This is a genomic window from Ignavibacteriales bacterium (assembly GCA_026390815.1).
Taxonomy (GTDB): Bacteria; Bacteroidota; Ignavibacteria; order Ignavibacteriales; family SURF-24; genus JAPLFH01.
The window spans coordinates 1-57,671 of sequence record JAPLFH010000043.1 but is presented as its reverse complement, the minus strand read 5'-3'; the positions used below and the strand labels follow the sequence as shown (position 1 = coordinate 57,671).

Below are 57,671 nucleotides of genomic sequence, written 5' to 3'. Positions count from 1 at the left end.
TGGTTTTACCATGATCTACGTGACCAATAGTTCCTACGTTAACGTGAGGTTTACTCCTATCAAATTTTTCTTTTGCCATCGAGTTCTCCTTGTAATTTTATTTACTTTTCTCTTTTATTAATTGGTTGTAACTGATCTTCTTACTTGTGTTTTTTCTGCAATCTCATCCGCTATACTTTTTGGTACTTCATGATAATGTGAAAATTGCATTGAATAAATCGCTCTTCCTTGAGTCATTGATCTTAAAATTGTTGCATAACCAAACATTTCTGAAAGCGGAACGGTTGCTTTAATAACCTGAGCATCTTTTCGGGCAGCAAAGCCTTCAATTTTTCCTCTGCGGGAATTTAGATCGCCCATTACATCGCCTAAATAATCTTCAGGTGTAATAACTTCTACAGCCATAATGGGTTCAAGTAAAACTGGTTTCGCTTTTTTCGCACCTTCTCTGAATGCCATAGATCCGGCAACTTTAAAGGAAATTTCATCTGAATCAACATCGTGATAAGAACCATCATATAATTTTGCTTTAATATCAACAACAGGAAATCCAGCAATAACTCCATTTCTCATTGATTCCTGAATACCAGCAGAAACTGGAGTAATATATTCTTTAGGAACTACACCACCAACAATTGCATTTGTAAATTCATAACCTTTACCAGGTTCATTAGGACTAAGTTCAATCCAGACGTGACCGTATTTTCCACGTCCACCTGATTGTTTAATAAATTTACCTTCTACGTTAACAGTTGCAGTAATTGATTCTCTGTAAGCCACCTGTGGTTTACCAACATTTGCTTCAACTTTAAACTCGCGTTTCATTCTATCAACAAGAATTTCCAAATGAAGTTCGCCCATTCCACTAATTAATGTCTGTCCTGTTTCATCATCAACTTTTACTTTAAAAGTGGGATCTTCATCAGATAATTTTGCTAAAGCTTCTGATAGTTTATCCTGATCAGCTTTAGTTTTCGGTTCAATTGCAATTTGAATAACTGGCTCTGGAAATATCATCTTTTCCATAATTATTGGATCATCTTCATTGCATAATGTATCACCAGTCTTTGTATATTTCAATCCAACAATTGCTGCAATATCACCAGCAATAATTTCATCAACATCCTGTCTATGGTTGGCGTGCATTTTAAGAATTCTACCAACTCTTTCTTTTCTTCCTGATACTGAGTTATAAACATATGAGCCAGCATTACAGGTGCCGCTATAAACTCTAACGTAAGTTAACTTACCAACAAATGGATCAGACATAATCTTAAAAGCTAATCCAGTAAACTCTTCATCCTCATTTACCTTTCTAACAACAACATCCTTTGTATCAGGATGATGTGCTTGAATATCTCCAACATCAATTGGGGAAGGTAAAAATTCAATAACAGCGTCTAACAATCTTTGCACACCTTTATTTTTAAAGGATGATCCACAAAGAACCGGGATAATTTTTGCCTGAATAGTTGCTTGTCTTAACACTTTAATAATTTCATTTTCCGAAATATTTTTACCTTCTAAATATTTTTCCAGCAGAGTATCATCCACGTCAGAAACAGCCTCGAGCATTAAGGTTCTATATTTATTAGCAATCTCTTTTAAACTTTGAGGAATCGGAATTTCATCGTGAGTGGCACCATAGGTTTCTTCGTGATACATAAGTGCTTTGAAGGAAATAAGATCAATAATTCCAACAAACAGATCACCTTCACCAATTGGTAATGTAACAGGTACAGCATTAGCGCCTAATCTATCTTTCATCATTTCAACAGCGTGAAAAAAATCTGCACCAACGCGATCCATCTTGTTTACAAAAGCAATTCTGGGAACGCTATATTTATCAGCTTGCCGCCATACAGTTTCTGATTGTGGTTCAACACCGCCAACTGCACAGAACAGAGCAATAGCACCATCAAGAACTCTTAAAGACCTTTCAACTTCTACAGTAAAATCAACATGCCCAGGCGTATCAATTATATTTATTTGATAATCATTCCAAAAACAAGTAGTTGCTGCACTCGTAATTGTAATTCCACGTTCTTTTTCCTGTTCCATCCAATCCATTGTAGCAGCACCATCGTGTACTTCACCCATCCTGTGAGTTTTTCCTGTGTAGAACAGAATTCTCTCAGTAGTAGTGGTTTTACCCGCATCTATGTGCGCCATAATCCCAATATTTCTAACTTTATCTATACTTACTCTTTCGTGCATACTAAATACTTATTTCCCTTTCTCCATTACCACTTGAAATGAGCAAATGCTTTATTTGCTTCTGCCATTTTATGAGTATCATCTTTCTTCTTAATTGACGAACCTTCTCCATTTGAAGCTGAAATCAATTCTGAGGCAAGTTTAGCTGCCATGGATTTTTCATTTCTAGCCCGTGCGTAGGTTTTAATCCAACGATAAGCTAACGCCAACCGTCTTTCTGGTCTAACTTCCATTGGAACTTGATAGGTTGCACCACCAACTCTTCTACTTCTTACTTCAACATAAGGTTGAACATTATTTATCGCTCTATTAAATACATCCATTGCTGCTTTTTTAGTGCGTTCTTCAATAATTTCAAATCCTTCATAAACAACACGACGTGCGGCATTTTTTTTGCCTTCGTACATTATTGCATTGATAAACTTTGCCAGATTTAAATCATTATATTTTGGATCAGGCTTTATATACCTTTTTTCGGCTCTTCTTTTTCTCATATTTTATTTTGCTTTTGGTTTTTTAGCTCCGTACTTAGAACGAGCTTTTTTACGATCTTCAACACCGCTTGTATCTAAAGTACCACGAATTATATGATAACGAACACCTGGTAAGTCTTTTACTCTACCACCTCTGATTAATACTATTGAGTGTTCCTGCAAATTATGTCCTTCGCCAGGAATATAAGCAGTAACTTCAATTCCATTTGTTAACCTAACTCTTGCAACTTTTCGTAAAGCTGAATTTGGTTTTTTAGGTGTCGTTGTATAAACTCTAGTACAAACTCCTCGTTTTTGAGGGCAAGCCTCAAGAGCAGGAGCTTTGTTTTTCGATAAAATCCTAATACGCCCTTTTCGAACTAACTGATTTATTGTGGGCACTAAAAATCCTCCTAAAACTCAATTTTAAAAAATTTTAGACGACAAATATATTTATATTAACCTATATTGTCAAGCAACTGTCGCCTTTATTAATCATTTAAATGATATTATTTATTTTATACTACTACTTCCTTTATTTCCTCAGTTTGTTCAGCTTCTTTTACCACTTCCTCTCCTTTAAGCAGGATGTTTCTGTACTTCTTTAATCCAGTGCCGGCCGGAATTTGATGACCCATAACAACGTTTTCCTTTAAGCCAATCAGATAATCTGTTTTGGCTTCAATTGAGGCATTTGTTAATACTTTGGTTGTTTCCTGGAATGAAGCAGCAGAAAGGAAACTATCTGTCGAAAGTGCAGCTTGGGTAATTCCTAATAAAACATGTTCAAATGTTGCAGCTTCCGCATCTCTTGCTTCGATCAATTTCTTACTTTTTCGTTGTAATTCGATGTTTAATTCTCTGAATTTATTCCTGGTTAAAAGTTGCCCGGTTTTGAATTTGGATCCTCCTGGATCAGTAATATAAACCATCGTTTTAATTTTATCATTTTCAGTGTTAAATTCAATTCTATCAACGTAATCTTCTTCAATAAATCTTGTATCACCAGATGACACAACTTTTAGTTTTTGTAACATCTGTCTAACGATAATTTCAATGTGTTTATCATTTATTTTAACACCTTGTAAACGATAAACATCCTGTATTTCATTTACTAAGTATTCTTGAACAGCATTAGTTCCTTTAATTTTAAGAATATCATGTGGATCGATTGGTCCATCGGTGATTTTTTCACCTACAGGAATTTCATCACTTTCTTGAACGAGAATATGTTTACCGTAAGGAACGGAATATACTTTTTCGTAAGAACCATCTGGAGCAATAATTATAATTTCCCTAGAGCCTTTTTTCCTTGCTCCGAACTTAACCATTCCTTCTATTTCTGCTACTATGGCAGGATCATGCGGACTTCTTGCTTCAAATAATTCTGTTACACGGGGTAACCCACCTGTAATATCTCTGGTCTTTGTAGTTTGTTTAGATATTTTTGCAAGGATTGTTCCAGCTTGAACTACTTCTCCTTCTTCAACAGAGATGTATGCCCTATTGGGAATGTTAAATATCTTTTTACCTTCTTCAAAATCTTTTGCATGTGATTTATGCGAGCCAGTCTTTTCTTCAACCGGTGTAATCAATATACTCGGAGTTAATGTTTTATCTTTAGATTCAATAACAACTTTTTGCACGTGACCAGTCTGTTCATCTGTTACTTGCTGCATGGTTACACCATCAACTAAATCCACAAAGGTAACTTTGCCCGCAATATCTGTTAGAATTACTGAGTTATATGGATCGTGATTGAAAAGAGGAATTCCTTTTTTGATTGCTTGTCCATCATTTACAATTAACTCAGATCCATAAGGAACATCAAACTTCTTTATTTGCCTATTATCTTTATCCGTAATATTTATTGAACCACGTCTTCCTATTACAACTTTAGTTTTTCCAAAAAAATCAGTTCTTTCAACAAAATTAACTTTTTCGTAGCTAACCTTTCCTTCAACATTTGTTTCTACTTGGGACTGACTTGCAATACGTGACGAAGTACCTCCAAGGTGAAATGTTCTTAATGTAAGCTGCGTACCAGGTTCACCGATTGATTGTGCAGCTATAATACCAGTTGCCTCACCAATTTCTACCAGTTTTCCAGTTGTTAAATTTCTACCATAACATTTTGCACAAACACCGCGTTTAGATTCGCAAGTTAAAACTGTACGAATATAAACTGATTCAATATTTGCGTCTTCAATTTTTTCAGCGATACCTTCATTAATCAATTGACCAGCTTCAACAATCATTTCATCGGTGCGTGGATCGTAAACATCTTCTTGCGCTACACGACCGGTTATTCTTTCTGATAATGGTTCACGTTCTTGTTCTACGTCCTTTAAAGCTGTTACTGCAACACCACGGATGGTACCACAATCTATTTCTGAAATAATTACATCCTGCGCAACATCGCAAAGTCTTCTGGTAAGATAACCAGCATCAGCTGTTTTAAGAGCAGTATCAGCTAATCCTTTACGTGCACCGTGAGTTGAGATAAAATATTCCAGTACTGATAATCCTTCTCTAAAATTTGCGACGATTGGATTCTCAATAATTTCACCAGATTGACCAGTTAAACTTTTTTGCGGTTTCATCATTAATCCACGCATACCAGCCAATTGACGAACCTGTTCCTGCGAACCTCTTGCACCAGAATCAACCATCATATGAAGAGAATTAAAGCCAAGTTGATCAGTTTTCAATTTTTCCATCAAAGATTTTGCAACGTTATTTGTTGTATGAGTCCAAACGTCGATAATCTTATTGTATCTTTCAGCATCCGTAATAACACCTTGTTCATGTTCGTTTAGAATTGCACCAACCTTTTTATTGGAATCATCAATCAATTTAATTTTTTCTTCCGGCACAATCATATCTGAAAAGCTTACAGAAATTCCTGCTGCAGTTGCATATCTAAATCCTAAATCTTTCAAATCATCTAGGAATTTAGCAGTAACTTTGTTTCCAAGTTTGATGAACAATTTGTATATGAATCCACTAAATATTTTCTTTATCAGCAACTCGTTTAAGAAACCCATTTCCTTTGGAACAATTTGATTAAAAATTACTCTACCCGTTGTGGTGTCGATAATTTTCCCATCAAATTTAACTTTTATTTTTGCATGAAGATCCACTGCTTTTGAGTTATAAGCGATTAAAACTTCCTCTGGTGAACTGAATCTTAAACCTTCACCATAAGCTCCTTCCTTAACTTTTGTAAGGTAGTAGCATCCTAAAACGATATCTTGAGTTGGGATAACAATAGGATTTCCATTTTGTGGTGAAAGAATATTATGGCTGCTTAACATCAATAATGATGCTTCAAGCTGTGCTTCATAAGAAAGTGGTACGTGCACTGCCATTTGATCTCCATCGAAATCGGCATTGAATGCAGTACAAACCATTGGATGAAGTTGAATTGCTTTTCCATCGATCAATATTGGCTGGAACGCCTGAATGCCTAACCTGTGCAACGTTGGAGCACGGTTCAACATGATCGGATGTCCTTCAATTATGTTTTCAAGAATTCCCCATATTAACGGATCTTTTCTATCAACAACTTTTCTTGCACTCTTAACAGTTTTATTATGTCCTCTCTCGATCAATTTTCTAATGATAAAAGGTTTGAATAATTCCACTGCCATATCCTTTGGTAAACCACATTGATGCAGTTTTAACTCGGGACCAACGACGATTACAGAACGACCGGAATAATCAACTCTTTTTCCTAATAAGTTCTGGCGGAATCGTCCTTGCTTACCTTTAAGCATATCGCTTAACGATTTTAGCGGACGGTTGCTATCACTTCTTACTGCGTTTCCTCTTCTTGAATTATCGAAGAGTGCATCAACTGCTTCCTGAAGCATTCGTTTTTCATTACGAAGAATTACTTCCGGTGCTTTTATATCAATTAATCTTTTTAATCTGTTATTACGAATAATCACTCTTCTGTAAAGATCATTCAAATCACTTGTTGCAAACCTTCCACCTTCAAGCGGAACTAATGGTCTTAGTTCTGGAGGAATTACCGGAACTACACTTAATACCATCCATTCCGGTTTATTCATCGGTTTAATATCATCTTCTCTAAAAGCTTCTAGAACTCGTAAACGTTTTAAAAGATCAGCTTTCTTTTGCTGTGAAGTTTCTACTTTGGATTGTTCTCTTAATTGATGAAATAGTGTTTCAACATCGGATCTCTTTAGCAATTCTCTAACGGCTTCACCACCAATTTTAGCAACAAATTTTTTGGGGTCGTTCTCGTCTAATTTTTCATTGCCGGCAGGAAGGGAATAAAGAATTTCAAAATATTGATCTTCTGAAATCAAATCTTTTGCGCTTAATCCTGTAGGACCTGGATTAATTACAACATAAGATTCGTAGTATATAATTTTTTCCAACTCTTTAGTTGTCATTCCAATTATATTACCAATCTTAGACGGTAGAGAACGGAAGAACCAAATATGTACAACCGGAACTGCAAGGGCAATATGCCCCATCCTTTCGCGGCGTACTGCTTTCTGAGTAACTTCAACTCCGCATCTATCGCAAACAATTCCTTTGTAACGGATTCTTTTATATTTACCGCAATGGCATTCCCAATCTTTAATCGGACCAAAAATTTTCTCGCAAAACAAACCATCTTTTTCTGGTCTGAATGAACGATAATTGATAGTTTCTGGTTTTGTAACTTCACCGTGTGAGCGAGACAAAATATCATCGGGACTGGCTAAACCAATAGTAATTGTTTCTATTGTCTTCGCTGCATTTTCTTGCATTCTATATGGCATTATTAAATCTCCTTTCTAGTGAAAATAAATCTGATGTAACTAATTAATTTTAATATCAAGGCCAAGACCCTGCATTTCTTTAATTAGCACATTAAAGGCTTCAGGAACATTTGGATTCTGAAGATTTTCACCTTTCACAATCGCTTCATATGCTTTTGCTCTTCCTGCAACATCATCGCTTTTAATCGTTAATATTTCTTGTAGGATATGGGCAGCACCGTAACCTTCAAGCGCCCAAACTTCCATTTCACCAAATCGCTGACCACCAAACTGAGCTTTTCCACCAAGCGGCTGTTGAGTAATAAGCGAGTATGGTCCAATCGAACGAGCATGAATTTTATCGTCAACCATATGTCCAAGCTTCATCATGTAGATATACCCGCAAGTAACTTTCTGGTGAAATTTTTCACCGCTTCGTCCGTCGTACATTGTTGTTTTGCTGCCACTTTCCAATCCAGCCTGGGCTAAGTAGTCTTCAATATCTTCAACACGGGCGCCATCAAAAATTGGTGTGGTAAATCTAACACCCAATCTTTTACCAACCCAGCCGAGAGCGGTTTCATAAAGCTGTCCAAGGTTCATACGGGATGGTACACCAAGAGGATTTAGAACAATATCTACCGGAGTTCCGTCTTCCAGGTAAGGCATATCCTCCGCTGGTACAACTTTAGCGACAACACCTTTATTACCATGTCTACCAGCCATTTTATCGCCAACAGAAAGTTTTCGTTTTTTTGCAACGTAAACTTTTGCTAATTGAACAATTCCTGGTGGTAGTTCATCTCCACTCTGGATTTTAATCTTTTCTTTTTTATATTCTTCTTCAATATCAGAAAGTACATTGAAATAGTTTTCGTAGAGTTTTTTTATTAAGGAATTTGATTTTTTGGCTTCAAACCAATCAAATGTATAATCTAATTTTGTTACATCTTCCATTTCGGCAAATGTTTTTTCTTTGATCGTTGAGCCGCTTCTTAAAGCAATATGCCCATCTAAATCTTTTATTCCAGATGCTGTTTGTCCAAGACAAATTTTCGTTAACTTCTCAATCAATTTTTGATAATGTTCTGCAGTATCTTTCTTGTAATTATTTTCAAGAACTTCCAGTTGTTTCTTTTCAATTTTTTTAGATTCGGATTCTTTTTTCTTACGACTAAAGAGCCTTGTTTTAATTACTGTACCTTTTAAACCCGGCGTTGCTTTTAGAGAAGCATCTTTTACATCACCTGCTTTATCACCAAAGATAGCTTTAAGCAATTTTTCTTCCGGAGTAGGATCTGTTTCTCCCTTTGGAGTAATTTTACCAATTAAAATATCACCTTCTTTTACTTCAGCACCAACTCTAATAATTCCATATTCATCTAAATTTTTTGTTGCTTCTTCACTTACGTTTGGAATATCTCTTGTTAATTCTTCTTCACCGCGTTTTGTTTCTCTAACCTGCAATTCAAATTCTTCAATATGAATAGAGGTGAAAACATCTTCTTTAACAACACGTTCGCTTATAACAATAGCATCTTCAAAGTTATAACCACGCCATGGCATAAATGCTACAAGAATATTTCTTCCTAAAGCAAGCTCACCTTTGTCAACGGCAGCACCGTCTGCAATTGCTTCCCCTTTTTTTACTTTTTGTTTTTCTTTAACAATTGGTTTATGATTTATTGAAGTTTCCTGGTTAGTACCAGCAAATTTTGTAAGTTTATATACAACTCTTCGTTCATCATCAAAACTGGTTAATGCTTCCGGGCTATTTGGATTAAGATCATATTTAACAATAATTCTTTCAGCATCAACATATTCTATAACACCATCTTCTTCGGCAACTATAACTGCTCTTGAATCTTTTGCAACTTTACCTTCTAATCCAGTTCCAACAATAGGAGCTTCAGGAGATAAAAGCGGTACTGCCTGGCGCTGCATATTCGAACCCATCAAGGCACGGTTAGCATCGTCATGCTCAAGGAATGGAATTAAAGCAGCCGCCGCACTTACAATCTGTGCTGGAGCTACATCCATATACTGAAGCTGACTTGGCAGAACAACTGGAAAGTCACCTTTACTTCTACACTTTATCCTTTCACTTAAAAACTTACCTTGTTCATCTATTGCTGCATTTGCCTGAGCAATAGTAAAATTGTCTTCCTGATCTGCACTTAAATACTCTACGTCCATAGATACTTTATTATTAATCACCTTTCTGTAAGGTGTTTCTAAAAATCCATAACGATTTACTCTTGAGTAGATAGTTAATGAAGAAATCAGACCAATATTTGGACCTTCTGGAGTTTCAATCGGACATAATCTGCCATAATGAGAATGGTGAACATCTCTAACTTCGAAACCTGCCCGCTCACGTGTTAAACCGCCAGGTCCTAATGCAGAGATTCTTCGTTTGTGTGTTAGCTCTGCCAATGGATTTGTTTGATCCATAAATTGAGATAATTGATTCGTTCCAAAGAAAGCATTAATAACACTACTGATTGTTCTGGCATTCACTAAATCCTGTGGTTGGAAATTCTCTGAGTCGCGCATATTCATTCTTTCTTTTATTGTACGCGCCATTCTTGCCAAACCAACATTATATTGCTGGGCTAACTGTTCACCAACAGTTCTAACTCTTCTGTTTCCTAAGTGGTCAATATCATCTATAGAAAAATTTCCATTTTTCAATTTCATAATATGGCGCATAATTGCAATAATATCATCAACAGTTAGAACAGTAACATTGGATGGAATTTTCAAATTCAATTTATCATTCATTCTAAAACGTCCAACCTCACCTAGATCGTATCGCTTGTCATTAAAGAATAGTTTTTCAATCAATCCTGCCGCTGTTTCAACATCCGGAGCTTCGCCAGAACGTAACTGACGATATATTGCAAATAATGCTTCTTCTTTTGTACGCGCTGGATCTTTCTTTAACGTATTTAATATAAGATCATGATCTGGACTTGTTTCATTACTAATTAATTTAACTGTTTTTATACTTGATTCTTTAAGTCTTTCAACATCTTCTTCTGTAAGTGAATTATCTTTTGTTAAGAAAATTTCACCTGTTGTCATATCAAATACATCTTCTGCAACAATTCTACCCACAAAACTTTCGTTTACTTTTTTTACTTCAACGTTATCAATCAGGTTAAAAAGATTTAAAATTTGTTCATCAGTTGTAAAGTCGAGTGCACGAAGAAGTGTAGTTGAAGGAAATTTTTTACGTCGATCTATATAAACGTATAAAATATTATTAATGTCTGTTGCAAACTCAACCCAGGAACCTCTGAATGGAATTATACGTGCTGAGTAAATTGGTGTTCCATTAGGATGTACCGTTTGAGAAAACGCAACACCTGGGGACCGGTGCAATTGTGTAACAACTACTCTTTCTGCGCCGTTAATAATAAACGTACCGTAGTTTGTCATAAAAGGTAAGTTACCTAAATAAACTTCCTGTTCTACAGAATTTACAAACTCGTTTGTTTCCGGATCTTTTGCAGAAAGACGTAACTTAGCTTTGAGTGGAGCAGAGAAAGTTAATCCTCTTTCTTCACATTCTTCAATAGAGTAACGTGGTTTCTCTACGTAATACTCGTTAAAATCCAAGCGATAAAATTCTTTATTATCAAGGATTGGAAAGTTAGCAAGGAATACTTGCTGTAATCCTTGGTTCAATCTTTTTGAAGGTGGGGTTTTAATCTGCAAAAAATCTTCAAAAGATTGTAATTGAATGTCCAATAAATCGGGCACATCAATCGTAGAAGGAATACGTGAGAATGAAATTCTTTTATTATCCAATCTTGCCTCCATTATATTTTCCTTTCTTCTACGTTAATTACAAAAAAGATAGAAAAGTGACTTAGCGGAATTTTCCACAAGTCACTTTTCAAAAACTGATAATTTCTAATACGTATTGAAATTATTTAATCTCTACTGTTGCGCCAGCTTCTTCAAATTCTTTTTTAAGTTTTTCAGCTTCATCTTTAGAAACAGCTTCTTTAACTGTTTTTGGAGCACCATCAACTAAGTCTTTTGCTTCTTTCAATCCTAAACCGGTATGAGCGCGTACAACTTTAATTACGTTAATTTTCTTTTCGCCAGCAGATATTAGATTTACATCAAATTCAGTTTTTTCTTCTACTGGAGCTGCTGCGGCTGCAGCAGTAGGCATTGCTCCCATCATCATTGGAGCGGCTGCGGTAACACCAAATTCTTCTTCAAGTGCTTTCTTTAATTCAGATGCTTCTAAGAGAGTTAAACCTTTAATTTTCTCTACAAGTTCTGCAATTTTTTCTGACATTTTTATATTCTCCTGAAATTGTTTTTCCGTTCAACAAATTTTATTTATGCTGCTTTTTTTTGTTCGATAGCGTCTATTACACTAACGAGATCTCTGATTACGGCGCCAATTGCACCAACTACTCCAGATGCTGGAGAGTTAAGACTACCAATAATTCCTGCAATTATTTCTGCTTTGGTAGGCAGTGTTGATAATACATCAAGCTGCGTTCCTTCGAAAAATTGAGTTTCTATATAACAACCTTTAAGAGCAAATTTTCCGGTAGTATCAAAAAATTTCTTGATAACTTTAGCCGGTGCTGTAGCATTATCTTTTGCAAATGCAAAACCAGACATTCCTACTAACAGATCATTAAACTTTTCATAACCTTGAATTTCGATTAAGGCTTTTTTGAAAAGTGTATTCTTAAAGACTTTATATTTAACTCCTTCTTTACGAAATTCTTTTCGAAGACGATTAATGTCTTCTACATTGATTTTGCTGTAATCTACCAAATAAATGGCAGAGGAGTTATTGATAAGTTCTTTAATCTGAGAGATTATTTCGTTTTTCTCTGATTTGTCCATTATTCTCCCAAATCATTTTTAAATAAATAAACTAGAAGCATTTATTTATATGAGTGCGTAAATTCTTATTTAATAATTGCCACTTCATCGCGGGAAATTTTTAAGCCTGGTCCCATTGTAGTAGAAAGATAGAGGCTTTTAACATATTGTCCTTTTGCCGAAGACGGTTTCATTTTTATAATTGTAGTTAAAAATGCTCTTACATTTTCAACCAATTTATCTTCCGGAAACGAAAGTTTACCTAATGAAGTACTTATTATTCCGGTTTTATCTACTCTGAATTCTATTTTGCCAGCTTTAACTTCTTTAACTGCCTGAGCAACATCCATAGTAACAGTACCACTTTTAGGATTAGGCATCAATCCTTTTGGACCTAATATTCTACCAAGTTTTCCTAAATCTGCCATCACATCCGGTGTAGCTACAATTACATCAATATCTGCCCATCCACCTTTAATCTTTTCCAAATATTCTTCAAACCCAGCAAAATCAGCTCCTGCATCAAGTGCATCCTGAGCTTTTGAACCTTTAGCAACTACTAACACTTTAACTTCTTTTCCAGTTCCATTTGGTAAACTCACTGTTCCTCTAACCATTTGATCGGCGTGTCGAGGATCTACACCTAATCTAATTGCACAGTCCAAAGATTCAGTAAACTTAACATTTGATACTTCTTTTAATTTCTTGACTGCTTCATCAAGATTATAATCTTTTTTTAAATCTACTTTTGCTTTTGCTGATTTAATTCTTTTAGAAACTTTCATTATTCAAATCCTTTTATCTTTAAACAGAGTTAAAGTATTTATTCTTCTACTGAAAAACCCATGCTTCTTGCAGTACCTGCAACCATACTCATGGCGTGGTCAATATCATTAGCGTTTAAATCGGGCATTTTCATTTCAGCAATTTCTTTTACTTGAGATTTAGTAACTTTTGCAACTTTCACTTTATTTGGTTCTGCTGCACCTTTTTCAACTTTTGCTGCCTTTTTAAGTAATTCTGCTGCTGGTGGTGTTTTCGTAATAAACGTAAATGATTTATCAGAAAAAACCGTGATAACAACTGGAATTATTAAACCTCCTTTGTCAGCGGTACGAGCATTGAATTGCTTACAAAACTCCATAATATTAACACCTTTTTGGCCTAGAGCAGGTCCAACAGGTGGTGATGGATTAGCTTTACCAGCGGGAATTTGCAATTTTATAAATCCAGTTATTTTCTTTGCCATAATTTAACCTATTATTAAATTCTACCTTATTTTTCTAATTCTGCCTGAACAAAATCGATTTCAATTGGTGTTTTTCTTCCAAATATTGAAACCATAACTTTTATTTTCATTTTTTCTTCATTTACTTCTTGAATATACCCAGAGAAATTGTTGAACGGACCATCATTTATTTTAACAAAATCTCCAACTCTAAAGATAGTTTCCATCCTTTCAGAGTCTTGATCTTGAGTTAATCTACCAACTATTCTTTTAACTTCATCTGGTTGAAGAGGATTTGGATTTTTTCCTGTCCCTAAAAACCCCATAACTGATGGAGTATTTAGGATGAAATCTTTAACCTGATTGTCTAAATCAGCTTGAACTAAAATATATCCAGGGAAGAAATTTTTATTTTTAGTCTTCTTTTTTCCATCTTTAACTTCAAATACTTTTTCAGTAGGAACTAAAACATCCTGAATTTTTGCTTTTAATTGAATATTATCTTTAAGTTCAACATCAATTAAAGACTTTACTTTGTTCTCATGCCCGGAAAAAGTCCTAACCACATACCACTTCAATTCCATCATCAAGCCTAAAAAATCCCTTTAAATATTTGAGTGATTGCCATATCAATAAGATATGTAAAGGCTGCAATAATAAGACAAACAACTATTACGACAGTAGTTGATTCTTTTAGTTCTTCCTGAGTTGGCCAAGTAACCTTTTTCATTTCCTTGACAACATCATTAAAAAAATTGATTATTTTTTCTTTCATAATTTTTATTCTTCGCACGAGAGGAGGGACTCGAACCCCCAACCTGCGGTTTTGGAGACCGCTGCTCTAGCCAATTGAGCTACTCTCGTACAATTTATTTGGTTTCTTTATGAATAGTGTGTTTTTTATCCCAGCGGCAATATTTCTTAAACTCAACGCGGCTTGGGTGTAAACGTTTATTTTTGGTTGTAGTGTAATTTCTTCTTTTACACTCTGTACATTCTAATGTTATTATTTCTCTCATACTTCTTCTACTATATATATTTTTTTTTGAGCTGACGACCGGGATTGAACCGGTGACCTCATCCTTACCAAGGATGTGCTCTACCAACTGAGCTACGTCAGCGAATTACATAAATTAGTAGAGCGGGAGACTGGACTCGAACCCGCGACCAATCCCGCTGAATTGCGGGATGATTCTAGCCAACTGAGTTGACATTAACTGACTCCAAAAACCTCTTAATATTTTTTTGTGATTTAAGATATTTTTCTCGTCTTACAGCTTCTGCTCTTGTCTCAAATTCTTCAAAATAAATAAGAACCCACGGTTGATATTTCTTTGTATAACCTGTTCTTCCAGTGTTATGATATTCAAACCTTTTTCTTACATCTGATGTGGAACCTATATAATATCTTCCATCTTTCAGACTTTGCAATATATACATTGCATAATTCACTTAGAGCGGGAGACGGGACTCGAACCCGCGACCAACAGCTTGGAAGGCTGTGACTCTAGCCAACTGAGTTACTCCCGCACTAAAATTGACCATCTAACTTCATAGAATATTGACAATTGAAAATTTTTTTTTTATAATAGAATCAAGTTTTCAATCATCAATATGAACAATCCGTGGGCGGCGAGGGATTCGAACCCCCAAAGGCGCTTGCCAACGGATTTACAGTCCGCCCCGGCTCTCCAACTCCGGCGTCCGCCCGACTTGTACAATAAATGAACTTCAAATATATTCCAGTTTATTTTAAAAAGCAATATTATATCAAAATAATTTACTTTAGGGCTTGATTTAAGGCTAAATTACGAATAAAGGAAAGTATATAATTTTTATCATGGCTTTAATGTTTAACGGTTCCATAATTGTCTATCTAAAGTACGGTATTGAATTGCTTCACTTATATGATTAGGCAGGATATTCTCCGCATTTTCTAAATCGGCTATAGTCCGACTTACTTTCAGTATTCTATCGTAAGCCCGGGCTGATAAACCTAACTTAGTCATTGCCATTTTCAGTATTTCTGAACCAGAGTTATCTAATGTACAGAATTGTCTAACTTCTTTAGAACTCATGTCAGCATTATTATAAATATGCTTTAGTTTTGAAAATCGGTTAATTTGAACTTCCCGCGCCTTGATTACGCGTTCTCTAATAATTGCAGATGATTCTCCTTTAACTGAAGTGGAAAGTTCTTTGTATTTTACTGCTGGAACTTCAATATGAATATCTATTCTATCGAGCAATGGACCAGAAATTTTTGCCATATATTTTTGAATTTGAAAAGGTGTACAAGAACATTCTTTGGTGGGATCAGAATAAAAACCACATGGACAAGGATTCATTGCTGCGGCAAGCATAAAATTGGCTGGAAACTCGAGGGACATTTTGGACCGGCTAACGACAACCCTTCCATCTTCTAATGGTTGTCTTAAAACTTCCAAAACATTTTTTTTAAATTCCGGTAATTCATCTAAAAATAAAACTCCATGATGCGCAAATGATACTTCCCCCGGACGAGGAAAAGAACCACCGCCAACTAATGCCGCATCGGAAGTAGTATGATGTGGACTTCTAAAAGGTCTTTCTGTAACTAAAGCTTTTTCTCTTGATAAAATTCCAGCTACAGAATGAATTTTTGTAGTTTCCAATGCTTCTTCAAATGTAAGTGGTGGCAAAATAGTTGGGAATCTCTTTGCTAACATTGTTTTGCCAGATCCCGGTGGACCTATCATTAAAATATTGTGTGCACCTGCGGCAGCAATTTCCAAAGCACGCTTTACATTTTCCTGCCCTTTAACATCCGAAAAATCAATTTGATATTTATTTACCTGATTAAAAATTTCATCTTTGTTCACTTTTATGGTTTCCATTTCCTTTTCGCCATTTATCAGTTCAACAACCTCAAAGAGCGATTTACAACCATAAACTTCCACTCCATCAACAATAGCAGCTTCATTGGCTGATTCTTGCGGTAAAATAATCCGTTTAATACCCTTATGCCGGGCTTCAGCAGCAATTGATAAGGCGCCTTTAATCGGTCTTAGGTTTCCATCAAGTGAAAGTTCTCCAAGAAAAACAGTATCTTCAAGCCAATCTGTTGAGGTAATTTTTTCATTAGCTGCAAGAAGACCGATGGCGATAGGTAAATCGAATGAACTGCCTTCTTTTTTTATATCGGCTGGAGCAAGATTAACAGTAACTTTTTTTAATTGAATATCGAGCCCGCTGTTTTTAATTGCTGCAATAACTCTTTCTCTACTTTCTTTAACAGCATTATCCGGAAGTCCAACAATTATGAACCCGGGAATATTTTTTTCACAGTTAGCCTCAACCTCAACAAGATAGGCATCAATACCGTAAGTGGCGCAAGAAATTATTTTGGAAAGCATCTATATTCAATTCCATTTGTTTCAAACAAAAGCACTATCACAAAGATGGGGAGAGAAATACTAGTGGCATTTTGATCATGAAAAAATTAGACATCCAACTTCCCATAATCAGGTTACTACTTATTTTAAAATTATCCCCTCATAAAAAAAACAACTATTTAAAATTTCGTAAATATTCTAACCGATCTTTTATATTATCAATCGGAACAAGTAATTTATCTTTTCCAAATATAGCATTTTGTCGGTTTGTAAAAACTAATTCATAATCCTTACTCATTACTATTGCTTCTTCAGGACAAACTTCTTCACAAAATCCACAAAAGATACAGCGAAGCATATTTATCTCAAATTTTTCCGGATATCTTTCCTTTTCAAGCCGGGTTTCAGCAGCCTGAACTTCGATTGCTAAAGAAGGGCAAACGCGGGAACACAAACCACAGGCAACGCATCGTTCACCACCATTTTTTTCTTGTACCAATACCGGCCGACCTCGATAGGATGCAGACGGAAGAAACTTTTCCTCTGGGTATTGCATTGTAACATTGGGCTTGAACATATTTTTAAGCGTAAGCCCCAATCCCTTTACAATCTCTGGGATATACATCTTTTCAAGAAAATTTAAATCTTTTTTTCTTTTCTTCAATGCCATAAAAACCAAAGCCTCTATTTCTGTTTCTTCCTTAATGGAAGAAGAGAAAAAATTAAATTTTGAAAATCATAATAAGTGCAGCAACCCAAATAATATTTATTAATGAAAGCGGGAACATTACTTTCCAGCCAAGATTCATTAATTGATCATATCTGAATCGTGGAATGCTCCAACGAATCCAAATAAAGAAAAATAATACAGCAGCAGTTTTTAAAAGAAAAGATAGTACCTGAATTAATACCGTAACTCCAGAAGATAACCCAAACTTATCAATATATGGAAACTGGTAGCCACCCAGATATAAAGTTACAATCATTGCAGCAGCAATAGCCATATTTGCATATTCTGCAAGAAAGAAACCGGCAAATTTCATACTGCTGTATTCTGTATGATAACCACCTACAAGTTCTGGTTCGGCTTCTGGTAAATCAAATGGTAAACGATTGGTTTCTGCAAAAGCTGAAACAACAAAAGTAATAAACCCGATAGGTTGAACAATCGCATTCCACATCCAACCGTATTGAGATTGAACAATAACAATAGGTCTTAATGATTCTGATAAAAGTAAAACTCCCGCAACTGAAAATCCCATCGAGACTTCATAAGAAATCATTTGCGCTGATGAACGAATTCCGCCAATCAAAGAATATTTGCTTCCTGAGGACCATCCAGCGAATGTTATTCCATAAACTCCAAGCGAAGTAAGAGCGAGTACATACAAAATTCCTATATTTACATCCGCTAATACAAGCTGTATTTGTTGACCAAACACATTTATATCCGGTCCAAATGGAATTACTGCATATGTAGTAAAAGCAACAAATAATGCTATAAACGGTGCAAGAGAGTGGATGAATTTGTTGGAAACAGTTGGAACAATATCTTCTTTAAATAATAATTTAAACACATCTGCAAATGGCTGAAGCAATCCGAGCCAGCCCACTCTGTTTGGACCTACTCGGTTTTGAATCCAGGCTGAAATTTTTCTTTCAAAATAAACAAGATAAGAAACTGTTAAAAGTAAAACTGTTATAACAACCAAAATTTTTATAAGGGAAATTATTACAACTGAAAGAATACTCATTCTTTACTCCAGTGTTAAACTAATTCAGGTTTAGTTTTTACAGAAACGCCAAGTTCACCAATAACATCATAGTCCAAATCATGGAACGCACTAATCGATTTAGATATTTCTTCAAATACTTCTTCTGCCATATTATATTTAATTTTTAATCCCATCAGCGATGCAATTGATTGAATTATTTTCCAGCTTGCACGTGCATCTACTTTTCTACTTTGATTCCATCTGTCAAATTCAGTTCCAAATTTATCAAGACGACTTAACGACATTCCATCCACACTTCTATCCATATCCACGGTTGAAACTGCAGGGCGGATTCTTTGAACTTTCCCCTGAAAGTTTACCATAGTACCGTTCTTCTCAGCAAAAGTTGAAGCTGGAAATACAATATCTGCAAGTTTGGTAGTTTTATTTTTGTTTGTTGAATGTACAATTAATAATTCCAATTTTGACAGCGCACCAGCGTAACTGCTATTTATAGAAACGATATCATCTTCAAGACAATACAGAGCTTTTATTCTACCATTTTCAATTGCAGAAATAAATTTTTCAAAATCTAATCCAACAGAAATAGGTTTTATTCCAACTAGTTCAGCACCCAAAGCATTTGGTGTTTTATCTACTCTAATTAAAATATCATCTCCTTTACCTATTGAAATGTGCTGAACAAAATCCAGTTCCTTTCCACCGTTAACCACTCTTGCCAACTTTGCGAATACAAAATTATCTTCACAGGTTGCAAATGCAGATCCTAAAAATGCAATTTCGCTTGGTTTAAAAGATTTCAATTGTCGAACAGTATTTGCAATCGCTTCATCATATCCTACCCTGCTTAACACACCATCTTTTTTTAGATATGGTCCATCGATTCTATTTTCCGCATTAACAAATTTAAAAGTATTCAATCTTCCATGATCGCACATCCAGTAACTGTTTACATCCTGGTTGTATCTTGGGGTCAATCGTAAAATTTCATTATTACGTACCCAAATTTCATCATTGCATCCGCGGGAACATCCAGTACAAATAGAATTCGTTTTAGACATATCCCAGATCCGGGCTTTAAATCTAAAATCCCGATTTGTTAAAGCACCAACAGGACAGATATCCGTAACATTCAGTGAGTAAGGATTATCTAATTTTTCACCGGGGAATGGAACGATGGTAACTCTATCACCACGATTAACAAATGTCAGCTCATTATCTTTGGCAATTTCATCACAAAAGCGGATACACCGAGAGCATGATATACAACGTTCTGCATCGAACATTACAAACGGACCTAGTTCAACTCGTTTCTCTTTATGAACTTTCTCTTCATCAAACCGACTTTCGCCATTGCTGTGGGAATAAGCATAATCCTGAAGTTTACATTCACCGGCTTCATCGCAGATTGGACAATCGAGTGGGTGATTTATAAGGATAAATTCCATTACTGCATTACGTGCTTGAATTGCTTTTTCTGAATCAACCTGAACAACCATTCCATCAGCAGCAAGAGTTGAGCATGCAATTACCAGCTTTGGCATCTTCTCAACTTCAACTAAACACATTCTGCAATTGCCGGAAACTGAAAGTGCCGGATGCCAGCAGAAATGTGGAATATCAATTCCATTATCGTTGGCAGCTTCAATTATAGTTTGCCCGGATTTGAATTCTATATCTTTATTATTTAAAGTCAGTTTAGGCATTTACTTTCCTAAAAATTATCTATCTTCAATTCAATTAGAATAAAGAATTATTTTTACGCTGTTGTTTTTATAGATGAATTTTTTGAACCAATAATTATTTTACTTAATACGCTATTTTCTAATAGTGCATTCGCAATTTCCAAAACCTGATCCGAAGTAACTGCTTCAATTTCTTTGATAGTTTCTTCAACTGGTTTTATCCTATTATAATAAATTTCCGTTTGCGCCATTCTGAACATTCTGTTTGTAGTGCTTTCAAGACTAAGAAGTATGCTTCCCTTCAAATACTCTTTTGCCCGGTTAAGTTCCTTTTCAGAAACTTTTTTATCCCTAATTTTTTTAAATTCGTTTAAAACAAGATTAATTGATTTTTCAAAAAACTTTTCGCTTGTAGAAAAATATACACCGAACGATGAAACATCATAAAAAGAATTTAAGAATGTATTTATCTGGTAACAGATTCCATTTTTCTCTCGAACATTTTGGAACAACCGGGAGCTGCTTCCTTCCCCAAGGATATGAGAAAGCACATTTGCTTGTGCCCTTTTCTTATGATTATAACCAAAAGTTTCTTTACCAATAATAACGTGTATCTGCTGGATTTCTTTTTCAATTCTAATTTCATCTGAAATTTTAGTGCTTGAATAATTTCTTTTTATTTGTTTCCGTCCCAAATCCTTCTTTAAATATTTATCAGCTAACTTTAATAATTGATTATGATTTACTTCACCACTTGCAGCAATAGTTAAATTATTAAAACCATATTTTCGTTGGATGAAGTTAAACAAATCACTTTGGTTAAACCGTTTTAAGTTTTTCTCTATACCAATAACAGGCAATCCGAGTGAGTTGCCTTCAAAAATTACTTCCTCGAATTTATCAAATATCAACTCCTCCGGGTTATCTTCAATATCATTCATTTCATCAATAACAACTGCGGCTTCTTTTTTAATTTCACCTTTCTTAAACGATGGGTATTGAATCATATCAGCAAGTACATCAAAAGTTCGGTCTAAATGTTTTGCTAATCCTCTGCCATAATAGCAGGTATGTTCCTTGGAAGTGAATGCATTAAGATAACCACCATACGATTCAATATCATCCGCAATTTTTTTTGCTGAACGATTTTTTGTTCCTTTGAACAACATATGTTCAATAAAATGCGTGATGCCGTTATTCGCTCGAACTTCATCCCGCGAACCAACATTAAACCAAAAACCCAACGAAAAGGATTTAACGTAAGGAATTGTTTCACTTAAAATTTTTATTCCACCTGGAAGAATTGTTTTCTGGTATTGACTCAAAATGTTCTACTTTCCAAAATGATTAGCAACTTTTTAACTAACTAAATATAGAGAAATGAGGTTGTGTAGTCAAGGAAGTTGGAGGTTGCAGATTTGTGATTGCAGAATTCGCAATGATGAAGACATATAAATTTTTATTCTTAAATATTACTCTTGCCTCTGAATAAGAGTAAGATTGATAACACGATTAAGATGAAGATAAGGATCAGAAGCATGATTAAGATTAAGAACAATCAGAAAATTTTAAAAGCAATTTTTTATTTCAACTTTACATGCGAAAGCAAGAAATATTAATTGAGGATGCAACAAATGAGCCTATATTTGGTACGTAATTACCTGACATTAGAATAAGTTTTAGGAAATATAATAAGTTGTAAATGTTTTAAAAATAAAGCAAAATAATAAATTAAAAATTTGACGAATTTGCCATATATTCTAAAAGAGATTTATCGAAACGGGTGAGGGCAGTATCGATTTGTGTGTAATATTTGACCCAGCCAGCGGGATGAATATCAATTTTTTTATCTATAATAACATAGACATTTTTTACTACATATTTTGCGCGATAATTGTTGTTTTGATATTTTATAAGAAATGTTGCTTCTAAATAATCTGGGTACACACCAATTAGATCTGATGTACCAATATAAAAGATAACATTGCCGGTTAAAAATCCATCTTCGTTGGATTGGATGACGGCTTTAGCGGAACCTGCTGTTTCATTTATATAGGATAGGACCTTAATTTTAATTTCTTCTTTGGACAGATTTACATTGTGATTGATAACCCGCTCTGATTGTTCTTTGGTTAAGTAACTTGGAGCGCAGGAAGTTACAAATAATAAAATTACTGCGAAACAAATATTAAATAGAGATTTCATATTCTATACTTTGAGTTTATTTTTATACTCATAAAACGCATCTGGTTCCCAATCATGATGGCAACCCCAACCACCACAAAATAGAAATACCGGTTTTAATTCCCCATTATCCATTTCAATTATTTCATTAATATGCCAACGCTTACCTTCTGCTGTTAACTTCACTAGGTTTATGCAAAACGGACGACTGCCCCTGCTGTTGCCGCGCGGCATCCTGATTATACCCCCATATTTAAAATAAAATACTTCTGCGAGAAAAGCTTTTTCTAGCAAAAGAATCTGTCCGTAACTTTTGAATATTTTAATCGAGATTGCTTCAGGAGATAAATCATTTTTAAAATGTAAAATCGTTAAGTTTTTAGTTAATTCTTCTAAAGATTTATGAGTAGTTAGCGCTGTAAAAACAATATCAAGGAAAATATTTTCATCATCCTCACAAAAAGGAGATAAATATTCTACAGATTTGAATATAGAATCAACCTCAATTAAATTATGTTTAAAAGGATATTTATTCTTTAAATTCAAGAGCAACTTATATCTTTCATATATTGAAGCAACCATTCTAGCCATTTTGAAATAGCCAAATTCATTTAATGATTCGAATAATTCAATTATCTCCTTATCGTTTTTATTATCATAAAAAAAGTCGATAAGTTTTGTTTTTAAAAATTCTCTTCTAACTTCATCCACTAATTCTTTCCCCATATTATCTAAGATGTTAATAAAACAATCAACTTCTTTTTTTATCATAGGTCAGCTTTATTTATCAATATTTTCATCTTTTCAAAAATAGATTCTAATTCCTTTATTCTAATTTCAATTCTCTTATCTCATTATCTTACGCAGTATATAACTCTTATTTTAACTTTTCTTCGTTTTCGGATTCTCCTCTTCCATATCTAAATGAAACTTGTGAAGAAAACGATGAAAAAGTGGTGCAATGATTACTCCAACTGCAACAAGTAAAACCAAGCCCGAAAACAAAGCATAGAAAGAAGCAAACAATTTTCCAGCATTTGTTTGAATCTGGTTAACAGGTCCCATCCCGCCAAGGATCATGGAAGCATTTAACAACGAGTCTAACCAACCTAATCCTTCGGTAATATGATAACCAAGAACGCCAATGAAAAGTGAAATGAAAATTATTCCAATCGCAAAGAAGAAGAATATTAGAATTCTTTTTAAAAATAATTTTTGCGGCAGCAATGGCTTTTTTCTGTGTTCGAACATTTTCTATTCCTTACTTCTTAAGATCAAATTGTCTACTTCAAAAATAAATTCTGCTGCGAAGTTGTTTGCAGCAGAAAAAACTAAACTGTTTCTCCAGCATATTTTGCAATATATTTTTCTAAAAACATTTCAATATTCTTATATGCTTTTTCCAGAATTATTTCATTTGGCAAGAACACTACTCTAAAATGTCTGGTACCGGGCACTTGTCCAAATCCGCTGCCGTGCACTAGAACCACACCAGTTTCTTTCAGAAGTTCAACCACAAAATGCAAATCCGGTTGTTCAATATTTATTTTTGGGAAAGCATAAAATGCACCTTCCGGTTTAACACAGCTTATACCTGAAATTGCGTTTAGCATGTTAAAAGTTATGTCTCTTCTAATCGTTAGTTTGCTCATAGCTTCAGTTAGATGACTCTGATCCCCTTCCAGTGCTGGTTTGATTGAATATTGTTCCGGATGGTTTGCAGATAACCGGGCACGCAAAAGTTTGTTAATCGCTTCAACATAGTTTTTCAAATTCGCTTTTTGTCCGCTGATAATTCCCCATCCAATTCTAAAGCCCGGCACCATATAATTTTTAGAAAGTCCACCAAACGTAATGCAGGAAACTTCTTTATTCATCGACGCAATTGAAATATGTTTCTTTCCATCAAATAATAATTTGTCATAAATTTCATCTGCAAAAATTACGAGATTATGCTTAAGCGCTAATTCTATTATTTGCTGGAGTGTTTCTGTTTTATATAAAGCACCGGTGGGATTATTGGGATTTATAAGAATGATTGCTTTAGTTTTATCATTAATTTTACTTTTAATATCTTCAATATCAGGCTGCCAATTATTATCTTCGTCAAGATAATATGGATTTTCAATATTCCTTAACTTGGAAGCGATAGCCGTATAGAGTGGATAGCCTGGTGTTGGCGTTAGAACGTTTTCACCTTCATTCACAAGTGAAGTTAAAGCCAGATCAATTGCTTCGCTGGCACCGGTAGTAACAAAAATATCAAGTACATTGTCAATTCCTTTTCTGTGTGCTTCACCTTCTATTGCAAGAACAGCTTCTTTTATTCCTGATGATGGGGCATAACCATTATAGTTTTTTAGCATTGCTTGATATGTAGTTTCAATTATATGTTTTGGAGGAGCAAAGTCAAATAGATTTGGATCTCCAATATTTAAGTAAAGCATTTCTTTTCCAGTCTTGGCGACTTCATTGGCGACAACCACAATATCTCTAACAGCGTATGTAACATTTTCTGTTCTTACTGCAGGAACAATTTCTCTAACTGACATTTCATTCTCCAAATTATTTTCTTTTAATTTTAACTAAGACAAAATTAACTCTTTAGAAAACTACTATCAAATTTAGTTGGCAGTCATACGTTTTATTCTTCCGTTCTTAACTCTTCACTCTAAGTTCTTCGTTCTCCCTTGCAGGCATTTTTCAGTATAAAGTAATTTTCAAGTTGATGCTTTATTTAAGAAAGAAGTTTGAATTGGAAATGCTAATTTTATTTCCAGTTTTTGAAATTCTTCAAGAATACGAAAATTTATTTCTTGCTGAATATCCATATAGCGAAGATAATCTGGGCTATCAACATAGTAGACAATTTCATAATTAAGACTGAAATCACCAATTGTAAAAAAATGAGCTCTATCAAAAGAAACTCCTTCTATTTTTTCAATTATGCTTTTTATAATTTGAGGAATCTCCTTTAGTTTTTCTATGGAAGTATCGTTAACCACTTGAACTTTAAATACAACTCTTCTTCGTTCCAATCTTTTATAGTTATGTACTCTTGAATTTGTAAGGTCAGAGTTATGAAATATTATTTGTTCACCTGTTATGCTGCTAATCCTTGTAGTTTTAATTCCAATTCTTTCTACTGTTCCCATTTTATTTTCAACAGAAATAAAATCACCAATCTGAAATGGTTTATCAAAAAAGATTACAAAGTAATTAAACAAATCGCCAAGAACAGTCTGTGCAGCTAGCGCTATAGCAATACCGCCAATTCCAAGCCCTGCTATTATTGCAGATATGCTAAATCCTAAATTGTCCAGGAGAAAAATTACTCCAAGCGACCACACAAACAAGCTGATAAAAGTTGACAATCCTCTTATACTTGCATCTCCTCCATTGTTATCAGTACGTTTTCCCCAATAAAATTTAATTGAATAATTTATAAGAGAGACTAAAAGGTTGATAGCAAAAAAAGTAATAATTACAATAGCGACAGAATCAATAATTTTTTTTATGCCAGGCTGAACTTTTAAGTAACTGCTGCCAAAGTAAACAACCAGTAAATAGATTAATGGAATGCCAAATTTTTCAAAAGCGGAAATAATATAATCATCAATTTTTGTTTGTGTTTTAGCGGCAATCTTTTTGAACCTTCTAAAAGCAAAGTACTTGAACAAATTGATAATAAGAAGAGCCAAAACTATAATCAGAAAGCAATTTAAATAATCATAAACCGTGTTACCCCAAAAGAATGAATTTAGAAACTGGTTCACACTCAAACTCCCTTTTATTATAAAAGTTTGTAAAGATATAGTAAAAAAATAAATATTTAAACAATTCGCAAAAAAAATCATTAAATAAATACCCAAAATGTAGTTCCTATATCTTTTTACTAAATATTTTTTTTTATATATTCATTTGGATTTTTAATAAACAAATAGGAGGAAGTTCAATGAAGCAGTTTTATTATTTAACAATCTCTTTATTCTTACTTACAGTAATCAATTTTGCTCAGCAAGATGTTTTTAAAAGAACGGCACAAATCCCCGCGGTGTATGGTTTATATGGTGGGATAATCGGCGGAGTAGATTGGGATGGTGATGGAAAACCAGAAATATACGCTGTAAATAGCAACGCGGTTGATCGTGATTTTGAATTAACTCCAAGGATTTGGAAGTTCGAGTTTAACGGTACTTCGTGGGATTCGGTTTGGGGTGCAGTTATGGATATTCCATTACAAAATACCTGGCCTGCTTTAACAAGCGGTGATTTAGATAAAGATGGCAATATGGAATTAATCTGGAGCCCAGCAACCTTTTTGGACGGTACTACAAATCCAAATCCAGCAAAAGTTATTGTTTTTGAAGTAAAGGGAGATGGGAGTGATGTTCTTGGAGTTGATGATGGATTCGGTGGTTATCTTCCAAACTCAACATTCAAAATTACAGATCAAGATATGATTGATGTAAGACCCAGAGTGTTTGTTGTTAACGATATTGATCAAGACGGTACTAATGAATTAATTTTTTGTGACAGAGTAGGAAAATATCATTATGGGGTTCTTTCAGTAAGCGATATTCCTGATAATGGTGATGGAACAGAAACGTGGACTATTGAATCGAGTGGATTGGATGATCCTGCTTTTACAGGTACATCCAATAAATGGGACGTAGCTGTTCTTAATGATGTATTTTATCTTTTTGGAGAAAATGGATTAATCTATCCAGTAAAATATGCTAATAATACATATACCCCATTAACTCCTCAACGAATAGCTGATTTAAAGGGCTCGTTCGGATCTGCACAGGTTGTAGATATTAATAATGATACAAAAAAAGAAATAGTTATTGGTGGATGGAGAACACTTGATCCCCAGGGTGCTGTATATTTGCTACGGTTAACGGCAGCAGATACTCTGGAAAGTTTTCAAATTGCCGATCTTTCAAGCTTAGGTGCTAAAAGATTAAATGGTGGTGCGCATGGCGATTTAAATAACGATGGTAAAATGGATTTCGTTTTCGGTTCAAGAGTTGGATCAGTTCCAAACAATAGTGTTTATACAGTTAAATACCAGGGTGGCGATATTACCAGTCCCGGCAGTTATTCAATAGCTAATATTGATTCTTTGTATTTGTGGGCTGGGGATGATATTGATGTTATTGCGATGGGAAACATTGATGGCGATCCTGAAGATGAAGTTATGTATTCAGCAGCTTATACCCGGGGACAAGCAAATGATTCTTTAATGGCAATTGTTGTCCTTGATACAAAAGTTACTCCGGTTAAAGTTGAAACTGATAAAAGTTCGGCTCCAGTTGCATTTTATCTAGATCAGAATTTTCCAAATCCATTTAATCCAACAACAACAATTAAGTTTGGGCTACAAAATACTGCTAAAGTTTCATTAAAAATCTATAATATTTTAGGAAATGAAATTTCAGTTCTTATTAAAAATCAAAACATAGATACGGGCGTTTACAGCTACACTATTGATGCTTCCAAATTAGCAAGCGGTACTTATATTTATAAACTTACTTATGATAATTCGGTTATTTCTAAAAAGATGATGTTATTGAAATAACATTACAACAACAATTAAAAGCCGGGAATTTTTCCGGCTTTTAAATTAAATAGCACAATTAAATCTCCAGTTAACGGTTTTAATAAACATACGTCAGATTGAGGTAATAATGATTAAAAGGTTACTTTCACTGATCTTTATTTTTACCTTCCTTTTTCTAAGCTACTCATACGCTGGTAACACCGGTAAAATTTCCGGTAAAGTTACTGAATCTGAAACAGGTGAACCTTTATTAGGAATAAATATTATTCTGGAAGGTACTACCCTGGGAGCAGCTTCGGATATAGATGGTAATTATATGATAAACAACATATCACCAGGAACTTATACCATAACTGTTTCAGGTATAGGTTTTCAGAAAAAAAGTATTCAGAAGGTACAGGTGGCTGCTGATTTTACAACTAAGCTTGATATTCAATTATCCTCTGAAGCTATTAGTGTAGAAACAGTAATGATAATTGCAAGCACACCGATGGTAAGAAAGGATTTAACTTCATCACAGGTTTCTATAGATGCAAATCAAATTACAACATTACCTGTGGAAAGCGTTGATCAACTATTAACTTTGCAAGCTGGCATTATTAAAGGTGCTGGTGGAGAGATTCACATTAAAGGTGGACGCTCAAGCGAGGTGTCGTATAATGTAAACGGCGTTTCAATTATAAATCCTTTTGATAATTCAAAATCTGTAGAGATTGCAACAAATGCCATCCAGGAATTATCTGTAGTCAGCGGTACATTTAATGCGGAATATGGAAATGCATTAAGTGGAATAGTAAATTCAATTACTAAAGAAGGATCTAAAAATTATTCCGGTAGTTTTTCATTTTATACCGGCGATTACTTAAGCACGCACAAAAATATTTTTTATAATATAGACGCCATCGATCCTATTAATAATTATGTTGCTGAATTTACTCTTGGCGGACCGATTCCTTTGCTTGAAAATTATGTTACTTTTTTCTTTTCCGGAAGATTAAACAATGACAAAGGATATTTATATGGAATCAGACAACATGAACCCAGTGATTATATTCAATATTTAAGTTCTGATAGTATAAGTATTCTTGCTACAGGCGATGGCAAAACCGTTTCTATGAATCCAAGTAAAGATTGGAGCGGAAACGGAAAAATTACTTTCAAGCCGATTTCTACTATTAAAATTAATTATGATTTTCTTATCTCAGATTCAAAATATCAAACTTATAATCATGATCTGAAATATAACCCCGATGCAAATTATCATCGGTACAATTCCGGTTTATTTAATTCACTTGAATTCCGGCACGTTTTAAACAATTCAACTTTCTATTCTCTTAAAGGTTCATACAATATTAATGATTATAAAAGATATCTTTACCCGTTACTGGATGCATCTGGAAATGAAGTAGACTACTCCGCAGGAATGGATGTGACTGGACTTGTGGCTGATCCAAGATATGGAAGCAGTCTTCAATATGTTGCCCAAAATACTTTTCCTTCGGGCGGTACATTAAACCAGCATTTCTACCAAAAGACAAAAACAGTCAACGGAAAATTAGATCTTACAAGCCAGATTAATTTGAATCACGAAATTAAATTTGGTGCTGAGTTTAAACATCATATTCTTGATTACGAAAGTTTTCAAATACTTAAAAATGGAACTGCTTCTTACATTCCTGCAGTTGATAATATTTTACACGATAAGTACGTAAAAAAACCAACTGAAATATCCGGCTATCTTCAGGATAAAATGGAATTTGATAACCTGATATTGAATGTGGGATTAAGGTTAGATTATTTTGATTCCGATTCAAGATATTCTACAAGTACACAATATCCATCTCCCAATGATCAAACAATTCCTGATAATGTTGATAAATTTGCTTTATTAAAAAAAGCTGCAGTTAAATATCAGGTAAGCCCCAGAATTGGATTTTCCTTCCCAATTACAGATAAAGGAATTATTCATTTTTCTTATGGTCATTTTTTCCAGATTCCTCCGTTTACATATTTGTATACTAATCCTGATTTCAAATATCCGGTATCCGGAACACCAACTTTTGGGAATGCTAATTTGAATCCTGAAAAAACAATTACATATGAAATTGGATTGCAGCAGCAGTTAATGGATAATCTTTCATTTGATATTACCGGTTATGTTAAAGATGTAAGGGATTTGCTTGCACTTCAAAAAATCCAATCAAGTGCTACTAAAGCATATTATATGTATGTAAATAAAGATTATGCAAATATAAAAGGTGTTACATTTTCTTTAAGAAAAAGAAGAAACCCCGATGAGCTTTTTGGTGCAGCTCTCGATTACACTTTTCAATCAACCGAAGGAAGCGATACAAGAGCAGCAGCTGCATTTCTAGATCTTGCTTCCGGAAGACAGAGTGAAAAATTACCGTATTATTTAGATTGGGATCAACCACATACATTAAATGCAACTATTAATTTCGGTGGTGAAACTTGGAATGCAACTTTGGTTGGAAGAATTGGTTCTGGTTTGCCTTATACACCTCAGCTACTATTTGAACAGATATATTTAAAAACAAATAGCGCACGCAAACCTTCACAAGCAACTGTTGATTTACTTGTTGATAAAACACTAAATATTTTTGACCTTAGTTTTACTTTCTTCTTTAAAGTATTTAATCTTTTCGATACTCTAAACGAAAATGTTGTGTATGATAATACCGGACGAGCTAACTATACTCTTGAAAAAGAACTTGGAACTACTCAAGCTGCGGATTACTACGCAAGTCTTAATCCATTAATTAAACCTTCCAGTGAATATTTTGTGAGACCTGATTTTTATTTACCTACAAGGGAAGTAAGAATGGGTCTGACTTTAGAGTTTTGAAAGTTTACAAACGGAGATATTAAATGAAAATAAAATATGTAAATAATTTTCTGATAATTTTTTTCATTCTATTCAGCAGTTTTAGCTTTGCTCAATTGCTTGATCTAAAAACTGCCGAAGAACATCAGGCTGTTAAAGATTATATTCAGCGAAAGATAAATGAAAGGGCACAAGCAAAGAATTATCTTAATGTAACATCATCAGCAGTAAAAGATGGAAATGGAGGTAAGCTTTTAAAGACTACCGGGATGAAGGACAGAAAAAATTATATTATGAACGGAAATAAAATTTTGGTAGAAGTTACTAATTTTGGAGGAATAGGTGGCGGTTATTCAATAGAACCAAACAGGATTTTAGGAAATGTTGTTTGGAAAGGTTTGCCATATATTTTTCAATTTGTGCCTATAGTTGGCGCTTCCGTTCCCGATGCTGCTAATCCTAATAAAAGGCTTCATATTATTTCTGATGCTCTGGACGATTATCCTCATTCCGCCAGACCAAATGATGATTTTATTGAAATAAATCCCACTGAAGATACACTCTGGCAATTCCAACCGCTGCCGGGATACGCAGATCCTAATCAAGAAAATATGGCACACAATCCTGATTTTGATACTGACAGAGATGGAAAACCGGATAGCTGGCCGCGCGAATGGTATAACTCAACTTTAGGAAAATATGTATGGCCCGGTTATTTAAAACAAGATGCTAATAACTCCGATCTGGAAGTTTTTTGGTCTATGGATGACCGTGATAATCGTGAATTTCATTATTATCCTTACAATGATGATTTGAAAAAAATGGGTATCGGAGTTCAGGTTGATGGCAGAGCATTACAATGGAGTAATTCCCTTGCAGAGAATGCAGTATTTTTTGTTTACACAATAACAAATGTTAGCAATAAAGATTTAGATAGTGTCTTTTTTGGTGTTTATGGAGATCCCGATATTGGAGGTCAAAAAGATAATGCAGATGATGTTGGATTTTTTATTCCTCCTAATTTAGATGATCCTAAAATTCCTCTTTCAGCACGCAGCATGGTTTATTTAAAAGATGACGGAAATAGTATTGGGGAAGGCGGATTACCGGATGGAATACTTGCCTGCAAATTTCTCGAAAGTCCTGGAAATCCAAATGATGGAATAGACAATGACGGCGACGGTATGATTGATGAAAGCCAGTTTAATGGAATTGATGATGATAATGACTGGAATCCTGAAACTGATGATGTTGGTGTTGATGGCATTTCGAACACGGGTGATGAAGGTGAAAGAGATGGTATTCCAACAGCAGGAAAATTATTATCGAGCGGAGCTCTTGATCCATTGCATCCAGGTGAACCAAATTTTGAATATACTGATCTTGATGAAGCAGACCAGATTGGTTTAACAAGTTTTAGTACCTGGCCCTGGGGCAAAAAAACCGGCAATCCACGTAACCCAAGAGAAGGTTATTATGTTAGTAATGACTCTTTGATGTGGGAAAAATGTAAACCCGGCAGCTTTGATGAAGTTTTACCAGAAGGTTCAGATATTACTTTTGTTTTTGGTTCAGGTTACATTTCACTTAAACAAGGAGAATCAAAAAGAATTTCTATGGCGCTTATCTTAGGTGATGATATAGATGATTTGCTTACAACAGCATCCACGGTACAAAACATCTACGATAGAAATTATAACTTTTCAAAACCACCTGATCTTCCTACTCTCAATGCAATTCCAGGCGATAAAAAAGTTACGCTTTACTGGGATGATATAGCAGAAGGAAGTGTTGATCCAATTACCGGAAAAGATTTTGAAGGTTATGTTCTCTACAGAAGTACAGACCCGAGCTTTTCAGATATTCAAACAATTTCAGACGGAAAAGCAACTCCATTTTTATCAGAACCTCTTAAAACTTATGCTGGAGTTGAATGCAAATGGGATCTGGTGAATGTATGGAATGGTTATCATCCGGTTTCTTACAAAGGTCGTGGAATTCATTACTATCTTGGAGATAATACTGGGTTAGTCCATTCTTATATTGATTCCAATAACGTAATTAACGGGCAAACTTATTACTATGCTTTGGTGGCGTATGATCATGGAGATTCTTTAAATTTTCCACCAACTGAAACCACAAAAAAAATAAGTGTAGATCCAATAACATCAAAAAGTATTTTAGATAAAAATACAGCTTTGGTTATTCCCGGTCCAAGAGCAAGCGGGTATATTGCTCCTGTTATAAATAATTCAGTTGTACTTCATAAGAACGGAAGCGGTAACGGAATAGTTGATTTCTCAATCTTTAATGATTTATTGGTTGATAATAATGAGTATAAACTATTTTTTAATGACACTCTTGAAATTAACGGAATTAAAAAAGCTAAAAAGAATTTTTCGGTTTTTGATTCAAAACTTTATTCTAAAGAAATTAATTTCTTTAATTATAAATTTGTAGATGTTGGATTAAAAAATATTCTTGCTGATGCTTATCTTAAATTGAAAGATGAAAACGGGAAAGAATACTCAAGAACAAATGCAACGGATACAACTGATTTTGTAATTGATCTTAACAGTGGTAAAATAAGAAGATCATACGGAAGCAGCATACCGGATAATTCCGCAATGAAATATATAATTCAATTCAGATACCTTCCTGTTTCTTCCAGCACACTAATGAGCTATGAAGATAATAACCCGGTATTTGACGGAATAAATATTAAAGTAACAGATCAAACTAAAATTGAATATGATCCGGACAAATCTAAATGGCTAAAAGGAAATTCCAATATGCCGTTTTCTGTAGCGTTATCTTCAGTTGGAACTGTTGCTATAAAAATGGCTTACCCGGCTGATTATGAAATACAGTTTTCATCATCAAATATTGATTCAGCTTATACTACGCCTCCCGGAAAACCCAAAATATTAATTCCGGTAAAATATTCTGTACACGATGTTACTACCGGAGTACCACAGATAATCCATACATTTCTAAGAGAAAATAATGTAACAAGAGATTCTGCCTGGTCTCCCGGCGAAGAAATAATTTTTTATAAACCAGGATTGACCGGAGCAAATAGCAATGACATTCTTACCTGGGGATTAAAAATTAATTATCCTCCGGCAACTGCTACAGATACTGTTTATCCCGGTGATGGTGATATTCTGTTTATAGCTACTAAGAGACCATTTACAGAACAGGATACTTTTTATTTGACGACCAATAAAGGAGCATTAGACAATTCGCTCGCTTCTTCTAATTTAGATAATATATATGTTGTTCCAAATCCATATGTAGGTTATAACGCACTTGAACCTGCAAATAAACTTTCAGGTCAATCGCGTGGTGAACGCAGAATATATTTCGAGAATTTACCTTCTCAATGTACAATCAGGATTTATACTTTATCCGGCGATCCGGTTAAAGAAATAATTCACGATTCTGGTGTAATAAATGGTAGAGAATATTGGAATTTGTTAAACAGAGATGGATTTAGCGTATCCTACGGGCTTTATATTGCTCATATAGATGCGCCAAACATTGGAGAGAAAATAATAAAGTTTGCTCTTATTAAGTAAAGAAATGTGAATCTCTTTATTCAATTATTCAAACCTGTCTGCAACTGTAAATCTTTATGCAGGGCAGATAGGTTTGAAATTACAGGAGTTATTAAATGAAATTTTATAAAAGTATAATAACAGTTTTAGTATATCTATCTTTTTGTGGCGTGTTGCTTCCTCAAAGCGTAACTAAAACCGGAACAACTGCATCTCAATTTTTAAAAATTGGAGTTGGTCCGCGTGCCATTGGAATGGGCAGCGCTTTTACTGCAACTGCTGATGATATATCAGCTTTATATTGGAACCCCGGCGGTTTAGCTTTTAGCAATTCCAACCAGGCTTTTTTTAATCACGTAAGATGGATTGCAGATATTAATTATGATTTCGCTGCGTTCTCATCAAATGTTCCTGGCTTCGGAACAGTCGGCACTTTCGTTTCTGTTTTATCAACAGATGATATGAAAGTTAGAACTATTGAGAAGCCTGAAGGTACCGGAGAAATTTTTAATTATGGTACACTTGCAGTTGGATTATGTTATGCCCGCCAACTAACCGAGCAATTTTCTATTGGATTAAATGTTAAATACATTAATGAAAAACTTTGGAATATGAGCAGCAATGGATTTGCAGTTGATATTGGAACTATGTACAAAATTCCAATCCTAAATGAATTCCGTATTGCAGCAAGCATTTCCAATTTTGGCACTAAGATGAAATTAGAAGGAAGAGATATTCTTTCTGTTAAACAAGTTGGTTCTACAGGTTCCGGAAATTTAATTAATACAGATATCCAGCTTGATTCTTATGATCTTCCATTATTGTTCAGGGTTGGGTTAGCTGCGGATGTTGTTAAATCTAATTCCAACAGGATTACTTTAGCAGCGGATGCAATTCATCCAAATGATCATACCGAATATATCAATACTGGAATGGAGTATTCCTGGAATGAAATTATTTTCCTGCGCGGAGGGTATTCCTCATTGTTTGAACGCGATACAGAAAAAGGTTTAACGGCTGGTGTTGGATTAAATTACCGCATTGTAGATTTAATAGAAGTTAAAATCGATTATGCATACGAAGGTTTCGGAAGATTAAAGAACGTACAATATTTTTCTTTGGGAGTAAAGTTCTAGTGTAGAGTCAAATGTGAAACGCCAGAAGTCAAAAAGGAAATTATATCTATTATTCGTCTCACATTTGACGCTAACTTGAAGTTGTCTTAATATGGGCTTATATTTAGTCCAGAATAAAGACAATATAAGGACGTAATAATGGCAAACATCTTAGTTGCAAATGATATAATTCCGGTTGGTCAATTCAAATCCAATTTGGCTAAATATCTTAAAGAAATTCAGAACAAAAGAAATTCTCTTATAATAACTCAAAATGGAAAACCAGCAGGAGTATTAATTTCTCCTGCTGAATTTGATGAATTGAGGCAAACAAAAATCTTTATTGATTCAATTTCGCGTGGATTGTCTGATTCAGAAAAAGGTGAAGTCTTTTCTACTTCACAGATTAAAAGTGAGTTAAAGAAGAGAAGAGTTGGAAAAGAAAAATGAAATTGTTTTGGACTATAGAAGCATTAATCCGATTACAGGAAATTGAAGAATACATTTCGAGAGATAATCCCATTGCAGCCATTGAGTTCATTGACAAGTTAATTTCAGTTACTGAAACATTGGTAGATAATCCTGAAAAAGGCAGAGTTGTTCCTGAGTTGTCTCTTGAAAAAATCAGAGAGTTATTGCATAAAAATTATCGAATAGTTTATCTGGTTAAGAAAAACTCGATAGATATTCTTACTGTTTTTGAAGGTCACCAATTATTGAAAAAGGAATTATAGTGAAATTAGGAATAATCAATATGGTTCAAATAGTTTTGAAATTTCAGCATTTAATCCAATAGATGATGTATTTTTTGATCAGATGTAATTTTATAATATAATAATTTGAACTGAGGTAAAATTGGGTATATGTAAATACTGTAATAAATCCGCTGGTTTTTTAATTAAGAAACATCCTGAATGCGAAAACTTACATGTTGAGGGTTTAAATAATATTATTCAATTAATTTTAGCTTTTCTAAAAAACGACAATTCTCTTGAGAGTTTAGAGCCTCGTTTGTTAATCATCGAAGAAAATTCGTTTATAAATGTAAAAGAATCATTTGAACAAATAATTCTTTCTTTAAAAATAAGAATAGATGAGCTTGTAAATTACAATTCAATATCAGATTTAGAAGCAGAAAAAATAAAATTATTAAGATTATTTCTGTTAAATAGATATAAAAATCACATAAATGATGAATTATCGAATTTGAGTTTTATGGACAATCAAATAATTTTCATTGGCGCTAAAAAATTTAAGGTTAAACATGCTACAGATTCATATTTATATGCTAGAGATGAAGAAAAAGGAAACTCTAGGATGTTCAGAATGAGAGATGATTTAGAATTTTTATTATTAAAATATGCTGGTTCTCTAAGTAACGATTTGAAAGAGATGCTGAAAAATAAAGCTATTTATTTTGGATACGAGTCAATTAAAAGTAATACTGACCCAGATTTATTAAAAATGAATCTCCTAAACAAATTGTTGAAATATGATTTCAATGAAGACTCTTTAAAGTCAACTATTCTTGAAGCGATTGAATTATATATTGAAAACTCACTTGACGAAACTTTAATTGATAAGAAAAAGGAAGATTATATATTTGTCTTGAAAAAATACTTTGCATTGGAACAAAATGAAATTAATCGAAATGGCATTTATTTAAAATTAATTAAATCACTTATAATTAGAGATGTTCTGGAAGGATTATTACCTAAGCGATGTAATGTGACTAATCAAATCCCATTTATTATTCAAAATAATGAAACGTTGATTTGGATTGAGAATAACGTTAATTATTATGAAGACAAAGAACATCGCGAATATGTTGGTAGTCATCAAGGCTTTAGTATTCGTATTGCAAGTGGTCTTTATTATCGTGCTGGTGGTTTTAAGGGAAAACCTATAAACACAATTTCAAAAGAATATGTTTCAACAGGTATATTAGGTTTTACTACGAAACACGTTTATTTCTATAGTTCCATAAATAGTTTTAGAATCAAATATGCTAAAATTGTTTCAATAATGCCTAATTCTGATGGTTTTACAATAATAAAAGAAGGCATCAGATCAAAAACACAAACATTTAAAAATGGTGATGGATGGTTTGCATATAATTTAATGGTAAATCTCTCACAAAAAGATTTAAAATTAGTTTAGCTCCAAATAACTAACATTTCAATCTGTCACTGTACAGGATGGTTGTGTTCGACGGCAGGTTAAACGCAAGACACTTAAATTGCAAAACACTAATAGGCAAAAGGCGAACAAATGTTCGCTTTTTTTTTAATATTATTTCATCAAAATCATCTTGCGGCTTAAACTTATTCCTGTTGATGTTGTTAATCGGTAAATATAAACACCACTGGTGAGCGAAGAGTGTAGAATGGAGAACGTAGAATGATAAATTCCAGGCTGTTTGAATTCATCTGTTATCGTTGCGACTTCGCTACCTAACACATTATATATTTTTAATGTTACATGCCCCGCAACTGGAATTTGATAACTGATTGTTGTACTCGGATTAAATGGATTAGGATAATTTTGTAAAAGTAAAAAACCATCTATTCTTTCCGGTTCGTTTTCTACCGCAGTTGGCTTCAAATTATTTTCGAAGTAAGTAAAGTTTCCATTGTACTCCCCTATTATCATTTCCGGAACACCATCTGAATCTAAATCCGCAAATCCCGGTGCAGAAAATTGCTGAATATACACATCGCTAAATAATGAATTTGCTTCTTTCCAGGTTGGTTTAAATTTTGTACCGATATTTTCATAATAATAAACCTCACCAAAACCAGAACCGACAACAAGATCAAAATCACCATCAAGATCCAGATCGACGAAGGAAGGATAACAGCTATAGTGAAAAGTTATTCCTTCTATAAATGTACTATCCGACTCATACTTTTTATTTCCTTTGTTTATAAAGAACTTTACATCATCAGCATATTCTGCCCCGACCAATAAATCCAAATCACCGTCGGCGTCAATATCAGCAAAAGCAGGAGCGCTCATTCCATAAACATTTATTGTTTTGAAATATGAAGTATCCTGTTTGAAGGTTCCATTGGTATTAGTATAAACATTTATTTTTCCATTTAACTGTCCGGCAACAATATCAATGTTCCCGTCTGTATTAATATCAACAAATACCGGCTTATTGTAGCTTCCGCCAGTTAAAGTAGAAAAGCTAACACTCTTAAATTGAAAATGTGGTTGATATTTATTACCGGAATTTTCTAAGTAATAAAATTTTCCCGATTTATTTCCGCTAAGGATATCAAAGTCGCCATCGTTATCAAAATCCGTAAAGGAAACTGTAGAACCTCCAACGGGTATTTGTATTGCTGCAAAGTACGAAGGATCCAATTGTAATTTTGCGGTATTAGCTGTTCCTGTGTTTTTATAAAAAATTAATTTCCCATCAGCGTTTCCATAAATTAAATCTAAATCGCCATCGCCATCAAGATCGCACAAATACGGATTCTTCCAATATGAAGTTGCTTCAACTACGTTAAAAATATTTGTAACCTTTTGCCACGGAGCCGCACTGTTGCCGGTTCCGGTAAAATAAACAAACGATGAAAGATCTCTGCCAAGTAAAAGATCTAACTTTCCATCATTATTCAAATCCGCAAAAGTTGGGAAGGCGTTCAAGCCAATATCTCCAATACCTTTTGCCAGCGTATCATTCCTTACATATTGCGGAGAAATTGTAGTTCCGGTATTTTCGTAACCAAAAACAAGTCCGGCTTCCGGTCCGCCAAATAAGGATTCACCAAGACCAATTAATAAATCCAGATCGCCATCATTATCAACATCACCGAATGCTGGCTTAGCATCGGAACCAATCTCAGCATTTATCGTATTAAAAAAGTCTGGGACTAATAACCAATCTGCTTTGTATTGATCTCCGATATTTTCATATAACATCAATCCATTATAACCGCCGGTAATTAAATCCAAATCTCCATCACCATCTATATCAACGGCAGTTGCATAAGAGGAATTTGTACCTGCCATACCATCCGCATAAATTGAATAAAGCAAAGTAGTATCGTGTTGAAATTTGGCATTTGCAGAATCACCTATGTTCTGATAATATTCTATTTTATCGGTTGTAAAGTTGCCAATTAATAAATCATAATCCCCGTCAGAATCTAAGTCCACAAATTCCGGCGAAGAAAAACTAAGCGGTACAACACCGGAAGGATTAAAAATAGAATCCACCTTAATCCAGTTTTGGGCATGTTGTTCAACATTAAGTATAAGAATGAAAAGAACTGATAATCTTAAGAAATAAAATTTTGTCATTGATCTCTCGGTTTTTTTTGTGCAAAGATAAACAATATCCTGCTCAAAATATAAATTTCCATTGATTAATTATTCATTATGATTCTAATCTAACATCTTCCTTCCTGTGTAATCCCGTCTGTACGATTAGTTTTCAACTTATTTTTGGATCGTGATTTGAATTAAGAATTGATTTTTAAGTCGTCATAAAATAATTTTATTCCGTTGCACTGTAATTAAGCAAATCTTAAATTATAAGTGTCAATAATGGATTGTAAATGTTTTCCAAAATAATAGTGCTAACTATTTTATGTAGTTTATCTCTCCTTGCCCAGGATAAATATTTTATTTATTTCAAAGATAAAGGGATAAAGCAGAATGAAGTTTTATCCAAAACTTCCCAGGTTTATTCTGATGCAATTAACCAGTTATCAAAAAAAAGTATTGAGCGGAGGGAAAAAACATTAGATGATGATGCTTTAATTACATTCGAAGATTTGCCAATCAAAGAAGATTATGTTCAGAAAATTATTAGTCTTGGAATTAAAATTTGCAACCAGCTAAAATGGTTTAATGCTGTAACAGCTTTTCTTTCACTGGATCAAATAGAAAAAATAAAAGCACTTAATTTTGTTGATAAAATTGAAAAGGTAAAATCGATTGTTTATAAAAATCGGGATGAACTTAATAAAAATTTGCCATCTGAAAATATTTTTGCCAAAACAACCACACTCGATTATGGACCTTCAATTACTCAGTATGCTCAATCAGATATTCCTCAGGTTCACGACAAAGGAATTAATGGCGAAGGTGTTTTAATTGGCTTACTCGATTCCGGTTTTGATTTGAAAACTCCAGAATCTTTGCAAGAAATTAAAATAGTTGCAGAACACGATTTTGTTTTTAATGATAATAATACTGCCAACGAGCCCAATGATGTACCCGGACAAGATGGACATGGAACTTATGTTTTATCATTAATTGGAGGATATAAACCCGGGGAAATAATTGGACCTGCATATAAAGCAAGTTTTCTTCTTGCTAAAACAGAAAACATTGGAAGCGAAAAACATGTTGAAGAAGATAATTATGCCGCTGCTTTGGAATGGATGGAAGGATTAGGAGTAGATATTACCGGCAGCTCTTTAGGTTATAATGAATTTGATACTGGACAAACGGATTACACATACAAGGATATGGATGGCAAAACTGCTATCGTTACAAAAGCTGCGGAGCTGGCATTCCAGAGAGGAGTGGTTGCAGTAAATTCTGCTGGTAATGAAGGGGATAAATCGTGGCACTACATTATAGCTCCAGCCGATGGATTTAATACAATTGCAGTTGGTGCAGTTAATACGTTAAATCAGGTTGCTCCATTTAGCAGCAGAGGTCCAACTTATGACGGAAGAATAAAACCTGATGTTTTAGCTCAGGGAGTTCACGTTTATGGTGCATCCGCACATACTAAAAATGATTATTCTTATGGACAAGGAACTTCATCAGCAAGTCCAATCGTAAGTGGAATCGCAGGATTACTATTATCACTTAATCACAATCTTTCAAATGTTGAAGTAAGAAAAATTTTGCAGCAGTCCGGCGATAATTATAATTCCCCGGATAATGACAGAGGTTATGGTTTATTATCAGCAGAAAAAGCGATTGAAGTTTATTATCCATCAATCGAAATCGAAAGTGAAAAATACCAGGTTCATAAAAAGTTGTTTGCAAAGAATGAAATTACAAGTTCAGATTGTAAAATTCATTACTCAGTTAATGGAGCAGCTTTTATTGTTGAAAATCTAATTTCTATTGGAGACAATATTTTTTCATTTCAATTCCCCGATTACAACAATGGAGATAAAATAGATTTCTACTTTACATACACCGATAATTTAAATTCCTACCAAGATCCGGCATCAAATAAATATTTTAATTTTTCATTTGGAAGCAAGGATATAGTTTATGGTGGAAATTCTTCCACACCAGCGGTTGATTACACTTTAAGCGATAATTATCCCAATCCATTTAACAATACAACTAAAATACGTTACCAAATACCAGCCTCCCTAAATCCCTCCCAAGGAGGGACTTTTGTTATGCTAAAGGTTTACGATTTATTGGGAAGAGAGGTAACATCATTAGTAAATGAAGAGAAACATCCAGGAAGTTATGTTGTTGTTTTTGATGGAGATGGATTGAGCAGTGGCGTGTATTTTTATGTTTTGAAAATAGATGGAAATGTATTGAGTAAAAAAATGGTCCTTTTAAAATAATTGCTCCTAACTTAAATTAACCAATACCATATTCATTAATGTCAGGATTCCTGTTAAGTTTGTTTTAATAAGAACGGAGAAAAATGTGAACAAAATTCTATTTCCTGTACAGCAGTTGTATCTAGAAAATCTAAGAAAAGAAGAAAACTCTTTAATTCTGGAAATGGAGGATTTTGCAAAGGTAAAGAAAATTCCAATTCTCGATTGGCAAGCCGCAGATTTCCTGGAACAGTTAATTCAAATTCATAATCCTAAAAGGGTTTTGGAAATTGGAACGGCAATAGCATATTCATCAATACGCATTGCAAGGAACCTGCGGAAGAAAGGAATAGTTTATACAATTGAATTAAGCAAAGATAACGCAACTCTTGCAAAAGAGAATATTGCTAAGTCCGGTTTGGAGGAAAAGATAAATTTAATTGAAGGTAATGCTCTAACAATTCTTCCAAAGCTTGGGAAAAAATTTGATTTTATTTTTTTAGATGCTGATAAAGAAGATTACCAGCGGCTTTTTGATTTTGCAATTATCCTGTTGAGAAAGAATGGCGTAATTTTTATCGATAACTTACTTTGGCATGGTTTAACGGCTTCACCACGTGTTCCAGCAAGTTATAAAAACTCAACTGGTCATATACGGGAATTTAATAAGATGTTTATGAATCAACCAAATCTGAAAACCACCATAATTCCTGTTGGTGATGGCATTGGTTTGGGAATAAAAATTAAATAGGATCAAGAAAGCAAAACTTTAGTTGGGGAGACGAAGAGGAAAACTGAGAGTGATGAATGTAGAACGTAGAATTATAAAAAATCCTGAAATTACAAACCCAACAGAATTTTTTGGAGAAGTGGAAAAGTTTTCCAATTCCAAATTAAAGCAGAAAGAAGATTTGGTTAGACTTATAGAAATCAGTTTTAAGAATAATAAAATTGATTTGTTAGAGAAAGCCGCCTTCACAGCTAAATATCTTCAGGGATTATTCAATATCATCCAGCGTGGCGATAGTGCAGTTAATAAAGAGATTTTTGAAAAATACTCAAAAGAATATTCCGAAAATGTAGAGCAGCTTAAAAATAATTTAAAAGAATTGCTGAAAGATGGAAGCGAGTTTTATAAAAAAATTTTTGAGGAAAAGTATTTTGCTCTAACCCACACTTCAATTAGCAGCCTTAATGATCTTTGCTACGATCTTAGCTGGGTAAAGATGTATTTGAATACTAAATAATACTTACCGAAAAATATGAATGAGAAGTTAAATCCTATAACTCCAACTGAAATCCAAACTGAGCCATCTTATTTTTATAATTAAATAAAGACATATTAGAATCGTTATTGATCAACATATATTCCGCTGTTATTTCTAATGATTTAAATAATGGTACAGAATTGAAAATTTTTGAAACACCAAACCACATTTCAGTCTTTCCATCAATTCGTTGCGTCAAATTCAATGTATCTGCAAGATTGGATGTAAAATGCCTTCGTGAGTAGCTTCCATTAATTTTTAAAGTAAAATCAAGTGGCAGCTTCTGAGTAAGTTCTGCACCATATTCGTTACTCTGGAATCCATAGGGATCATCCCAAAGATCCTGATCATCAGAGTAAATAAAATCAGTTGATTGCAAATTTTGCCCAGAATTATTTAAATTAGTTCTGTTCAGGTAATACGCGGCAATCCCAGTATTTTCAAAAATCGACTGTGAAATTTTTAATGAAGATCTAAGCTGAGTTATGTTCACATTACTTTCATTCCGTATAATGTTCATTGCTGCACCTTTCCCCATACCCATTCCTTTGCCACCCATTGTAGATCCAACAGTTTCAACCATTGAATAATTTTTATTTCCTAAAGCTACATCCAGAAATAATCCGGTTTTAGTTTCAAAGAAAGTTGAAACTTGTCCGAAGAATAGATTTTCGAAATGAGTTAAATCATAAAGTGAAGGATAATTTTTTGTAGTCAACTTATACCCGGCGCTTCCAATAATATTTTCTGCAATCGAAATTTTTCCGTTAATGTAAGCAGTGAACTGATTATAATCATAAATACTATAGTCCAAAGTTCCTCTTTTCAAATTATAACCAGCACCCATAAAAATATTATCGGCTTCACCATCACCCAAAACAAAACTGTAGTTTGTTCCTAATGAATGATACTGGTAGAATCTATCGCTAATATTTTGGAATGCATTAAGATTAGCAGAATAAAATAAATAGAATTCTTTATCAAATGGCTGATAGCTTAAATAAGTAGATACTGAATTTACAAACTCTTCGCTGCCAACCTGCTGTTTAAACGGATTGTTATCATAAAGCAATGAATAATTAACGGATCCTGAGAATTGAGCATGAATAAATGTGGAATTACTTATTAAGATTAAACTTAATAATTGAATCGAAAGAAATAATTTATTAATATTTTTCAAATTTTCACCTTGGATGTTTACCAAAACCTTTTTGTTTTCCTTTCCCCCAACCCATTCCCTGGCAGCGATTATCATTTATACCGTCACCATCTTTATCAACAAACGTATCTGTTTTACCCCTCCTCTTTTTCATGCCTTTACCCTGTTTAGTATCATTAATTCCGTCACCATTTTCATCAATAAATTTTTGCTGGTCTGGATTTTCTTTCTTGATTATCTCAGTCTTTCCTTCTTCATTATTTTTAGCTTCTCCATCTTTTTTCGGTAAAGATTTTTCCTGAGCATTAATGACTGCAACAGAAAAAACTAAAAGGAATAATATTTTGTAAAATGTTTTCATTTTTTTACCTCGATTTATTAAGCCAACAAAAGTGCCAGAAAAATAAATTGATTATAATGAATTTTGGCTGTTTCCATTTTTAGTATAGACGAATTTACCGAATGCTCACGACAAAAAAGTCGAAAGGATTTTTTAACTTTTTAACTTTTCAAGTTTATATCTTAAGTTTCTTTCGGAAATATTTAACAATTTAGCTGCCTTGGACTGATTGCCATTAGTTTCTTTTAATGCCAACTGAATTATTTCCTTTTCCATATTTTCTAGTTGAACATTTAAATCATCAATACGCGGCTGAAAACCACCTTGATTATTTTCTGTCTTCAAAGTTTTAACATTTAGTGGTAAATCATTTGTAGTAATCAGATCACTTCGTGAAAGAACACACGCGCGCTGAACGATGTTTTCTAATTCTCTTACATTTCCAGGATAATCATACTTCATAAGGACATCTAAAACTTCCTTTGATAATTGCTTAGCTGGGCAATCAAACCGACTAATGAAATAATCAACAAGAAGCGGTATGTCGCTTTTTCTTTCTCGTAAAGGAGGAATGTTAATTGAAACAACATTTATTCTATAATAAAAATCTTCACGGAAAATGTTTTGCTTTATCAATTCTTCCAGATTACGATTTGTTGCAGTAATAATTCTTGCATTTGTCTTAATAACCTGGTTGGAACCGAGCCTTGAAAATTCACCGCTTTGGAGAACTCTTAAAAGCTTTACCTGTATTGCTGGTGGAATATCGCCAACTTCATCTATAAAGATTGTTCCGTTCTTTGCTTCTTCAAACCGTCCAATTCTTTTTTGATCTGCACCGGTAAATGCTCCCCTTTCATAACCAAACATCTCACTTTCCAAAAGTGTTTCTGGTAAAGCCGCACAATTTATAGTTACAAACGGATCATCTTTTCTATCGCTGGCAAAATGGGTTGCTTTAGCAAATAATTCTTTTCCCGTTCCACTTTCACCTCTGATTAAAACCGGTGCATTGCTCTTTGCAACTCTTCCGGCAATGTTTAGTGCTTCCTCCAGTTCTTTGCTTTGATAAATGATATTGCTAAAGTTGAACTTGATTTTCAACTCGTCTTTCAATTTTTTATTTTCAGAAATAATTTGTTTTTGAAGAATAGCCCGTTCAATTAGAATATCAAGCTCATCAAGATTCACAGGTTTTTGTGAGTAGTTATATGCCCCTGCTTTCATTGCTTCAACAGCAGTTTCAATATTTCCATATGCTGTCATCATAATTACAACTATCTCGGGATTTATTTTCTTCAACTCTAAAAGAACTTCTAGTCCGGTCATATCAGGCATTTTATAATCGGTAAGAACAATATCAACCAGGTTTTCTTTTGCTTTCTCTATTCCATTTTTACCGGAATCAGCAAGAAACACTTCGAAGGCTTTCTTCTTAAAATATCCACCAAGCGAATCGCGCTGCGGTTTTTCATCATCGATTATTAAAATTGAAACGTTCATATAATTGGAATCTCTATTGTGAATGTTGTTCCACCATTTATTTTGCTGTGGACTTTAACGTTACCGTTATGTTCGGTTATAATTTGATTTACAATACTTAAACCTAACCCAGTACCATTGGATTTTGTCGTAAAATATAAATTGAAGATTTTACTTATTTCATCATCGCTCATTCCTTTTCCGTTATCCATAACTTTGATAATAAGATTATTATTCTGCTGATAGGATTCTAATTTTATTTCTCCCCCGCTTATAACAGCATCAAAAGCGTTTTGAATAAGATTCACCAAACCTTGTTTCATTTGCGCCGGATCTATGCTTGCTTCAAAATCTTCACAATGATAATCATATTTCACTTTATTGCTAATCGCCTGGCTTTCAAACGATTTGTGAACATTATAAATGAATTCTTTCATTCTGGTTTTTTGCATTTGGATTTTTGGAGGCTTTGCAAATTTCAAAAATTGATTTATTATTTCACTTACCCGCTTTACTTCTGATTTCATCGTTTTTACTAATTCTAAATACTCATCTTTATCTTTAGTTGGAATAAATTCTTTTTCAAATCTTTGGACCGTAATTCCAATTGTATTTAATGGATTTTTAATCTCGTGAGCAACGCTTCCGGCAAGTTCTCCCATTGCTGCAAGCTTTTCCTGGCGTTTATGAATTTCTTCGGTATTTCTTTGTGAAGTTAAATCTCTAACAACTGCAACTACTGTATTGATACTTCCGTCAGAGTTTTTAATGATTGATGTGCTGCCACCAATAATAATTCCTTTACCATTTTTTGTTGTAATAGTATGCTCCCAATAATCAATTGGTTCCCAGGTAAGCAGCGTTTTATCAATTAAACTTTCAGGAGAATTTATAACATCACCACATTTTTTCCCAAGGATTGCTTCTGCAGATAATTCAAAAATATTTTCTGCTCCTTTATTAAACAGATTAATCTTCCCTTTTGAATCCACCGCTACAACACCATCAGACATATTTTCAAGAATGTTTCCTGTGTAAGTTTGAATTCTTTGATACTCTTTCTTTAAGATGGAGTAGTTCTGATTATTTGTAATTAGGATGATTATAATTACGCCGGTTAAGAGAAGAAAAGCTGAAATGATAACACTTCTAAGTACGGTACGATGAATTAAATTATCGACAGATTTTAGTGAAACACCAATTCTTATAACACCAAGGATTTCGCTTCCCACTCTAAATGGTTTTACTGCTTCAAGAATTTTTTCATTCTGATATGATAATTCCCGTGTTGCAAGTTTTTTTTGTAATAGTATTTCTTCCAGAAAATTATCTTTTGCAATTGAGCTTAATTCTTTTACACCTCCGCTCGCAGTAGTTATTCCTTCTTCATCCTGAATTACAACATATTTTATATCTTCCTCATCGGCAATTTTTTGGAAGAGTTTACCAATGCCAATTTTCTTACGGAATTCCAGAAGACGTTCTGCTTCGATGGATACAGCAATAAATCCTTTTCCACTTTCTCTTTTATGAATTACCAAGAAATGCTGTTTGTCTTCCATATCATTAATGGATGTGGAAACAAAATAATCATACTTTCCGGCAATCAAGGAATCTATTTCATCAGATAAAACACCAGTAATGTTTAGTTCGGAATAATGCGTGTTGGTATTTAATCCTTCCCACTTTTTTTCTGAAGAAAAGAGAAAGATGTGATCAATTTCTGTTGAAGTTGAAATGCTGTTTAACTCCGTGGTAGAAAGTTTTTTATGGGCTTCTAATTTGGAAATAAAATTTGAAGTGTTTATTAATTTGTCTGCAATCAGTTTCTCAACTTCCTGATTACTTATATAGGCATTCTCGCTTGCTTTCTGAACCGCTCTAAGTAAAGAAACCGCTTCTTCAGTCTTAGTCTGGTAAATATCCTTTTGTCCCTGGTAAATATCCATGAATGTCACAATCACCAGGATGAAAGCCAGAGTGAGCGAAATAAATACCAGGTATTTTGGTTTAACTGTAATGTTCGTTTTCATCTAACTCATCAATAATCGTGATACAAGATAATGAAATGCTCAATAATTATTCCGCAGGTTAATATTGTATTTCATTGTCAGATCAAATGAAATGAAATCAGTTATGGTTCATTCTCGACAAACATTGCAATAAAATTCGACCGATTAGTCGAAAGTATAAATTTAAATTTAGTTTTTAGTAGAAAAATCATTCGGCACGATGGTTGACTAAAAAGAATCGTGTTAGCACATACATAAAATTTTTTAATAAAAAAGGAGTAATAAAATGAAAACACAAAAGATGAAATTAGCCGCTATGATAATAGCACTTTTTACTTTTATCTTTTTTAGTTCAAACGTTTCTGCCCAAAATATGGGAAATGATAACAAACCAATGCAGCACGGAGCAGGTTTTGTAGACAACAATGGTGATGGCTTTAACGATAACGCACCGGATCATGACGGTGATGGAATTCCTAACGGACAGGATGCTGATTATACTGGTCCAAAAAATAAAAAGGGCAACGGTGGAATGCGTGGATTTATTGATGCAAATGGTGATGGAATAAATGATCTTTCCATCGATAGCGATGGTGATGGGATTCCTAATGGTAAGGATCCTGATTATGTTCGTCCACAAGATGGAACTGGAAAAAAACATGGTTTTGGTAAAGGTCAAGGATTAAAAGGCGGGAATGGACAAGGTATGGGAACAGGCACTGGTGTTTGTGATGGCACTGGTCCAAAAGGTAAAAGAGGTGGAAAATAATTCTTTTCTACGGGCGGTGGTAACACCGCTCAATTTTATTTGAATATCTTAATGCTGCACTTAGAAAAAAAATACTTGCAAAACTTCACACAGCACTCATTCTAAAAATTTCCCAAATCAATTGTTAACCAATCCAAAATTTGTACTTGCATAGCTAATCGATTAACATAAAAAAACCTTTCCTAAAATATTTTCCGGTTAGTTCAAATTGTTAGAACGCTACACTTTTTATTTAATTAAACTTTAGGAAAATAATTTGTAAAAACTAATTTCTTATTTAATTTGTAATCAAAAAAAACTATTACTCGTAAAACAATGAAACAAACCAACAAATTATTACTTGCATTTATTTTTATCCTGATGTCTTCATTCCAATCTATTTACGCACAGGGAAAAGTTTATCTTGTCCTCGGTTCAGATACAGCAATCTGGGATGGATTAGATGTCACAAAAAATTATTGTACATTCAATATAAGTCTTTATGATGACCCCCAAATGAACGCTTATAAAGTAATGGATCCCAAGTTCAGAGAGCAATTTAAGGATTCATACGGACAAACAATGAAAATGACATGGTGGATGATGGCTGGTAATGCATTTAGATTAGGAACAAACAAAAACATTCCGGTACCAAATACAATTACAATTTATGCAATGAAAAAATATCATGGGGAAGAAGTAAAAGCTTTAGGTGATGAACTTTCTTTGCATTATCACACTTTTGCCTGGACAGATTATAACCAGGATGGTAAATATTTTTGGAACCAGGCAAAAAATTTTAGTGAATGCAAAGAAGATTTTGATGTTACTCTCGCTCAATTCCTTCTTGAAGAAAATACTTTCCCGGTTTCTTTCCGCAGCGGCTGGCATTATATGGGTAATGAATGGCAAAACTATCTGGATAAATTAGTGCCATATTGTTTGCACAATGATTATCCTAATGTTAGAACAAGCATTGTTGAACCGATAGATAATGTTTACGACTGGTCCAAAGCATCAAAAGAATTTGTTCCGTTTCATCCTTCGCTGTCTAATTATCAATTACCAGGAAATGGCAAAAGCTGGAATACCCGTTCTCGTTATATGGGAAGTATGACTCAGGAACTTATGGATCAGATTTTTGCAAAAGCTAAAAACGGAGTTGATCAAGTCCCCTGCCTCTGGGCTCATCTTCCTGAAGCCGATTTCCCTGATAACATGAAAAGAATTGATAGTCTTGCACATATTTCTGCTGCAAAATACCCGACTGTCAAATTCAGCTATTGTACTGCCGTTGAGGCTATGCAAAAGTGGAGAAAAGGACAAGATACAACTGCACCTGTTTTAGATGTTATAGTCGCGCAATCTGGATCGAATGTAAGATTTTACATTCATACTGATGAGAATATTTTTCAAGCTGAACCTTTTGTAGCAGTTAAAGATATTTATGAACAGTACTTTGTTGTTCCATGTAATAATTTATCTGAGAACCACTGGAGTACATCAATGGAGTTTCCTGTATCTTCAATTGCAAAAGTTGGAGTTGCAGTAACTGATACAATGGGCAACCTTTCTACTAAATTCCTCAATTACCTACCTGATGATATTTATATTGACAATCTTGATAAAATGTATGATGAAGTAAGTGGTAACTGGACAACAAGTTCGTTGCGCTCTTGGGGAACAGATTCCCGGCAATGTACGCTTGGCGCAAAGGATAGTGCTAAAGTAAATTGGAAACCTGGAATTCAAAAATCAGGTTTATATAATATTTGGATGCAGATTCCTAAGACCAACAATCCAGCAGTCAAATTAACGTTTAAGATATTTTCCAATGGACGGATAAATGAAACAATAAATTTGAATGGACCATTTTCCGAAAATGACTGGACTTATATTTCCACATCCCAATTAGATGCCAGTGCTGATAGTTATATTCAGATGATTGCTTATGGTAAAGATCAGGTTGGAAAAATTTTATCCGCCGATGCCATGAAATTTTCAGCATTGATAAAAGATAAATCATTATACATTCGGGAAAAGCAATTGCAGCTTGGTCCAATCAGTGAAGGTGATACTGCTACTTATTCTCTCCAGGTTCAAAATCAGGGGAGAAATGATTTAACCATCACAAGCATTTCCACTGCCAACGAAAATCTTATTTCCATAAATGAATTACCAATTGTAATCAACGGAATGAAATCGGTGAATATCTTCCTTAAGTTTTATGGAAACAAAAGCGGTGAATTTAATGACACATTAGTTTTTAAAAGCAATGATTCACGTAATCCGATTTATACTCTTCCAGTTAAAATATCTGTCCAGACTTACTTTACAATTGTTGATAATGAGGACAGCACTTTTTATAGTGAGAGTGGCACCTGGGCAAAAAGCGTTGCTCAGGCTTGGGGTCCATCAAGTCGTTTTGGAATTTTAGGGCAAGGAGCTTTTGCTTCTTTCAAAACAGTATTGAAAAGAAAAGGCATTTACGAGATTTTTGAAATTGTTCCCACAACTGTAAATTCAACAACTAATGCGTTATATATTATCCAGGTTGGAACGGATAGCATTGGTTCCTGTTTTATTGACCAAAACAAGGGAAGTGGAAACTGGGTTTCTCTGGGACAATACAATCTACCGGACAGTCAGCAAGTTGAAGTTAAAGTTATGGATGTTGGAACATCAATTCCCAGTATTGTCCTTCGGGCAGATGCGGTGAAGTTTCAGTTGTTACAACCAACATCTGTATCTGGTGATGAAACAAATTTAGAAATTTCTGATTACCAACTATTTCAGAACTATCCAAATCCATTCAATCCAAAAACTAATATTCAATATTCACTGCCAAATACTGCTAATGTAAAAGTGATTATTTATAATTCGTTGGGACAGGTAATAAAACAGTTTTACGAAAAATCTCAATCCCCTGGGCAATATAAAATTTCATTTGATGGATCAGGATTAAGCTCCGGTGTATATTTTTATTCTATTTATGTAAGTGGAGTAAATGGGAAAGAATTTAGAAATGTAAAGAAAATGGTTTTACTCAAATAACGACATATGTCGCCTCAGAAAGAAGTAAATTTAAAAAAACAGCTGAGGTGACAAAAAACAAATCATACGTTACATTCATACGGCAAGGTCTAAATGTCTTCCTTGTGGGTATTATTATAATATTGTCAGTTAACTTTTTGTTTTTTATGCAAAAATATTTATAAGCTTTTTCCATTTTCCATCATCCGTCAATCCAGCTAGCGGGATCAACCGTGCATCTTGCCGCTCTATGGTATTATGTGGCTGCATGGTTAAAATTATTTTGTGCTGATTATTTAAAATTAATCCATGGCAAAGGTTGAGAGTATTTTATTGTCGGTAAAATTTTATTTCTCCCTTGCATGTTTTATTTTTTAAATCTAACTTGTTTCCAGAAAATTGTTCTGTACAAATTACATTGTCTTTATTATATAAGCGTGGGATATATATGAAAGATTATATAAATAGATTTTCTGACTGGGGAATAACCTCTGTATTATTCCAATTCCTTACATCTTCCTTTTCTTAATCAAAAAATAATTAATAAATATTTTTAACAATTGAGGAGTTAATGAAAATGGATTACATTCCAACAAAAGACGGCAGTCTTGATGCACACGAACTAACATTCGTTACAAAGCTTCCGGGCATAACTACATTACTGGGTATAACAGCAGAAGAAACAAATAATACTTTAGCCATTATAGCCAGCCACAGAACTGCTTATGCTGATATGAACTTAAAGAAAGCAGAAAGCAAAGCCACAGTTGAAAATAACGCTGCAAAAAAAGCGCTTGCCATTGCTGAAATAAGAAGGATTGCACAGAAAATAAAATCCTCTAACGGCTACACAGAGGCAATGGGACTTGAGCTTGGCATTATAGGAACAGCAGAAACAGGCGAAGATTTAGAAACAATTAAACCAACACTTAAAGGTAAAATATTAGGCGGCAGCGCTGTTGTAAGTTTTGATAAACAAAAAATGAATGGAGTAAAGATCTATTCAAAAAGAGGAAGCGAACCTGATTTTACTTTTCTTGCGGTTGATACTTCTTCACCGTATGAAGACAACAGGCAGAAGCTGAATGCAAACCTGCCTGAAGAGAGATTGTATTATGCATACTATCTTTGCGATGATCAGCAGGTTGGGCAACAGTCGGATATGTTAAAAATTGTTGCACCATAATAAAATACCTGGTTAACTAAGTTTAAAACCGGCTGCTATTTTAAATTATTATATTATATGGCAGCCGGCTAATTATTATAAAACTGTTTGGGATGCAATCCATATTTTTTTCGGTGGATCATTGAAAAAATTCTTGTTAGTACTTCTTTTTCCAGTTAGTATTTTCTCTCAGATTTTTCAGGTTTCATCAATTCCTTCTGAAGAATATACAATAGATTAATTTACAGGTGATATTTATATTGAAGTATTAGGAAGCGGAGTAATTAATAAATGCTTCGTTCTTGTTTTAAAATTATTTTTATTTAATGTAAGTAAATAAAGCAACTACTAAATATTATTATTAAAATTTAGGTTAAACAAATGGAAAAAAAATCAACAAGAAAATATTTAATTTGTTTAATGTTGTGTTTTATTTGTTTTTTACTTAAGCCTGTCTTGGGACAAATAGCAATACCATTGCCACCTAACCTTATATATCCTACTTTTTTTGAAACTGTACCTGTAGCATTTAATTTTAAATGGAATTCATCTATTGGCGCATCAAGTTATCGCCTTCAATTATCAGCAAAAGAAAATTTTTTAATATTAATTCTTGATGATTCAACAATAACAGATACTATATTTAAAATTGGACCTTTACAATATGGTAAGCATTATTATTGGAGGATGAATGCAAGAAATTCAGCAGGAGCCAGTAACTGGTCCGAAGCACGGATGTTCTACACAGATCCTTGGGAACCTGCACCGGAAAAATGGAGCAATCCTGTAAAGATAAAAGAATTAACACCGGATAAATATCATTATGCTAATTGTCCTACTGTAACTGCAGACGGAAAGACATTATATTATAGTTATGGTTCCGATTCAGCCAAAAGCGGGATTCATAAATCAATCTGGAAAGATTCTGTCTGGTCAAAACCTGAAAGAGTAAAAGCGGACTGGAATACTGGACTTGTGGATGGTCCCTCAATTTCTCCTGACGGAAAAAGATTATATTTCAGAGACTATGGATTGCCCGATGGTTATGGTGGATGGGATCTATATTATAGTGATTGGGATACAATTAAACAGGAATGGGGGCGGAGAAAAAATCTAGGACCAAATATTAATAGCGGGACAGACGATTGGGCTTGCATGACACCAGATAATAAGTACCTATACTGGATTAGGTATCCAAGTTTACCAAGGATTTCTGAATGGAATGATAGTCTTAATGTTTGGGGTCCTTCAAATTGGGTCGATATGTATAATTTTTTAGAATCTTTTGGTGCTGTAAGCTTACCTGCCAGCAGAAAAAAAATATACTTTGAAGGATTTTTTAATGTAAAAGATGGAAATGATATTGGAGTAAACTATTATGACACAGTTAAACAAGGATGGAAACTTCCGATGATATTAAATTTGAACAAAATAATGGATTCAGAAGTCACAGCTGATAATAATTGGCAATCAAATCCATGGATTACTGCTGATGGAAGGAAACTATATTTTGCAAGTGCTCACGACAGCACATGGGATATCTGGCTGAGTAAATTATTAGTTGATGAAAATGGCGATACAGTTACAACAGTAAACAATGACTATAAAAAACTAAATAAGGACTTCCAATTATTTCAAAATTATCCAAATCCTTTTAATCCAGAAACTACAATTGAATATAAAATTAATTCTTCATCAAAAATTATTTTATCAGTTATCAATTTACAAGGACAACAAGTTGCAGTAATTGAAAAAGGATACAAAGATAAAGGACATTATTTTATTAATTGGAACAGCAAAAACAGTAACGGAATGCTGGTTTCTTCGGGTGTGTATTTCTGCATATTGGAAACGGAAAGTAATAGATCAATTATTAAAATGATGGTAATAAAATAATAGGAATAATTTATATATATAATTTTAAATCAGAAAGGAGGATTGATCATGTTATTAGCTAAAAATATTGTTTTTACATTTTTATTTTTCTTATTAATGACCTGTTTTAATCAAGCTCAAACAAACACTAAATGTTTAACAATGGAAGGAGGGTCTTCACCAACAATTACAGCAGGTACAATAAGACCTATTATTATTTACTGCGCTGATACTGGTCAGGTTTCTATTATTCCATCAGGTCTTCGATATTCCAATGTTCAACAATTAATGTCAGAATATTTCTCCAAAGCAACATTTGGGAATCTTCATGTAGAATTAACCAAAGTTCTAACACAAGGTGATGATGGGATACATGCATATATCTCAAGAGTGCCATATGATTGGTCGGCTGAAGTTGTACAAGCTACTCTTTGTCAAGATATCCTTCAACAGGCAGATGATGATTATAATTTTGGCAGTTTTGATAATAACGGACCTGACGGAATTCCTAATTCAGGCGATGACGATGGAATTGTTGATTATGTAATATTTACATTCCTTAATTATTCCGGATACCGTGGAACAGTAGGATTACCGATTAACGCAATTTTTACAACTAATGATTTAACTCCTGGTGGTAGTTTTATAAAAATCGATGGTTCGGGTTATTTGTCTAGTAATAATAAAGCTATAACCGGTAGGATGGATTTAAGAGATATGCAACATGGAGTTTATGATTATCTTTCAGGATATTTTCATGAAATGGGCCATTCTTTATTCAATTTTCCGGATATGGACCATAATTATTTTGGCTATTATAATCATTATTCATTAGGGGGCTTTGAAGTAATGGCAAGTATTCCTGGATTTAACGGAATACCATCACCATATAATCCTTGGTTCTGTGAAGTTGAAGGTTGGAGAACAGTAACTCCTATTACAGGTGATATTTCCCCATCAATAAACGATTATTATTCGGGAACAACGAACTATGGATATAAATATACACCCACAATACCTTCATATGCATGGCAAAATGAAAAATTTTATATTACATTACATAAAAAGGGATTATTGAATCGATGGACAGAAAATTGGCCCGTGGATTATAATTTGGGTGGTGTTTTAATTTGGCATGTTTCTGAAAATTCAATTAACTCCAACTATATCAATAGAAGAAAAGAACCAATAGATATTGAAGCAGCTCATGGTAAATGGATTTGGCAAGAATTATCAGATAGGGTTCAAAATACAGGCATTCCTGATCCTCTTGCTGGTTTAGACAGTCTTGAAATAAGAAAAATTTCTGGTAGTGAAGAAATCCAGGGACCTTACTTTAATAGAGATAAAGGGAGCAACTCTGTTTTCTTTACGCCAAATTCAAATAAGGATTTTACATTTTACACAAATCCTAATAGCAATTTTTATAATATTTCTTCCGCACAGAATTATGTGCAAAATGTAACTAGCGGCTTTGCAGTTAAAAATATTAGAAATTTTAATGGTACAAATTACCTTGATATTTATACTAATAATGATACAATAACTTCTAATGCAACTTTAGTTGCTGGTAAATGGTATATTACTAATAATATTACTATTGCTGCTGGTGTAACATTATCTATTAACCCAGGAGTAAATTTAATCTTTAATAATAACTCTTCACTTATTGTAAGTGGTACATTAATAGCAAATGGAACTCCATCCTCAAAGATTACATTAAATTTTGTTTCTCCAAATTCAACAACTCAGAATGGAATAAAAGTAAATTCCAATGCATCGTTAACAATAAATCATGCTGATATTTATTCTGCATATAACGGTATTGCAGTAAACAATGGTACAATTTCAGCTTCGGATGTTACATTTACAAGTTGTACTAATGGATTAAATTTTACAGGTAATGTAAACATACAAAGTGATTTAACTGTACCAAGCGGCGTAACACTTACAATAATTACCAATACAACAAATCCCATTGCAAAGTTGAATTTACTGAATAATTCTGTCCTGAATGTTTACGGACAGTTAACATCAACAACAACATGGAACCCAAACAATGTTATTTTTGATTTTCAGTCACCATTTATTTCTGAACAAAAAATAAATGGAATAAGGCTATATCCCGGTTCATTCTTTTATGTTTATGCTGCTCATTTCAAGAATGCGTATTGTGGAATAATTTGTAAGGATTGTTCACCCTACCAAGGCAATTTTCTTTATACTAATTGTTTCTTTGAAAATATGGAGGTAATAGGAGGAAGTATTACCAGCAATTATTTACAAGGTCATTATTTAGTTGAAGAAAATTTAATTGTTGCCGGAAATGATTTAACAATAGATCCACCTTCTTATTTTCTTTTTCTAAATGGATCTTCTCTTATTAGCAACGGAGAATTATATATCAATGGAGGTGA

The 57,671-nt window shown here is 33.8% G+C and carries 43 protein-coding genes and 4 tRNA genes (1 of these 47 running past the window's edge); 15 read left to right on the top strand and 32 right to left on the bottom strand.

Annotation, left to right across the window (positions count from 1 at the left end):
- From tuf to NTX22_13465, 27 genes are all read right to left on the bottom strand, one after another.
- On the bottom strand, positions 1–79 hold the start of the coding sequence (gene tuf, locus NTX22_13595) for an elongation factor Tu (GenBank protein ID MCX6151556.1). Its footprint begins 1,130 nt before the window's first position; only the first 79 of its 1,209 coding nucleotides appear in the window; the start codon lies at positions 77–79; the stop codon falls past the left edge of the window.
- Between the two features lie 38 nt (positions 80–117).
- Positions 118–2,217 (bottom strand): elongation factor G, encoded by a 2,100-nt coding sequence (gene fusA, locus NTX22_13590; GenBank protein ID MCX6151555.1) that lies wholly within the window; start codon positions 2,215–2,217, stop codon positions 118–120.
- Positions 2,218–2,243: 26 nt separating this feature from the next.
- Positions 2,244–2,711, bottom strand: a complete 468-nt coding sequence (rpsG, locus tag NTX22_13585) for a 30S ribosomal protein S7 (GenBank protein MCX6151554.1) — start codon at positions 2,709–2,711, stop codon at positions 2,244–2,246.
- 3 nt (positions 2,712–2,714) lie between these two features.
- Positions 2,715–3,092: a 30S ribosomal protein S12 gene (gene rpsL / locus NTX22_13580; GenBank protein MCX6151553.1), complete on the bottom strand. Its 378-nt coding sequence runs from the start codon at positions 3,090–3,092 to the stop codon at positions 2,715–2,717.
- A 116-nt stretch (positions 3,093–3,208) separates the two neighbouring features.
- Positions 3,209–7,489 (bottom strand): DNA-directed RNA polymerase subunit beta', encoded by a 4,281-nt coding sequence (rpoC, locus tag NTX22_13575; GenBank protein MCX6151552.1) that lies wholly within the window; start codon positions 7,487–7,489, stop codon positions 3,209–3,211.
- 39 nt (positions 7,490–7,528) lie between these two features.
- Positions 7,529–11,284 (bottom strand): DNA-directed RNA polymerase subunit beta, encoded by a 3,756-nt coding sequence (gene rpoB / locus NTX22_13570; GenBank protein ID MCX6151551.1) that lies wholly within the window; start codon positions 11,282–11,284, stop codon positions 7,529–7,531.
- A gap of 121 nt (positions 11,285–11,405) precedes the next feature.
- Positions 11,406–11,786, bottom strand: coding sequence for a 50S ribosomal protein L7/L12 (gene rplL, locus NTX22_13565; GenBank protein ID MCX6151550.1), 381 nt, complete (start codon positions 11,784–11,786; stop codon positions 11,406–11,408).
- A gap of 44 nt (positions 11,787–11,830) precedes the next feature.
- Positions 11,831–12,352 (bottom strand): 50S ribosomal protein L10, encoded by a 522-nt coding sequence (gene rplJ / locus NTX22_13560; protein MCX6151549.1) that lies wholly within the window; start codon positions 12,350–12,352, stop codon positions 11,831–11,833.
- Between the two features lie 65 nt (positions 12,353–12,417).
- Positions 12,418–13,119: a 50S ribosomal protein L1 gene (rplA, locus tag NTX22_13555; GenBank protein MCX6151548.1), complete on the bottom strand. Its 702-nt coding sequence runs from the start codon at positions 13,117–13,119 to the stop codon at positions 12,418–12,420.
- Between the two features lie 35 nt (positions 13,120–13,154).
- Complete coding sequence (gene rplK, locus NTX22_13550) at positions 13,155–13,580, bottom strand: 50S ribosomal protein L11 (GenBank protein ID MCX6151547.1); 426 nt, start codon at positions 13,578–13,580, stop codon at positions 13,155–13,157.
- 26 nt (positions 13,581–13,606) lie between these two features.
- The gene (gene nusG, locus NTX22_13545; protein MCX6151546.1) at positions 13,607–14,146 is read right to left on the bottom strand and encodes a transcription termination/antitermination protein NusG; all 540 of its coding nucleotides are present in this window, start codon (positions 14,144–14,146) and stop codon (positions 13,607–13,609) included.
- Between the two features lie 5 nt (positions 14,147–14,151).
- Complete coding sequence (secE, locus tag NTX22_13540; protein ID MCX6151545.1) at positions 14,152–14,334, bottom strand: preprotein translocase subunit SecE; 183 nt, start codon at positions 14,332–14,334, stop codon at positions 14,152–14,154.
- A gap of 15 nt (positions 14,335–14,349) precedes the next feature.
- Positions 14,350–14,423: transfer RNA gene (locus tag NTX22_13535), tRNA-Trp, on the bottom strand.
- Positions 14,424–14,607: 184 nt separating this feature from the next.
- Positions 14,608–14,680 (bottom strand) — tRNA-Thr (locus NTX22_13530).
- A 73-nt stretch (positions 14,681–14,753) separates the two neighbouring features.
- A complete protein-coding gene (locus NTX22_13525) occupies positions 14,754–14,999 on the bottom strand; it encodes a GIY-YIG nuclease family protein (GenBank protein ID MCX6151544.1) in 246 nt (81 codons plus the stop codon).
- A 16-nt stretch (positions 15,000–15,015) separates the two neighbouring features.
- Positions 15,016–15,089 (bottom strand) — tRNA-Gly (locus tag NTX22_13520).
- Positions 15,090–15,185: 96 nt separating this feature from the next.
- A tRNA-Tyr gene (locus NTX22_13515) sits at positions 15,186–15,269 on the bottom strand.
- A 143-nt stretch (positions 15,270–15,412) separates the two neighbouring features.
- Positions 15,413–16,954 (bottom strand): YifB family Mg chelatase-like AAA ATPase, encoded by a 1,542-nt coding sequence (locus NTX22_13510; GenBank protein ID MCX6151543.1) that lies wholly within the window; start codon positions 16,952–16,954, stop codon positions 15,413–15,415.
- 154 nt (positions 16,955–17,108) lie between these two features.
- The gene (nuoI, locus tag NTX22_13505; GenBank protein ID MCX6151542.1) at positions 17,109–17,603 is read right to left on the bottom strand and encodes an NADH-quinone oxidoreductase subunit NuoI; all 495 of its coding nucleotides are present in this window, start codon (positions 17,601–17,603) and stop codon (positions 17,109–17,111) included.
- A 52-nt stretch (positions 17,604–17,655) separates the two neighbouring features.
- Positions 17,656–18,687 (bottom strand): NADH-quinone oxidoreductase subunit NuoH, encoded by a 1,032-nt coding sequence (nuoH, locus tag NTX22_13500; GenBank protein ID MCX6151541.1) that lies wholly within the window; start codon positions 18,685–18,687, stop codon positions 17,656–17,658.
- A 14-nt stretch (positions 18,688–18,701) separates the two neighbouring features.
- Positions 18,702–20,375: a 2Fe-2S iron-sulfur cluster-binding protein gene (locus NTX22_13495; GenBank protein ID MCX6151540.1), complete on the bottom strand. Its 1,674-nt coding sequence runs from the start codon at positions 20,373–20,375 to the stop codon at positions 18,702–18,704.
- A 53-nt stretch (positions 20,376–20,428) separates the two neighbouring features.
- The gene (locus NTX22_13490; GenBank protein MCX6151539.1) at positions 20,429–21,679 is read right to left on the bottom strand and encodes a pitrilysin family protein; all 1,251 of its coding nucleotides are present in this window, start codon (positions 21,677–21,679) and stop codon (positions 20,429–20,431) included.
- Between the two features lie 406 nt (positions 21,680–22,085).
- Positions 22,086–22,559, bottom strand: a complete 474-nt coding sequence (locus NTX22_13485) for a hypothetical protein (GenBank protein MCX6151538.1) — start codon at positions 22,557–22,559, stop codon at positions 22,086–22,088.
- A gap of 3 nt (positions 22,560–22,562) precedes the next feature.
- Positions 22,563–23,309: a hypothetical protein gene (locus NTX22_13480; protein ID MCX6151537.1), complete on the bottom strand. Its 747-nt coding sequence runs from the start codon at positions 23,307–23,309 to the stop codon at positions 22,563–22,565.
- Between the two features lie 111 nt (positions 23,310–23,420).
- Positions 23,421–23,789 (bottom strand): hypothetical protein, encoded by a 369-nt coding sequence (locus tag NTX22_13475; protein MCX6151536.1) that lies wholly within the window; start codon positions 23,787–23,789, stop codon positions 23,421–23,423.
- An 80-nt stretch (positions 23,790–23,869) separates the two neighbouring features.
- Positions 23,870–25,090, bottom strand: coding sequence for an aminotransferase class I/II-fold pyridoxal phosphate-dependent enzyme (locus NTX22_13470; GenBank protein MCX6151535.1), 1,221 nt, complete (start codon positions 25,088–25,090; stop codon positions 23,870–23,872).
- 168 nt (positions 25,091–25,258) lie between these two features.
- Positions 25,259–26,314, bottom strand: a complete 1,056-nt coding sequence (locus NTX22_13465; GenBank protein ID MCX6151534.1) for a mechanosensitive ion channel — start codon at positions 26,312–26,314, stop codon at positions 25,259–25,261.
- 179 nt (positions 26,315–26,493) lie between these two features.
- Here NTX22_13465 and NTX22_13460 point away from each other — a divergent pair, with 179 nt between their 5' ends.
- The 7 genes from NTX22_13460 to NTX22_13430 all read left to right on the top strand — a co-directional run bounded on the left by NTX22_13460 (position 26,494) and on the right by NTX22_13430 (position 37,784).
- Positions 26,494–28,122, top strand: coding sequence for a T9SS type A sorting domain-containing protein (locus NTX22_13460; GenBank protein MCX6151533.1), 1,629 nt, complete (start codon positions 26,494–26,496; stop codon positions 28,120–28,122).
- Positions 28,123–28,231: 109 nt separating this feature from the next.
- Entirely contained in the window at positions 28,232–30,970 is a 2,739-nt protein-coding gene (locus NTX22_13455; protein MCX6151532.1) for a TonB-dependent receptor, read from the top strand.
- A gap of 23 nt (positions 30,971–30,993) precedes the next feature.
- Complete coding sequence (locus NTX22_13450) at positions 30,994–34,530, top strand: hypothetical protein (GenBank protein ID MCX6151531.1); 3,537 nt, start codon at positions 30,994–30,996, stop codon at positions 34,528–34,530.
- 95 nt (positions 34,531–34,625) lie between these two features.
- On the top strand, positions 34,626–35,645 hold the full coding sequence (locus NTX22_13445; protein MCX6151530.1) for a PorV/PorQ family protein: 1,020 nt from the start codon (positions 34,626–34,628) through the stop codon (positions 35,643–35,645).
- Between the two features lie 138 nt (positions 35,646–35,783).
- Positions 35,784–36,074, top strand: coding sequence for a type II toxin-antitoxin system Phd/YefM family antitoxin (locus NTX22_13440; GenBank protein MCX6151529.1), 291 nt, complete (start codon positions 35,784–35,786; stop codon positions 36,072–36,074).
- Positions 36,071–36,358 carry a type II toxin-antitoxin system RelE/ParE family toxin gene (locus NTX22_13435; GenBank protein MCX6151528.1) on the top strand — a complete coding sequence of 96 codons (288 nt, stop codon included), beginning with the start codon at positions 36,071–36,073 and terminating at the stop codon, positions 36,356–36,358. Before NTX22_13440 ends, NTX22_13435 begins: the two co-directional genes overlap by 4 nt.
- A 121-nt stretch (positions 36,359–36,479) precedes the next feature.
- Positions 36,480–37,784, top strand: a complete 1,305-nt coding sequence (locus NTX22_13430) for a hypothetical protein (GenBank protein MCX6151527.1) — start codon at positions 36,480–36,482, stop codon at positions 37,782–37,784.
- 132 nt (positions 37,785–37,916) lie between these two features.
- On the opposite strand, the gene NTX22_13425 is transcribed toward NTX22_13430, so the two are convergent.
- Positions 37,917–39,941 carry an FG-GAP-like repeat-containing protein gene (locus NTX22_13425; protein MCX6151526.1) on the bottom strand — a complete coding sequence of 675 codons (2,025 nt, stop codon included), beginning with the start codon at positions 39,939–39,941 and terminating at the stop codon, positions 37,917–37,919.
- 257 nt (positions 39,942–40,198) lie between these two features.
- Between NTX22_13425 and NTX22_13420 the strand changes: the two genes are divergently transcribed.
- From NTX22_13420 to NTX22_13410, 3 genes are all read left to right on the top strand, one after another.
- A complete protein-coding gene (locus tag NTX22_13420) occupies positions 40,199–42,193 on the top strand; it encodes a S8 family serine peptidase (GenBank protein ID MCX6151525.1) in 1,995 nt (664 codons plus the stop codon).
- A gap of 85 nt (positions 42,194–42,278) precedes the next feature.
- Complete coding sequence (locus NTX22_13415; protein ID MCX6151524.1) at positions 42,279–42,923, top strand: O-methyltransferase; 645 nt, start codon at positions 42,279–42,281, stop codon at positions 42,921–42,923.
- Between the two features lie 52 nt (positions 42,924–42,975).
- Positions 42,976–43,419, top strand: coding sequence for a hypothetical protein (locus NTX22_13410; GenBank protein MCX6151523.1), 444 nt, complete (start codon positions 42,976–42,978; stop codon positions 43,417–43,419).
- A gap of 34 nt (positions 43,420–43,453) precedes the next feature.
- Here the strand turns inward: NTX22_13410 and NTX22_13405 are convergent, their stop codons facing one another.
- The 4 genes from NTX22_13405 to NTX22_13390 all read right to left on the bottom strand — a co-directional run bounded on the left by NTX22_13405 (position 43,454) and on the right by NTX22_13390 (position 48,454).
- Entirely contained in the window at positions 43,454–44,620 is a 1,167-nt protein-coding gene (locus NTX22_13405) for a hypothetical protein (GenBank protein MCX6151522.1), read from the bottom strand.
- Positions 44,621–44,624: 4 nt separating this feature from the next.
- Positions 44,625–44,960 (bottom strand): hypothetical protein, encoded by a 336-nt coding sequence (locus NTX22_13400; GenBank protein MCX6151521.1) that lies wholly within the window; start codon positions 44,958–44,960, stop codon positions 44,625–44,627.
- 132 nt (positions 44,961–45,092) lie between these two features.
- On the bottom strand, positions 45,093–46,442 hold the full coding sequence (locus NTX22_13395; GenBank protein ID MCX6151520.1) for a sigma-54 dependent transcriptional regulator: 1,350 nt from the start codon (positions 46,440–46,442) through the stop codon (positions 45,093–45,095).
- Positions 46,439–48,454 carry an ATP-binding protein gene (locus tag NTX22_13390; protein MCX6151519.1) on the bottom strand — a complete coding sequence of 672 codons (2,016 nt, stop codon included), beginning with the start codon at positions 48,452–48,454 and terminating at the stop codon, positions 46,439–46,441. The genes NTX22_13395 and NTX22_13390 overlap by 4 nt, the downstream gene beginning before the upstream one ends.
- Positions 48,455–48,719: 265 nt before the next feature.
- Between NTX22_13390 and NTX22_13385 the strand changes: the two genes are divergently transcribed.
- The 5 genes from NTX22_13385 to NTX22_13365 form a co-directional block, all read left to right on the top strand.
- Positions 48,720–49,202, top strand: coding sequence for a hypothetical protein (locus NTX22_13385; protein MCX6151518.1), 483 nt, complete (start codon positions 48,720–48,722; stop codon positions 49,200–49,202).
- A 315-nt stretch (positions 49,203–49,517) separates the two neighbouring features.
- Positions 49,518–52,235 (top strand): T9SS type A sorting domain-containing protein, encoded by a 2,718-nt coding sequence (locus NTX22_13380; protein MCX6151517.1) that lies wholly within the window; start codon positions 49,518–49,520, stop codon positions 52,233–52,235.
- Positions 52,236–52,785: 550 nt separating this feature from the next.
- Positions 52,786–53,400, top strand: a complete 615-nt coding sequence (locus tag NTX22_13375) for a hypothetical protein (GenBank protein MCX6151516.1) — start codon at positions 52,786–52,788, stop codon at positions 53,398–53,400.
- 456 nt (positions 53,401–53,856) lie between these two features.
- A complete protein-coding gene (locus NTX22_13370; GenBank protein MCX6151515.1) occupies positions 53,857–55,275 on the top strand; it encodes a T9SS type A sorting domain-containing protein in 1,419 nt (472 codons plus the stop codon).
- 48 nt (positions 55,276–55,323) lie between these two features.
- A partial coding sequence (locus NTX22_13365; protein ID MCX6151514.1) for a hypothetical protein occupies positions 55,324–57,671 on the top strand: 2,348 nt, incomplete at its 3' end.

Bases quoted from the DNA above. Each gene is read 5' to 3' on its own strand.
- fusA (MCX6151555.1), bottom strand. From the start codon at position 2,217: ATGCACGAAAGAGTAAGTATAGATAAAGTTAGAAATATTGGGATTATG.
- rpsG (MCX6151554.1), bottom strand. From the start codon at position 2,711: ATGAGAAAAAGAAGAGCCGAAAAAAGGTATATAAAGCCTGATCCAAAA.
- rpoC (MCX6151552.1), bottom strand. From the start codon at position 7,489: ATGCCATATAGAATGCAAGAAAATGCAGCGAAGACAATAGAAACAATT.
- rplL (MCX6151550.1), bottom strand. From the start codon at position 11,786: ATGTCAGAAAAAATTGCAGAACTTGTAGAGAAAATTAAAGGTTTAACT.
- rplJ (MCX6151549.1), bottom strand. From the start codon at position 12,352: ATGGACAAATCAGAGAAAAACGAAATAATCTCTCAGATTAAAGAACTT.
- rplK (MCX6151547.1), bottom strand. From the start codon at position 13,580: ATGGCAAAGAAAATAACTGGATTTATAAAATTGCAAATTCCCGCTGGT.
- nusG (MCX6151546.1), bottom strand. From the start codon at position 14,146: ATGATGGAATTGAAGTGGTATGTGGTTAGGACTTTTTCCGGGCATGAG.
- secE (MCX6151545.1), bottom strand. From the start codon at position 14,334: ATGAAAGAAAAAATAATCAATTTTTTTAATGATGTTGTCAAGGAAATG.
- NTX22_13525 (MCX6151544.1), bottom strand. From the start codon at position 14,999: ATGTATATATTGCAAAGTCTGAAAGATGGAAGATATTATATAGGTTCC.
- NTX22_13510 (MCX6151543.1), bottom strand. From the start codon at position 16,954: ATGCTTTCCAAAATAATTTCTTGCGCCACTTACGGTATTGATGCCTAT.
- nuoI (MCX6151542.1), bottom strand. From the start codon at position 17,603: ATGGCATTGAAGAAAAGAAAAAAAGATTTAAATTTTCTTGAAAAGATG.
- nuoH (MCX6151541.1), bottom strand. From the start codon at position 18,687: ATGAGTATTCTTTCAGTTGTAATAATTTCCCTTATAAAAATTTTGGTT.
- NTX22_13495 (MCX6151540.1), bottom strand. From the start codon at position 20,375: ATGCCTAAACTGACTTTAAATAATAAAGATATAGAATTCAAATCCGGG.
- NTX22_13485 (MCX6151538.1), bottom strand. From the start codon at position 22,559: ATGAAATCTCTATTTAATATTTGTTTCGCAGTAATTTTATTATTTGTA.
- NTX22_13480 (MCX6151537.1), bottom strand. From the start codon at position 23,309: ATGATAAAAAAAGAAGTTGATTGTTTTATTAACATCTTAGATAATATG.
- NTX22_13475 (MCX6151536.1), bottom strand. From the start codon at position 23,789: ATGTTCGAACACAGAAAAAAGCCATTGCTGCCGCAAAAATTATTTTTA.
- NTX22_13470 (MCX6151535.1), bottom strand. From the start codon at position 25,090: ATGTCAGTTAGAGAAATTGTTCCTGCAGTAAGAACAGAAAATGTTACA.
- NTX22_13460 (MCX6151533.1), top strand. From the start codon at position 26,494: ATGAAGCAGTTTTATTATTTAACAATCTCTTTATTCTTACTTACAGTA.
- NTX22_13455 (MCX6151532.1), top strand. From the start codon at position 28,232: ATGATTAAAAGGTTACTTTCACTGATCTTTATTTTTACCTTCCTTTTT.
- NTX22_13450 (MCX6151531.1), top strand. From the start codon at position 30,994: ATGAAAATAAAATATGTAAATAATTTTCTGATAATTTTTTTCATTCTA.
- NTX22_13445 (MCX6151530.1), top strand. From the start codon at position 34,626: ATGAAATTTTATAAAAGTATAATAACAGTTTTAGTATATCTATCTTTT.
- NTX22_13440 (MCX6151529.1), top strand. From the start codon at position 35,784: ATGGCAAACATCTTAGTTGCAAATGATATAATTCCGGTTGGTCAATTC.
- NTX22_13435 (MCX6151528.1), top strand. From the start codon at position 36,071: ATGAAATTGTTTTGGACTATAGAAGCATTAATCCGATTACAGGAAATT.
- NTX22_13425 (MCX6151526.1), bottom strand. From the start codon at position 39,941: ATGACAAAATTTTATTTCTTAAGATTATCAGTTCTTTTCATTCTTATA.
- NTX22_13420 (MCX6151525.1), top strand. From the start codon at position 40,199: ATGTTTTCCAAAATAATAGTGCTAACTATTTTATGTAGTTTATCTCTC.
- NTX22_13410 (MCX6151523.1), top strand. From the start codon at position 42,976: ATGAATGTAGAACGTAGAATTATAAAAAATCCTGAAATTACAAACCCA.
- NTX22_13400 (MCX6151521.1), bottom strand. From the start codon at position 44,960: ATGAAAACATTTTACAAAATATTATTCCTTTTAGTTTTTTCTGTTGCA.
- NTX22_13395 (MCX6151520.1), bottom strand. From the start codon at position 46,442: ATGAACGTTTCAATTTTAATAATCGATGATGAAAAACCGCAGCGCGAT.
- NTX22_13390 (MCX6151519.1), bottom strand. From the start codon at position 48,454: ATGAAAACGAACATTACAGTTAAACCAAAATACCTGGTATTTATTTCG.
- NTX22_13385 (MCX6151518.1), top strand. From the start codon at position 48,720: ATGAAAACACAAAAGATGAAATTAGCCGCTATGATAATAGCACTTTTT.
- NTX22_13380 (MCX6151517.1), top strand. From the start codon at position 49,518: ATGAAACAAACCAACAAATTATTACTTGCATTTATTTTTATCCTGATG.
- NTX22_13375 (MCX6151516.1), top strand. From the start codon at position 52,786: ATGAAAATGGATTACATTCCAACAAAAGACGGCAGTCTTGATGCACAC.